Annotated in this window: 52 protein-coding genes and 1 riboswitch (2 of these 53 cut by a window edge); of the genes, 32 read left to right on the top strand and 20 right to left on the bottom strand. The window is 67.9% G+C overall.

The features are described 5' to 3' along the window. Both PSR88_RS25150 and PSR88_RS25145 read left to right on the top strand, forming a co-directional pair. Positions 1-963 carry the 3' portion of a pyridoxal phosphate-dependent aminotransferase gene (locus PSR88_RS25150; RefSeq protein WP_016883872.1) on the top strand. Its footprint begins 225 nt before the window's first position, so only the last 963 of its 1188 coding nucleotides appear in the window; its start codon lies off the left edge, out of view; the stop codon is at positions 961-963. Continuing rightward, positions 960-1997, top strand: coding sequence for an AraC family transcriptional regulator (locus tag PSR88_RS25145; protein ID WP_011597223.1), 1038 nt, complete (start codon positions 960-962; stop codon positions 1995-1997). Before PSR88_RS25150 ends, PSR88_RS25145 begins: the two co-directional genes overlap by 4 nt. Before the next feature lie 7 nt (positions 1998-2004). Here PSR88_RS25145 and PSR88_RS25140 read toward each other — a convergent pair whose 3' ends face one another. The 3 genes from PSR88_RS25140 to PSR88_RS25130 all read right to left on the bottom strand — a co-directional run bounded on the left by PSR88_RS25140 (position 2005) and on the right by PSR88_RS25130 (position 4265). Further along, a complete protein-coding gene (locus tag PSR88_RS25140) occupies positions 2005-2430 on the bottom strand; it encodes a VOC family protein (RefSeq protein ID WP_011597222.1) in 426 nt (141 codons plus the stop codon). A gap of 63 nt (positions 2431-2493) precedes the next feature. Beyond that, a complete protein-coding gene (locus PSR88_RS25135; protein ID WP_011597221.1) occupies positions 2494-3537 on the bottom strand; it encodes a zinc-binding dehydrogenase in 1044 nt (347 codons plus the stop codon). Between the two features lie 80 nt (positions 3538-3617). Further along, a complete protein-coding gene (locus tag PSR88_RS25130) occupies positions 3618-4265 on the bottom strand; it encodes a LysE family translocator (RefSeq protein WP_011597220.1) in 648 nt (215 codons plus the stop codon). Between the two features lie 145 nt (positions 4266-4410). Between PSR88_RS25130 and thpD the strand changes: the two genes are divergently transcribed. The 3 genes from thpD (at position 4411) to PSR88_RS25115 (ending at position 8456) form a co-directional block, all read left to right on the top strand. Further along, positions 4411-5322: an ectoine hydroxylase gene (thpD, locus tag PSR88_RS25125; protein ID WP_011597219.1), complete on the top strand. Its 912-nt coding sequence runs from the start codon at positions 4411-4413 to the stop codon at positions 5320-5322. Between the two features lie 169 nt (positions 5323-5491). Beyond that, the gene (locus tag PSR88_RS25120; protein WP_016883875.1) at positions 5492-7642 is read left to right on the top strand and encodes an MMPL family transporter; all 2151 of its coding nucleotides are present in this window, start codon (positions 5492-5494) and stop codon (positions 7640-7642) included. A 166-nt stretch (positions 7643-7808) separates the two neighbouring features. Next, complete coding sequence (locus PSR88_RS25115; protein ID WP_011597217.1) at positions 7809-8456, top strand: alpha-ketoglutarate-dependent dioxygenase AlkB; 648 nt, start codon at positions 7809-7811, stop codon at positions 8454-8456. Here the strand turns inward: PSR88_RS25115 and PSR88_RS25110 are convergent, their stop codons facing one another. Further along, complete coding sequence (locus PSR88_RS25110; RefSeq protein WP_016883876.1) at positions 8457-9545, bottom strand: 3-deoxy-7-phosphoheptulonate synthase; 1089 nt, start codon at positions 9543-9545, stop codon at positions 8457-8459. It abuts the gene before it with no gap. Positions 9546-9826: 281 nt separating this feature from the next. On the opposite strand from PSR88_RS25110, the gene PSR88_RS25105 reads away from it, so the two are divergent. Both PSR88_RS25105 and metE read left to right on the top strand, forming a co-directional pair. After that, positions 9827-10882: an ABC transporter ATP-binding protein gene (locus PSR88_RS25105; protein WP_016883877.1), complete on the top strand. Its 1056-nt coding sequence runs from the start codon at positions 9827-9829 to the stop codon at positions 10880-10882. A 153-nt stretch (positions 10883-11035) separates the two neighbouring features. Further along, entirely contained in the window at positions 11036-13297 is a 2262-nt protein-coding gene (gene metE, locus PSR88_RS25100; RefSeq protein WP_016883878.1) for a 5-methyltetrahydropteroyltriglutamate--homocysteine S-methyltransferase, read from the top strand. Positions 13298-13340: 43 nt separating this feature from the next. Here metE and PSR88_RS25095 read toward each other — a convergent pair whose 3' ends face one another. Then, entirely contained in the window at positions 13341-14348 is a 1008-nt protein-coding gene (locus PSR88_RS25095; RefSeq protein ID WP_016883879.1) for an AraC family transcriptional regulator, read from the bottom strand. A gap of 123 nt (positions 14349-14471) precedes the next feature. Here PSR88_RS25095 and PSR88_RS25090 point away from each other — a divergent pair, with 123 nt between their 5' ends. Genes PSR88_RS25090 through PSR88_RS25070 form a run of 5 tightly spaced genes read left to right on the top strand, consistent with a single transcriptional unit; the run spans position 14472 to position 20106 of the window. Then, a complete protein-coding gene (locus PSR88_RS25090; RefSeq protein ID WP_016883880.1) occupies positions 14472-15911 on the top strand; it encodes a GntP family permease in 1440 nt (479 codons plus the stop codon). Positions 15912-15936: 25 nt separating this feature from the next. Next, the gene (locus tag PSR88_RS25085; RefSeq protein WP_011597211.1) at positions 15937-17190 is read left to right on the top strand and encodes a CaiB/BaiF CoA transferase family protein; all 1254 of its coding nucleotides are present in this window, start codon (positions 15937-15939) and stop codon (positions 17188-17190) included. Beyond that, complete coding sequence (locus PSR88_RS25080) at positions 17187-18125, top strand: hydroxymethylglutaryl-CoA lyase (protein ID WP_016883881.1); 939 nt, start codon at positions 17187-17189, stop codon at positions 18123-18125. Before PSR88_RS25085 ends, PSR88_RS25080 begins: the two co-directional genes overlap by 4 nt. After that, a complete protein-coding gene (locus PSR88_RS25075) occupies positions 18122-19117 on the top strand; it encodes a 2-hydroxyacid dehydrogenase (protein ID WP_011597209.1) in 996 nt (331 codons plus the stop codon). Before PSR88_RS25080 ends, PSR88_RS25075 begins: the two co-directional genes overlap by 4 nt. After that, entirely contained in the window at positions 19114-20106 is a 993-nt protein-coding gene (locus tag PSR88_RS25070) for a glycerate kinase (RefSeq protein ID WP_009477973.1), read from the top strand. The genes PSR88_RS25075 and PSR88_RS25070 overlap by 4 nt, the downstream gene beginning before the upstream one ends. On the opposite strand, the gene PSR88_RS25065 is transcribed toward PSR88_RS25070, so the two are convergent. After that, positions 20072-20857 carry an IclR family transcriptional regulator gene (locus PSR88_RS25065; protein WP_009477972.1) on the bottom strand — a complete coding sequence of 262 codons (786 nt, stop codon included), beginning with the start codon at positions 20855-20857 and terminating at the stop codon, positions 20072-20074. The genes PSR88_RS25070 and PSR88_RS25065 overlap by 35 nt on opposite strands. Before the next feature lie 323 nt (positions 20858-21180). Here PSR88_RS25065 and PSR88_RS25060 point away from each other — a divergent pair, with 323 nt between their 5' ends. Beyond that, positions 21181-21648, top strand: a complete 468-nt coding sequence (locus tag PSR88_RS25060; protein ID WP_011597206.1) for a DIP1984 family protein — start codon at positions 21181-21183, stop codon at positions 21646-21648. Positions 21649-21911: 263 nt separating this feature from the next. Here PSR88_RS25060 and PSR88_RS25055 read toward each other — a convergent pair whose 3' ends face one another. Together PSR88_RS25055 and PSR88_RS25050 are read right to left on the bottom strand one after the other, a co-directional pair. Beyond that, positions 21912-24335, bottom strand: a complete 2424-nt coding sequence (locus PSR88_RS25055) for an ATP-dependent Clp protease ATP-binding subunit (protein WP_016883883.1) — start codon at positions 24333-24335, stop codon at positions 21912-21914. A gap of 37 nt (positions 24336-24372) precedes the next feature. After that, on the bottom strand, positions 24373-24771 hold the full coding sequence (locus tag PSR88_RS25050) for a hypothetical protein (protein WP_016883884.1): 399 nt from the start codon (positions 24769-24771) through the stop codon (positions 24373-24375). Between the two features lie 94 nt (positions 24772-24865). On the opposite strand from PSR88_RS25050, the gene PSR88_RS25045 reads away from it, so the two are divergent. Further along, positions 24866-26890, top strand: coding sequence for an APC family permease (locus PSR88_RS25045; protein WP_009477967.1), 2025 nt, complete (start codon positions 24866-24868; stop codon positions 26888-26890). Here the strand turns inward: PSR88_RS25045 and PSR88_RS25040 are convergent. Continuing rightward, entirely contained in the window at positions 26859-28475 is a 1617-nt protein-coding gene (locus PSR88_RS25040) for an FAD-dependent monooxygenase (RefSeq protein ID WP_016883885.1), read from the bottom strand. The two genes, PSR88_RS25045 and PSR88_RS25040, sit on opposite strands and share 32 nt — an antisense overlap. Before the next feature lie 91 nt (positions 28476-28566). After that, positions 28567-29331: an ABC transporter permease gene (locus PSR88_RS25035; RefSeq protein WP_011597202.1), complete on the bottom strand. Its 765-nt coding sequence runs from the start codon at positions 29329-29331 to the stop codon at positions 28567-28569. A 133-nt stretch (positions 29332-29464) separates the two neighbouring features. On the opposite strand from PSR88_RS25035, the gene PSR88_RS25030 reads away from it, so the two are divergent. Continuing rightward, complete coding sequence (locus PSR88_RS25030) at positions 29465-31786, top strand: ATP-binding cassette domain-containing protein (protein WP_016883886.1); 2322 nt, start codon at positions 29465-29467, stop codon at positions 31784-31786. An 18-nt stretch (positions 31787-31804) separates the two neighbouring features. Here PSR88_RS25030 and PSR88_RS25025 read toward each other — a convergent pair whose 3' ends face one another. After that, entirely contained in the window at positions 31805-32392 is a 588-nt protein-coding gene (locus PSR88_RS25025; RefSeq protein ID WP_016883887.1) for a carboxymuconolactone decarboxylase family protein, read from the bottom strand. A gap of 239 nt (positions 32393-32631) precedes the next feature. Between PSR88_RS25025 and PSR88_RS25020 the strand changes: the two genes are divergently transcribed. Both PSR88_RS25020 and PSR88_RS25015 read left to right on the top strand, forming a co-directional pair. Next, complete coding sequence (locus PSR88_RS25020; protein WP_016883888.1) at positions 32632-33567, top strand: alpha/beta hydrolase; 936 nt, start codon at positions 32632-32634, stop codon at positions 33565-33567. A gap of 6 nt (positions 33568-33573) precedes the next feature. Next, positions 33574-35073: an FAD-dependent oxidoreductase gene (locus PSR88_RS25015; protein WP_016883889.1), complete on the top strand. Its 1500-nt coding sequence runs from the start codon at positions 33574-33576 to the stop codon at positions 35071-35073. A gap of 59 nt (positions 35074-35132) precedes the next feature. Here the strand turns inward: PSR88_RS25015 and PSR88_RS25010 are convergent, their stop codons facing one another. Further along, positions 35133-36056, bottom strand: coding sequence for a LysR family transcriptional regulator (locus tag PSR88_RS25010; RefSeq protein ID WP_016883890.1), 924 nt, complete (start codon positions 36054-36056; stop codon positions 35133-35135). Between the two features lie 93 nt (positions 36057-36149). Between PSR88_RS25010 and PSR88_RS25005 the strand changes: the two genes are divergently transcribed. The 4 genes from PSR88_RS25005 (at position 36150) to PSR88_RS24990 (ending at position 40782) form a co-directional block, all read left to right on the top strand. Further along, the gene (locus PSR88_RS25005; protein WP_016883891.1) at positions 36150-37514 is read left to right on the top strand and encodes an amidohydrolase family protein; all 1365 of its coding nucleotides are present in this window, start codon (positions 36150-36152) and stop codon (positions 37512-37514) included. 144 nt (positions 37515-37658) lie between these two features. After that, positions 37659-38924 carry a CynX/NimT family MFS transporter gene (locus PSR88_RS25000; RefSeq protein ID WP_016883892.1) on the top strand — a complete coding sequence of 422 codons (1266 nt, stop codon included), beginning with the start codon at positions 37659-37661 and terminating at the stop codon, positions 38922-38924. A gap of 38 nt (positions 38925-38962) precedes the next feature. Beyond that, complete coding sequence (locus PSR88_RS24995; RefSeq protein WP_016883893.1) at positions 38963-39844, top strand: fumarylacetoacetate hydrolase family protein; 882 nt, start codon at positions 38963-38965, stop codon at positions 39842-39844. Positions 39845-39855: 11 nt separating this feature from the next. After that, on the top strand, positions 39856-40782 hold the full coding sequence (locus PSR88_RS24990) for a VOC family protein (protein WP_016883894.1): 927 nt from the start codon (positions 39856-39858) through the stop codon (positions 40780-40782). 26 nt (positions 40783-40808) lie between these two features. Here the strand turns inward: PSR88_RS24990 and PSR88_RS24985 are convergent, their stop codons facing one another. Continuing rightward, entirely contained in the window at positions 40809-41030 is a 222-nt protein-coding gene (locus tag PSR88_RS24985) for a hypothetical protein (RefSeq protein ID WP_016883895.1), read from the bottom strand. Positions 41031-41312: 282 nt separating this feature from the next. Here PSR88_RS24985 and PSR88_RS24980 point away from each other — a divergent pair, with 282 nt between their 5' ends. Beyond that, positions 41313-41717, top strand: a complete 405-nt coding sequence (locus PSR88_RS24980) for a C40 family peptidase (RefSeq protein WP_016883896.1) — start codon at positions 41313-41315, stop codon at positions 41715-41717. A gap of 68 nt (positions 41718-41785) precedes the next feature. On the opposite strand, the gene PSR88_RS24975 is transcribed toward PSR88_RS24980, so the two are convergent. After that, entirely contained in the window at positions 41786-42130 is a 345-nt protein-coding gene (locus PSR88_RS24975; RefSeq protein ID WP_009477961.1) for a histone-like nucleoid-structuring protein Lsr2, read from the bottom strand. Positions 42131-42270: 140 nt separating this feature from the next. Between PSR88_RS24975 and PSR88_RS24970 the strand changes: the two genes are divergently transcribed. After that, positions 42271-42450: a hypothetical protein gene (locus PSR88_RS24970; RefSeq protein WP_016883897.1), complete on the top strand. Its 180-nt coding sequence runs from the start codon at positions 42271-42273 to the stop codon at positions 42448-42450. A 1-nt stretch (position 42451) separates the two neighbouring features. On the opposite strand, the gene PSR88_RS24965 is transcribed toward PSR88_RS24970, so the two are convergent. From PSR88_RS24965 to PSR88_RS24955, 3 genes are all read right to left on the bottom strand, one after another. Next, a complete protein-coding gene (locus PSR88_RS24965) occupies positions 42452-43855 on the bottom strand; it encodes a CitMHS family transporter (RefSeq protein WP_016883898.1) in 1404 nt (467 codons plus the stop codon). Positions 43856-43975: 120 nt separating this feature from the next. Next, positions 43976-45271, bottom strand: coding sequence for an LLM class flavin-dependent oxidoreductase (locus PSR88_RS24960; protein WP_016883899.1), 1296 nt, complete (start codon positions 45269-45271; stop codon positions 43976-43978). Position 45272: 1 nt separating this feature from the next. Beyond that, positions 45273-46037 carry a 3-oxoacyl-ACP reductase gene (locus PSR88_RS24955; RefSeq protein ID WP_029539587.1) on the bottom strand — a complete coding sequence of 255 codons (765 nt, stop codon included), beginning with the start codon at positions 46035-46037 and terminating at the stop codon, positions 45273-45275. Between the two features lie 48 nt (positions 46038-46085). Then, positions 46086-46190: riboswitch (TPP riboswitch) on the bottom strand. Between the two features lie 73 nt (positions 46191-46263). On the opposite strand from PSR88_RS24955, the gene PSR88_RS24950 reads away from it, so the two are divergent. Beyond that, positions 46264-46722, top strand: coding sequence for a MarR family winged helix-turn-helix transcriptional regulator (locus tag PSR88_RS24950; protein ID WP_029539588.1), 459 nt, complete (start codon positions 46264-46266; stop codon positions 46720-46722). Next, complete coding sequence (locus PSR88_RS24945) at positions 46719-47141, top strand: organic hydroperoxide resistance protein (protein ID WP_011597188.1); 423 nt, start codon at positions 46719-46721, stop codon at positions 47139-47141. Before PSR88_RS24950 ends, PSR88_RS24945 begins: the two co-directional genes overlap by 4 nt. Before the next feature lie 21 nt (positions 47142-47162). Here PSR88_RS24945 and PSR88_RS24940 read toward each other — a convergent pair whose 3' ends face one another. After that, on the bottom strand, positions 47163-48041 hold the full coding sequence (locus PSR88_RS24940; RefSeq protein WP_011597187.1) for an oxidoreductase: 879 nt from the start codon (positions 48039-48041) through the stop codon (positions 47163-47165). Positions 48042-48081: 40 nt separating this feature from the next. After that, complete coding sequence (locus tag PSR88_RS24935) at positions 48082-50124, bottom strand: CocE/NonD family hydrolase (protein ID WP_016883901.1); 2043 nt, start codon at positions 50122-50124, stop codon at positions 48082-48084. 139 nt (positions 50125-50263) lie between these two features. Here PSR88_RS24935 and PSR88_RS24930 point away from each other — a divergent pair, with 139 nt between their 5' ends. Genes PSR88_RS24930 through PSR88_RS24920 form a run of 3 tightly spaced genes read left to right on the top strand, consistent with a single transcriptional unit; the run spans position 50264 to position 53675 of the window. Further along, positions 50264-51163 carry a pseudouridine synthase gene (locus PSR88_RS24930; RefSeq protein ID WP_016883902.1) on the top strand — a complete coding sequence of 300 codons (900 nt, stop codon included), beginning with the start codon at positions 50264-50266 and terminating at the stop codon, positions 51161-51163. Between the two features lie 45 nt (positions 51164-51208). Further along, positions 51209-52744 (top strand): CYTH and CHAD domain-containing protein, encoded by a 1536-nt coding sequence (locus PSR88_RS24925; RefSeq protein WP_016883903.1) that lies wholly within the window; start codon positions 51209-51211, stop codon positions 52742-52744. 46 nt (positions 52745-52790) lie between these two features. Next, positions 52791-53675 carry a universal stress protein gene (locus tag PSR88_RS24920; RefSeq protein WP_016883904.1) on the top strand — a complete coding sequence of 295 codons (885 nt, stop codon included), beginning with the start codon at positions 52791-52793 and terminating at the stop codon, positions 53673-53675. A 13-nt stretch (positions 53676-53688) separates the two neighbouring features. Here the strand turns inward: PSR88_RS24920 and PSR88_RS24915 are convergent, their stop codons facing one another. After that, the gene (locus tag PSR88_RS24915) at positions 53689-54426 is read right to left on the bottom strand and encodes a VIT family protein (protein WP_009477949.1); all 738 of its coding nucleotides are present in this window, start codon (positions 54424-54426) and stop codon (positions 53689-53691) included. Between the two features lie 138 nt (positions 54427-54564). Between PSR88_RS24915 and PSR88_RS24910 the strand changes: the two genes are divergently transcribed. From PSR88_RS24910 to PSR88_RS24895, 4 genes are all read left to right on the top strand, one after another. Beyond that, entirely contained in the window at positions 54565-55347 is a 783-nt protein-coding gene (locus PSR88_RS24910; RefSeq protein ID WP_016883905.1) for an SDR family NAD(P)-dependent oxidoreductase, read from the top strand. Positions 55348-55373: 26 nt separating this feature from the next. Continuing rightward, entirely contained in the window at positions 55374-56435 is a 1062-nt protein-coding gene (locus PSR88_RS24905) for a YbhN family protein (protein ID WP_011597182.1), read from the top strand. Positions 56436-56497: 62 nt separating this feature from the next. Beyond that, a complete protein-coding gene (locus PSR88_RS24900; RefSeq protein WP_016883906.1) occupies positions 56498-57322 on the top strand; it encodes an SDR family oxidoreductase in 825 nt (274 codons plus the stop codon). A gap of 119 nt (positions 57323-57441) precedes the next feature. After that, a protein-coding gene (locus PSR88_RS24895) for an ABC transporter substrate-binding protein (RefSeq protein WP_029539590.1) crosses the window boundary here: on the top strand, positions 57442-57671 show its 5' end (the start). The gene runs 988 nt beyond the window's last position; only the first 230 of its 1218 coding nucleotides appear in the window; it begins with the start codon at positions 57442-57444; the stop codon falls past the right edge of the window.

Raw genomic sequence — 57671 nt, 5'->3', positions numbered from 1 at the left:
GCGGTCGCGGCCGACAGGCTCGCCAGGTACGGGCTCGACCACGACCCAGACTCGGAGGTGCTGGTCACCGTCGGCGCAACCGAGGCCATCAGCGCCGCCATTCTGGGGCTCGTCGAACCGGGTGAGGAAGTGGTGCTGATCGAGCCGTACTACGACTCCTACGCGGCGTCTGTCGCGCTGGCGGGGGCGGTGCGACGCAGCGTGCCGCTCGCCCGCTCCGGCACGAAGTTCGTCGTCGACCTCGACGCTCTGCGGGCGGCGATCACCCCGAAGACCCGGATGCTGGTGATCAACACCCCGCACAATCCGACCGGCACCGTGTTCACCCCGGAGGAGATCGCCGCCGTCGCGGAGTTGGCCTGCGAGCACGACCTGCTGGTTCTCAGCGACGAGGTGTACGAGCACCTGGTCTTCGACGGCCGGACGCACACCGCCCTGGCCACTCTGCCGGGAATGTACGAACGGACCGTCTCGGTGTCGAGCGCCGCCAAGACGTTCAATGTCACCGGCTGGAAGATCGGCTGGGCGTGCGGTCCGGCGGAACTGATCGACGCCGTCCGGACCGCGAAGCAGTACATGTCCTTCGTCGGCGGCGGACCGTTCCAGCCCGCGGTGGCGCATGCGCTGAGCCACGAGCAGCAGTGGGTGAAGGAATTGCGGGACAGTCTCCAGGCCAAGAGGGACGTGCTGTACGACGCGCTCGTCGCGTCCGGTCTGGAGGTCCATTCGGGTGGCGGCACGTACTACCTGTGCGCCGACATCACCGCGATCGGTGAACGCGACGGCATCGACTTCTGCCGCAGGCTTCCGGAGCGCATCGGCGTGGCCGCGGTGCCGGTCAGTGTGTTCACCGACCATCCGTTGCCGTGGAACCCGCTGGTGCGGTTCGCGTTCTGCAAGCAGGATCACGTGCTCGAGGAGGCTGCGCGGCGGCTCCGGACCCTCGGGGAGCCCGGATCGTGACTGCCCGCACCATCCCCGCCGACTTCGTGCGGCGGTCGCTCGAACTGTCGGCGCGCAGTGGGGTCGACCTCTCCCCCGCGCTGTCGGCGGCGGGAATCACGGCGGCGTCGCTCGAGGATCCGCTGGCCCGGTTGACGCCGACCCAGGTCACGGCGTTCACCCAGGCGGTTTGGCAGATCACGGGCGACGAATTGTTCGGCCTCGGGCCGGCCCCGGTCCCCCGCGGCACGTTTCGGCTCGTCTGCCTCGCCCTGATCCACACCGCGGACCTGTCCGCGGCCCTCGAGCGGATGGCCGACATCCTGCGCGCCCTGCCGTCACTTCCGGCCCTGCACATCGGTCCCGGTGTCAACGGTGGAACCCGGATGACCATCGACATCCGCCCGGCCGCGGCCGAACGGTCCACCGAGGACGTGCAGTCGTCGCTCGAGGCGACGCGGGTGACCACCGATTTCCTACTGATCCTGCTTCACCGTTTCGCGGCGTGGCTCGTGGGCAAGAGGGTCCGGTTGCTGGCGGTGGAACTGCCGTATCCGGCGCCGCTGCCGCAGCTCGCCGAGAACTACGATCACATCTTCGGCGTCCCGGTGACATTCGATTCCGACATTCCCGCAATCGAATTCGACAACGCGGTCATGCGGGCGCCCATCATCCAGACCGAGGACACGCTCGCGGACTATCTCCGGGAGTCACCGACGTTGCTGATGTCGGAGCGTGACTACGACAGCACGGCGTCGGCGCAGGTGCGCCGGGTCCTCGAACTCGGTATGAAAGGCCGGACGTCGACGGCCGAGGACATCGCGGAGATGCTGTCGATCAGCGTCCCACACCTGCGCCGCCTGCTCCGGCAGGAGGGGACGTCGCTGAACCAGCTGCGGGAGGAAGTGCTCCGGGACGCCGCCGTCGCCGGGCTCCGGCGCGGCGAGACCGTGGAGGACCTGTCGGCGCGGCTCGGCTTCTCCGAGCCCAGCGCGTTCCGTCGCGCCTTCAAACGCTGGACCGGCAGCACCCCGAGTTCCTACCGCGGAGCGTGACAGCGCGTCAGCTGACGCAGAACTCGTTGCCCTCGGGGTCTGCCATGGTGACCCACTCGCTCGGTCCCTGGCGGCCGCGGTGGAGCACGGTGGCGCCGGACTGCTCCAGCTTCTCGGCCACCTCGTACCGGGCGTCCCCGACCCGGATGTCCAGGTGGAGCCGGTTCTTCACCGTCTTCCGTTCGGGAACCAGCTGGAACAGCACACGCGGGCGCTCCGGGTGCTCCGGATCGCGGATCGCCTGACCCTCCCGCCAGACCAGGACACCCTCGAACTCCATGGTGTCGGACTCCTGCGCGTGGCCGGCCTCGACGAGCCCGCGGATAAACTCCTCGTTGCTCGGCTCCACCTCCCAGCCGAGCGTCTGCGCCCACCATTTGGCCAGGGTATGCGGGTTCTCCGAGTCCACTGTGACTTGAAATTCATATCCCATGGCCCGACGGTACAGCGGTGCACCGACAGGTCCCGACGAGCCGAATCCCGGGATCTGCCGGTATCAGGGTTTGACGAGGATCCGGATGGGATCGCCCTCGTGGTTCGCGAGTTTCTCGATGCCCTTCGCGACGTCCTCGAGCGGGACGATCTCGCTGATCGACCGCGACAGGTCGAGGCGGCCACGGGACACCAGTTCGGCGAGGGTTTCGATGTCCACGTTCTTGTAGCCCAGGTGGCCGAGTACCTGCTTCTGCGACAGCCCGAACTGCGCGGTGGTGCCCACCGACGCCTCCTGCGCGCTCAGCCCGACCGCGACGAGTCGGCCACCGACCGTCAGGCAGTCGAGTGCCTGCTCGAACGTCACCTTCAGCCCGGCCGCGTCGAACGCGACGTCCAGCATCCGGCCGCCCGTAGCCTCGGCGACCTTCTCCTTCAGGTTCTCGTCCCGGGAGTCGAACGCGTAATCGGCCCCGAGTTCCAGGGCGCGTTCCCGCACAGCGGGATTGATGTCGAACGCGATCACCGGGACGGCGCCGACGAGGCGTGCCAGCTGCACGATGTGGGTGCCGACTCCGCCCACACCCCACACCCCCACGGTCTCCCCGACCACCACCTTGCCGGTGCGCACGACCGCGCCGAACGGCGTCGACACCGCGTCGGCGAGGATGGCCGCCTGCTCGAACGGAACGTTGTCCGGAATACGGGTCAGTCCCCCGGCCTGCGCCACCGTGTACTCGGCCCACGCGCCGTCGTAGGCGAACGCCATGAGCTGGATGTTCAGGCAGTTCGTGAGGTCCCCGCGGCGGCAGTTGCGGCACCCGAAGCAGGGCCTGCCCGCGGACGGCACGACGCGGTCTCCTTCGGACCAGCCGGTTACTCCGGCACCGAGCTTCGCAATGGTGCCCGACGCCTCGTGCCCCTGGGTCACCTCGGGCAGCAGCGTGGGGAACGTGCCGTCGATCAGACTCAGGTCGGAATGGCAGATGCCGCAGAACTCCACTTTGACGAGCACTTCACCGGGCCCGGGTTCCGGAATCGGAACATCCTCCACAGCAATGGTTTTCGTGTCAGCATGGAATCGCTGCGCCCGCATGGTCCCGGCCATCTCTCACCCCTTCGTCGTCGTCGCTCCCGACGGTACCCGCGAAACATGCTCAGGTGTGCATGATTCAGGCCACTGCCGATTCAGACCGTCGCGGGCCGCGTCCGGTCGAGGGCGAGGTGAACGGCGAGGCCGCCGAGGACGCTTCCCATCACGAACTTCTGCGCGCGCAGCCACGTCGGGCGTCCGGACAGGAACGCCGCGACAGCTCCTGCGACGCAGACGATCAGCGCGTTCACGGTGAGCGCCACCACGATCTGGACACTGCCCAGCAGCAGGCTCTGCAACCACACGGGCCCGGCGCCGGGGTGGACGAACTGCGGGATCAGCGCCAGATACATCACCGCGATCTTCGGATTGAGCAGGTTGGTCGTGAGTCCCATCAGGAACAGCCGGGCGGACGAATCCCGGGGCAGCGCCCGGGACGGAGCGAACGGCGTGTGCCCGCCGGGCCGCAACGCCTTCCAGGCCAGCCAGCCCAGATAGCACGCGCCCGCCAGCTTCAGCGCGGTGTACGCCTGCGGGACGGCGGAGAACACCGCCGAAATGCCCAGTGTCGCAGCAGCCAGATAGCACAGGAATCCGAGAGCGACTCCGGCCAGCGAGAGCAGTCCCGCCGCCCTGCCCTGAGTGATGCTGCGCGAGACCAGATACACCATGTTGGGTCCAGGTGTGAGAACCATACCGAGGGCGATCGCCGCCACTCCGAGTACCGCCGCCGAATCGATCATGTCCGTGACGATCCCACCGCGGCGACGCGCCGTCGCGGTCCAGTCCGGCCTCGGTGGACCTGCGTCCGGGTTGCATTCGTCGACCACCAGTGGGAACGTCGGAAGAGTAGAGCGTTGTCCAATCCGAAAGGGTGAAACACGAGTTATGCGTACGGCCGTAGCCGACACCTACCCCACGAGGGACCGCAACGAGTGCACGATGACCGTCCGTCAGGATCCGGTCACCTGGTCGGACGGGAAACGGGGTGATACCCGGTCCGGTCCGCTCACCGCGAATCAGATTGCCGACTACGACGCACGCGGGTATCACTCCGCCGACGCGATCATCCCGCCACGCGACGTGTTCAACCTGGTCGACGAGATGACCCGCCTCGCCGAGACCGACTCCCTCCGCGGCGACGGCCGGGTCGTGCGGGAGAACGGCGACGGCGCCGTCCGTTCCGTGTTCGACGTCCACCGGCTCAGCGACGTCGTCGACGAGATCATCCGACGCCCAGAGGTGGTGGGCATCGCCCGGCAGATCCTCGGTTCGGACGTCTACGTCCACCAGTCGCGCCTCAATTTCAAGCCCGGTTTCACCGGTGGACCGTTCTACTGGCACTCCGACTTCGAGACCTGGCACGCCGAGGACGGCATGCCCACTCCCCGCGCCGCGAGTATCTCGATCGCGCTCACCGAGAACTACGGGCACAACGGCGGCCTGATGATCATGCCCGGATCGCACCGCGCCTTCGTCTCCTGCGCCGGCGAAACCCCCGAGGACTACTACAAGGAATCACTGGTCAGTTACGTTCCCCCCACCGGGTCGCCCGATCAGCCGACGCTCACCCGGATGGCGAACGAGTACGGCATCGACACGATGACCGGACCGGCAGGCTCCGCCACCGTGTTCGATTCCAACTGCATGCACGGGTCGAACGGCAACATCACGCCGTTCGCGCGGTCCAACCTCTTCATCGTGTTCAACAGTGTCGAGAACACCCTGACGGATCCGTTCTCGGCGCCCGCCCCGCGCCCCGACTACCTCGGCAGCCGGGATTTCACCCCCTTGCGGTAACGAGCACCATGACGTACCGCGGCCCCGCTCCCTGATGTCGGAGCGGGGCCGCGGTCTGTCGATGCCGTGAAACCCGTAGCCTTCGCGCCGCCCTGCATGCGACGATGGCTTGGCACGGTTCGACCGCCCGGCCGGGCGCCGGCCGAACCTTCATCTCCCGGAACGGGGAATGATGTTTGCCTACATCGCGCGCACCGTCGTCGCACACCCGTGGCAGGTCATCGCGGCCTGGGTAGTCGCCGCAATAGCCGTCATCCTGTTCGCGCCGAGTCTCGACGACTACACCACCGGTAACCAGCAGACGTTCCTGCCCAGCACTTTCGAGTCGTCCGAGGCGCAGGCCGTCGGCAACGAATACTTCCCCAGCCTGTCCGGTGCCACCGGCAGCCTGGTGGTGGTCCGCGCCGATGCCGCCCCGCTGTCACCCGCCGACCAGCAGACGGCACTGAATCTCGCGGCCTCGCTGCAGAATTCGGCGATCCCGGGAGTGGTGAGCGTGCAGGGGTCCCCCGCGTCGCTGTCCGCCGACGGGAAGGCCGCCGCACTGCAGGTGGTGTTCGACGGACAACCCGGCGACGACCGGGTCAACGACGCCGTGCCGGTCATCCGGGGCGACGCCGAGCAGCAGCTGAACGGCACCGGACTGGTGAGCGGGCTGACCGGGAACGCGGCCATTCAGGTCGACACCACCGCCGCATACGACCACGCCGACAAGGTCATCACGATCGCCACGGTGATCGTGATCCTCGCCCTGCTCGGCCTGATCTTCCGCAGCCCCGTCATCGCCGTCCTGCCGGTTCTCGTGATCGGCGTGGTGCTGTCGGTGGTCACCGGACTGACCGCCGTACTCGCCGATCTGTTCGACTTCCAGGTCAGCACGTCGCTGCAATCCATCCTCGTGGTCGTGCTCTTCGGTGTCGGCACCGACTACATCGTCTTCCTGTTGTTCCGCTATCGCGAACGTCTCCGGCAGCAGGCCGCGGCTGGGTCCACCACCGACACGCATCGAGAAGCCCTCGTGTTCTCCACCGACGTCGTCGGGCGCGTCGTCGCGTCGTCGGCACTCACGGTCATCGTCGCGTTCGCCGCCCTGCTGCTGGCGAAACTCGGCTCGCTCACCACGCTCGCGCCGGGACTCATCGTCGCCGTGGCCGTCATGCTGGTGACGGCGCTGACGCTCATCCCCGCGGTGTTCACCGTGCTGGGCCGCCACCTGTTCTGGCCGCTCGGACCGGGGCACGACAGCCCCCACACACCGTTCGCCTCGATCGGCGCCGCGATCGGGCGCCGTCCCGCCGTGTTCGCCGTCGCGATCGGCGTCGTGTTGATCGCGCTCGGCGCCTTCGCGTCCGGCTACAAGTCGACGTACAACACGCTGGGCGAACTGCCCTCCGACACGCCGTCACAGCAGGCGTTCGACACCCTCGACCGATCCTTCCCCGCGGGCGCGCTGAGCCCGACGCAGGTGTACGTCCTCGCTCCCGGGCCGCTCGATCCCGCGTCGCTGACCCCGCTCGTCACCGCTCTGACACAGGTGCCGGGAGTGTCCTCGGTCGCCCCGCCGCGGCCCAGTCAGGACGGTCGCGCCGCGCTCGTCAACGTCGTGCTCGCCGACGATCCCTATTCGAACGCGTCCCTCGACCTCGTCGAGGGCCCGATCCGCGACGCCGCCCACGGCGCGGTCCCCGGTTCGGAAGTCGTTGTGGGCGGACAGACGTCCACGTTCGTCGACGTCCGCGCACAACTCGCGGCCGATACGCGCCTCGTGTTCCCCGTCGCCGCAGTCGCGATCGCGCTGATTCTCGCCCTGCTGCTGCTCGCCGTCCTGGCCCCGCTCAACCTGCTGGTGTGCGTGGCACTCACATTCGTCGCCACACTCGGCGCCGTGGTGCTCCTGTTCCTGCACGGCCTCGGCTACGACGGGATCGACTTCTCGATTCCGATCGTGCTCTACCTGTTCGTCGTCGCGATCGGAACCGACTACAACATCCTGCTGGCCTCGCGACTGCGCGAGGAATTCCGCAACGGGTACACCCCGCGCGAGGCGGCGCGGATCGCCGTCTCCAACGACGCTCCCACCGTGGCCGCCGCCGGTCTGATTCTGGCGCTGACGTTCGCTTCGCTGACCCTCACCGGACTGGCCAACCTCGCCGAACTCGGCTTCGGCGTCGCGATCGGTGTCGCCATCGCCGCCTTCGCAATGGCCCCGATGCTGGTACCGAGCCTGTCTGCACTCGAACGTCGCGCCTTCTGGTGGCCGAGCAGGCAGAAGGCGACCGTCGACACCGGCGACGACCGCGAGCCGGCGGTGCCGCGGTAACCGCCGCCGTTCCCCGGGTTTCCGGACAGACGCACCACTTCTCCGCAGCCGCACTCCTTCCAGGGCCCGAAAAAGAGTGCGCGAACCAAGAAGGGGTGCGTCCGATCGGCGATCGCTGCCTCACAATGATGTGAACATACGTTCGAATATCGGGTAGCATGGCGGCATGACTTCCGCGGATGCGCGGTATGCGCTCCAGGCTTCACTGTTCGACGACGCGTCGTTCGGTGTCGAACTGGGTGAGCTCGGGTCGGCGGTGCAGCGTCGCACGCTGACCGCGGGAGCGTGGGTCGACGTGCGACCGGGGTGGCTGACCGGTTCCGACGAGTTGTTCACGACGCTCGCCGAGACGGTGCCGTGGAAGGCGGAGCGGCGCCAGATGTACGACCGGGTGGTCGATGTTCCACGCCTCGTGCGGTTCTACCCGGAGGGTGAGCCGCTCCCCGACCCGCTGCTGGAGACGGCACGGGACACCCTGAGCAGGCATTACCTGCCCGAACTGGGCGAGAAGTTCGCCACTTCCGGGCTGTGCTTCTACCGCGACGGTTCCGACAGCGTCGCCTGGCACGGTGACGACACCGGCCGGAGCCGCACCGAAGACACCCTGGTCGCGATCCTCTCGCTCGGCGCCGCGCGTCCGCTGCTGCTGCGTCCGCGCGGCGGCGGGCACTCGATCCGGTACTCGCTCGGCCACGGCGACCTGCTGGTGATGGGTGGTTCCTGCCAGCGCACCTGGGAGCATTGTGTACCGAAGAGCACCCGCCCGCTCGGACCGCGGATCAGCGTGCAGTTCCGCACGAGAGGCGTGCGGTGATCACTTCCGGCGCGCGGCGACTGCCTGGGCGAGACGGTCCAGCTGCGCTGCCGTCGTGTTCCAGTCGATGCACGCGTCGGTGATGGACTGGCCGTACGTGAGGTCCTCGGCCTTTCCGAGGGTGAGGTCCTGACGACCGGCTTCGATGAAGCTTTCCACCATCACACCGACGATCCCCTTCTCGCCGTCCTCGAGCCGGGCCGCGATGTCGTTCAGCACGTCGACCTGCTTCTCGTGGTTCTTGCTGCTGTTGCCGTGGCTGGCGTCGATGACGACTCGCTCCGGCAGACCGCCCTTGCGCAGCCGGGCGAGCGTGTCCGCCACCGTCTCCGCGTCGTAGTTCGGTCCGTCGCTGCCGCCGCGGAGGATGACGTGGCAGTCGGGGTTGCCGACCGTGCGGATCAGCGCGGCCTGCCCGTCGAGGTCGGTGCCGGGGAACACGTGGCTCGCCGCGGCGGCGCGGGTGCCGTCGACCGCCACCTGCACGTCACCTTCCGTCGAGTTCTTGATTCCGACCGGCATCGACAGCGCGCTGCACAGCTGCCGGTGCACCTGGCTGGCGGCGGTGCGGGCACCGATCGCGCCGTACGTGACGAGGTCCGCGATGTACTGCGGCATGATCGGGTCGAGGAACTCACAGCCGACCGGCAGGCCGAGCGAGGACACGTCGAGCAGCAGCTTGCGGCCCATGCGGATCCCGGTGTCGATGTCGAACGTGCCGTCCAGGTGCGGGTCGTTGAGCAGACCCTTCCAGCCGAGCGTGGTGCGCGGCTTCTCGAAGTAGACCCGCATCACGATGTGCAGGTCGTCGCGCAATTCCTCGGCCTTCGCGGCGAGCCGGCGGGCGTAGTCCATGGCGGCGTCCGGGTCGTGCACCGAGCACGGGCCCACCACGACGAGCAGTCGATCGTCCTCGCCGTTCAGCACGTTCACCGTGTCGGCGCGGCCGGAGCGGACGGTCGCGGACGCGACGTCGTCGGGGGCGTATTCGCGGCGCACGACCGACGGGGCCACCAGCGGGCTGATGCTGGCGGTGCGCTGGTCGTCCAGCCGATCACTGCTGGTAGTGGTGTCGAGAGTGACAGTCATGGGTTCGGGTTCCTGTTCTCAGGCCGGCCCTCGAAGACTGTGGAGATTCCCGCGAGCCGGTCTGTAATCCGGCTCTGGGGTGGAAGAAGTCAGCGCGTGGTTACGCTGACCGGCCCACCCGGGGCCGGCCTGCTAAACCAGAAATATGCGCGCTGCATGGCGCCCACAGTAACGGCTGCCCCCGATCGGCGCCACACCCACCCCGGGCCCCTGACATTCGTCACGGTGAGGTCGTGACGGACGTGTGGGGTCGGCGGCCGTCCGGCTCGCACGCTGAATGCATGACATCGACAGAGCTCCGCACCTCCACGAAGGCCTCCGCGTCGCCGGCTCCGGCAGTCAGCCTGCGAGGCGTCCACAAGTACTTCGGTGACGTTCACGCCGTCCGGGGCCTGTACCTCGAGATCCGGCCCGGCGAGATCGTCGGTTTCCTCGGCCCCAACGGCGCCGGCAAGACCACCACCGTCGACATGGTCCTCGGACTGTCCCGCCCCACGGCCGGCGAGGTGTCCGTGTTCGGCACCGATCCGCGCACCGCGATCGCACAGGGCCTGGTCTCGGCGGCCATGCAGACGGGCGGGCTGCTGAAGGAGCTGACGGTCGAGGAGACCGTCCGGCTCACCGCGAGCCTGTTCGCCGACACGCGGCCGGTCGACGAGGTCCTCACCCGGGCCGGTATCGCCGATCTCGCAAACCGGTTGGTGGGCAAATGTTCCGGAGGTCAGCAACAGCGACTGCGGTTCGCGATGGCACTGCTGTCCGATCCCGAGCTGTTGATCCTCGACGAGCCGACCACGGGCATGGACGTCGAGGGCAGGCGGGACTTCTGGTCGGCGATCCGCGCCGACGCGGACAGCGGCCGGACTGTCGTCTTCGCGACGCACTACCTCGAGGAGGCCGACGCCTACGCCGATCGGATCGTGCTGGTGCGCAAGGGAAAAGTGGTCGCCGACGGCACCGCCGCCGAGGTGAAGGCGCTGTCCGCGGGACGCACGGTGCGCGCCCACCTCCCGGGCGCCGACAGGGAACAATTGTTCGCAATTCCCGGCGCCGACAGCATCGAGGTTCGCGGTGACAGCGTCCTCGTCCACTCGACGGACACCGACGCCGTCGCCCGCCACCTCCTCACGCAGACACCTGCCTGCGACCTCGAAATCGTCTCCCGAGGGCTCGAAGACGCGTTCATCGCGCTCACCTCCGACGCCTCGTCGGTGGGGAATCGCCGCTCACCGACCGGGAGACCGACGTGCTGCGCGCGGCACGGGACGGTGCGCCGGTCGCCTCCGTCGCGGCCGCACTGTTCCTGTCCTCGGCGTGTAGGCGCTTCGCGCCCGTGAGTGCTTGACGAGTCCAGGGACCCCTTAACCGCGCACGGGCCGAAGGCCTATGCTGGCCGGTGCAGACCTTCTCGCGCTGCAACACGTCTCTGGGCTCGAGAGGTGTACCCGTTTGCCGGCGGTAGCCGTACCGCGTACGCAACTGGAGATACCGTGACATTTTCTTTCACTGCGACCGTGCTGGGCTCACCTCGCATCGGTCCGAATCGCGAACTGAAGAAGGCCGTCGAGTCGTACTGGGCAGGCCGCCTCGACGCCGAAGGGCTCGACGCTCTCGCCCGGGATCTGCGACGCCGGACCTGGACGAGCCTGCGTGACGCCGGCCTCGACTCCGTGCCCGTCAACACGTTCTCGTACTACGACCATGTGCTGGACACCGCGGCGATGCTCGGCGCCCTGCCCGACCGTGTCGCCGGTATCGAGAGCGACCTCGACCGCTACTTCGCCGCCGCCCGCGGTAACGACACGGTCGCCCCGCTCGAGATGACCAAGTGGTTCGACACCAACTACCACTACCTGGTGCCGGAGATCTCCCCGACGACGACGTTCGCCCTCGACCCGTCGAAGGTGCTCCGCGAACTCGAAGAGGCACGTGCCCTGGACATTCCGGCCCGCCCGGTGGTGGTGGGTCCGGTCACGTTCCTGCTGCTGTCGAAGGCTGTCGGCTCGGACGCACCCCGCCTCGACCGCCTCGACGAACTGGTCCCGCTGTATGCGGACCTGCTCGGTCGGCTCGCCGGCGCGGGCGCCGACTGGGTGCAGATCGACGAACCCGCGCTGGTCGCCGACCGCACACCGGAGGAGATCGCGGCGGACAAGCGGGCCTACGACCGGTTGTCCGGGCCGGAGTTGCGACCGGCGATCCTCGTCGCGTCGTACTTCGGCAGCCTGGGTGACGCACTTCCCGCGATCGCGTCGACCGGTGTCGAGGGGATCGCGATCGATCTGGTTGCCGGATCCGACACTCTCGCCACGGTTCCCGATCTGACCCGCAAGCACGTCGTCGCCGGTGTCGTCGACGGACGCAACATCTGGCGCACCGACTTGGACGCGGCCCTGGCGTCGCTCGGCACCCTGCTGGGCAGTACCGGTTCGCTTGCCGTGTCGACGTCGTGCTCGCTGCTGCACGTCCCGTACACGCTCGACGCGGAAACCGGCATCGACAAGGCGCTGCGGTCGTGGCTGGCGTTCGGCACCGAAAAGGTCCGCGAGGTCGTCACACTCGGCACCGCACTGACCAGCGGTCGCGAGTCCGTGGACGACGAGTTCGCGCTCGCCCGCGCGGCGGCGTCCACCCGCAGCACCGACCGGCGTCTGCACGACGCCACGGTCCGTGCTCGGCTGGACGTGCTCACCGCGTCCGATCCGGGGCGCAGTCCCGCGGCGGAACGTCGGGAAGCCCAGTCGGCGCTGTCGCTTCCGGTGCTGCCGACCACGACGATCGGCTCCTACCCGCAGACGACGCAGATCCGCGTCGCGCGCGCCGCGCGGCGCAAGGGTGAGATCGACGAGGCCGAGTACCTGAAGCGGATGCGCGCCGAGGTCGCCGATGTGGTTGCGCTGCAGGAGAAGCTGGACCTCGACGTGCTGGTGCACGGCGAACCGGAACGCAACGACGTGGTGCAGTACTTCGCCGAACAGTTGGACGGGTTCTTCGCGACGGACAACGGCTGGGTGCAGTCGTACGGCAGCCGCTGCGTCCGTCCGCCGATCCTGTACGGCGATGTGCGACGCAGCAACCCGATGACCGTCGAATGGATCACGTACGCGCAGTCGCTGACGCAGCGTCCGGTGAAGGGCATGCTCACCGGTCCGGTGACGATCCTGGCGTGGTCGTTCGTGCGCGATGACCAGCCGCTGGCCGACTCCGCCAACCAGGTGGCGCTGGCCATCCGGGACGAAACGGTGGATCTGCAGGGGGCGGGCATCCGGATCGTCCAGGTGGACGAGCCCGCGCTGCGCGAATTGCTGCCCCTGCGGGCCGCGGATCAGCCGGGGTACCTCGACTGGTCGGTCGGGGCGTTCCGTCTCGCGACGTCCGGGGTCTCGGACTCGACGCAGATCCACACCCACCTCTGCTATTCGGAGTTCGGTGAGGTCATCGAGGCCATCGCGAGGCTCGACGCCGACGTCACCTCCATCGAGGCTGCGCGTTCGCACATGGAGGTCCTCGACGACCTCAGTGCCGTCGGCTTCGACCTCGGAGTCGGCCCGGGCGTGTACGACATCCACTCGCCGCGGGTGCCCGGTGTCGAGGAGATCGCGGCGTCGCTGCGGGAGGCGCTGAAGGCGGTGCCGGTGGAACGGCTGTGGGTCAACCCCGACTGCGGGCTGAAGACCCGCGGTCCCGCCGAGGTCGAGGCGTCGCTGCGCAACCTCGTCGACGCGGCGAAGCTGGTCCGCGCGGAGCTGTAGGCGGCTCCGCCGCCCGTGAGTGGTTGAGGAGTCTCTGGACTCGTCAACCACTCACGGGGCCGAAGGCCCTGGTCTGCGACGGATTCTCGCCGAACCGGCGACGGTAGGCCGCCGCGAAGAGGCCGAGGTTGACGTATCCCCACGCGCCGGCGATCGAGGCGACGGTCTCCCCCGGTGATGCGGTGAGCAGTTCCTCGCGGATGCCCTGGAGCCGCTGCTCACGCACGTATTCGGCGGGCGTGGTGTCGAGGTATTTCCGGAACGCCCCGGACAGGGTCCGGACGCTGACCCCCACCGCGTCGGCGATGTCGGAGGCGGTCGGCAGTTCGCGGGCGTACTCCCGGATGTACTGGACGGCGTGCCGCACATAGCCGGGCGCCGCCGGGCCGGTGGACCTGTCCGGGTCCACTCCGGCGCGAGCCGCCCATTCGGTGAGCAGGTGACCGACCAGCAACTCCTGCAGGTTGAGACCGATGCGCCCCTCGGTGGCGTGTCCGGGTAGCTCTCCCGTCGTCCGCATGGCGTACCCGAGCAGGGCCTGCCAGCCGGATCCACCGCCCCCGATGACGCATTTGCGTTGCCAGAGAAGACCTCCGGGGTCGAATCCCCACCACCGCACGGCCGTGTCCGCGAGCAGCGTGTGGGGAACGGTGAGATTGAGCTGGACGTGGTCGGGCGAGAACTCGACGAGGTAGTCGACGTGACTGCAGTCGGCGACGAACGTGTCGCCCGCCGGTGTGTCCGCGGTGGCGTCGTGGTCGAGGTGGTGCCGGGCGTTGCCCCGAATGGTCGTGAGAACGAGCGCGTTTCCGGCGTCGGACGAGAAGTCGCCGACCGAGACGGGGATTCCGTAGGAGAACCGGGTGACGGTGATGTCGCCGATCTTCGTGGAGTACATGCTCGACCGGGGCGACAGCCCGACACCGAGCGGACGCACGACATAGGGCATGTACACGCGGTCGGACCAGAGCTGGATCTCGCTCCAGTCCTCCGACGTTCTGCGCTCGGCGGCCGGTGGCCGTCCCACAGCAAACGGATCCAGCGCGACCATGCGTCGAGTATCCCACCCGCAGGGCCTTCGGAGGCCCATTGCTTATATCGTGAGTGTGTGCTCATAATATGGGTGTACCTGTGACACCAGTCACTACCCCGCCTCCTCGATAAGGACGCGCACATGTCAGACGTAGCAATCCTGATCAACACCACGGTCGCCGTAGCGGCGGTCGTTCTGATGATCGTGCGTTTCAAGTTCAACCCAGTGGTGTCACTGGTCGTCGGATCCGCCTACCTCGGACTCACGACGGGACTCGGCACGGCCGAAACGGTGGACGTCATCAGCACCGGCTTCGGCGACATCATGGCCGAAGTGGGACTTCTGATCGCCTTCGGCGTCCTGATGGGCGCCATGCTGAAAGAAATGGGCGCGATCCAGCGCCTGGTCGGGACACTTCTGCGCGTGTTCGGGCCGAAACGAATGCCCTATGCGCTATCGCTGACGATCGCGACGTTGCTGCAGTCCATCTTCCTCGACGTCCTGCTCGTCATCTCCGCCCCGCTCGCCCGCAACCTCGCCCCGAAGGTCGGCCGGGTCGGGACCGCACGCATGGCCACCGCCCTCGCCATCGGCCTGGAGTGCGGCATCGTGCTCATGGTTCCCGGTGTCGGCGCCCTCGCCCTCGCCGGACTTCTCGGTGTGCCGCTCGGCAAGATGCTGATCTTCGGACTCATTCTGGTGATCCCGACCGTGGCGATCTCGGTCGCGATCATGTCGTTCCTGTTCACCCGCGGTTGGTGGAACCCGGAGAAGGACGAAGAGCACTTCCATCAGACGGTCGTCGACGACGAAGAAGACCAGTGGACCGACGGCGGCAGCGGCGGGACCACCCCGCGGCCCGACGCCGGCGGCGGCGTCGCCCAGGCGCAACGCGCCGCGACCGTCACCGAGGTCACGGCCGGGCGCGCGGCGCACGACCGCCCCCTCATCCTGCTCCTCGCTCCGCTGCTCGTTTCCCTCCTGCTCATCGCGACCGGCGCGATCCTGGACATCGCCGAGATCACCAATCCGGTCGTCGCGTTCGTGTCCGAGCCGCTCATCGCGTTGCTGATCGGACTGATCGGCACCAGCTTCGTCGGACGCCTCACCGTCGGCCAGCACCGCATCCAGAAGGCGATCGCCAGCGGTTTCAGCGAGAGCGGCCAGATCCTCATCCTCACCGGCGTCGGCGGGTCCCTCGCCGCGACGATCGCAGCCGTCGGCCTCGGCGACATCCTCGGCAAGTACTTCACCGCCAATCACGCCGCTCCGCTGCTCATGGTCTGGGTGATCGCCGCCGTCCTGCACGTCGCCGTCGGCTCGGTGACCATCTCCGCCATCACCGCCGCGGGCGTCCTCGCACCCATCGCACCGACCCTCGGCCTCGACCCCGTCCTCATCGCCCTCGCGGCCGGCGCCGGCTCCCTGTTCGCGGTGCACGTCACGAGCAACACGTTCTGGCTGCTGCAGTCCTTGATGGGTCAGACCACACGAGGCACGCTGAAGACATGTTCGGTGGGAGTATCGGTGGCATCGGTCGTCGCAATACTGCTCGTCCTGCCCATGAGCCTCGTTCTCTGAGCGTCACTATCAGTTAAGGATCACCATGTTCTCCGACAACACCATTCGGCCCCTCGACGGGGTTCGGGTACTCGAGCTGGGCAATTACATCGCCGCCCCGACCGCGGGCCGGATGCTCGCCGACTTCGGGGCCGAGGTCATCAAAGTGGAGCGCCCGAAGACCGGCGACGAACTGCGCAACTGGCGGCTCTACTCCGGCGACACCTCGATGCTGTACCGCACGATCAACCGCAACAAGAAGTCGATCGTGCTGGACCTGCGCACCGAGGAAGGCAGGCAGCTCGTCCTGGACCTCGCCGCCAAGTGCGACATCCTGCTGGAGAACTTCCGGCCCGGCACCCTGGAGAAGTGGGGCATCGGACCGGACGCGTTGAACGCGGCCAATCCGGACCTGGTGATCACCCGCATCTCCGCGTTCGGGCAGACCGGACCGATGTCGCAGCGGCCGGGGTTCGCCGCGGTCGCGGAGGCCGCGGGCGGATTCCGCGAACTCGTCGGCGACCCGGACCGGCCACCGGTGCGGGTGGGGGTGTCGATCGGCGACTCGATCGCCGGCCTCTACGCGGCGTTCGGTGCGGTGATGGCCCTGTTCCAGCGGGAGGCCGCGAAGGTCGCCGGAACGCCGGGCCCGTCCCTGCCGCATCGGATCATCGACGTCGCGCTCAACGAATCGATCCTGTCGATGATGGAGTCGCTGATCCCCGACTACCTCGCGTACGGCATCAAACGCGAACGCGTCGGCGGCCGGATGGAGGGCATCGCCCCGTCGAACGCGTACATCTGCAGCGACGGTGACAGCATCATCATCGCCGGCAACGGTGACGCCATCTTCCAGCGCTACATGGACACCATCGGCCGCCCCGACCTCGGTGCCGACCCGGACCTGTCCACCAACGCCGGGCGGTGGGCGCGCCGCGACGAACTCGACACGGCGATCGGCCGGTGGACGATTCAGTACTCGCGCGACGAGGCGCTGAAGATCCTGGACGCGGCCGGGGTGCCGTCGGGTCCGATCAACACCGCCGCCGACATCTGCAGCGACGAGCAGTACGCGGCCCGCAACATGATTCAGCAGTTCAGCGTCGACACCGGTGAGGCCGAGCCGAAGCAGGTCGGGTTCCCCGGCATCGTCCCGGTCATCGGTGGGAAGTCGCTGCCCATCCGCAACGTCGGACCGGACCTCGGCGAGCACACCCGGGAGGTCCTGGAAACGGTGCTCGGCAAGACCCCGGAACAGATCGACTCCATCGTCAACGACACGGTAGGTGGCCTCTCATGACGCAGTCCTTCGAATCACGCACCCTGCTCCGCGACGTCACCTTGCGTGACGGGTTGCAGTTGACGGGCAAGATGCTGCCCACCGCCCGGAAGCTCGAGATCGCCCGGCGGCTCCTCGAACTCGGCGTGCCCGCGCTGGAGATCGGGTCGATGGCCCGCCCCGACCTGGTCCCGCCGATGGCGAACACCGTCGAGGTGATCTCGGAACTGACCCCGGATGAACTGGACCACTGCTGGGTGTGGGTGGCGACGCCCCGGCACGTGGAGAAGGCCGCCGCGGCCGGCGCACGACATTTCCAGTACTGCTTCTCCGCCTCCGATTCCCACAATCAGGCGAACATCGGACGCTCCACCGAGGACAGCCTCGCCGCGATGCCCTCCGCGATCGAACTCGCGCAGCAGGTCGACGGCAGCATCCAGCTGTGCATCGCGACGTCGTTCACCTGCCCGTTCGAGGGCCGGGTACCGGAGCAGCGGGTCATCGACATCGCCAACGACCCGCGCGCCCACGGCGCCGTCGATGTCGTCGTCTGCGACACCCTCGGCCAGGCCGTCCCCGCCGAGGTGTACTCGCTCGTCTCCCGGGTCCGGCTCGAAACCCCGCAGCGCGGAATCGTCTTCCACGGTCACGACACCTGGGGTCTCGGGGTCGCGAACAGCCTCGCCGCGGTCGCGGCCGGCGCGATGACCGTCGACGGCGCCCTCGGCGGACTCGGCGGCTGCCCGTTCGCACCCGGTGCCAGCGGCAACACCGCCAGCGAGGACCTGTTGTTCGCCACGCGCCCGGACTGGCTGAACCCCACCACGTTCGGATCCCTCGTGGAACTGTCCGAGAAGACTCTCGCCGAACTCGGCGAAGCCAATCGGTCCAAGGCCGCGCAGGGCGCACGCTCCAATGCCACCGCGTTCGAGTGGGTCATCGGCGGCGGCCGATGAGCGGCGGCCGGTTCTACGTCACCACCCCGATCCCCGAACCCGCTCTCACGCTGCTGCGCGCCGCGGGCAGCGTCGACGTTCCCGACGAGCTTCCGGACGCCGCCCGGCTGCGGGAGGTCTGCGTGTCCGGCGACTACGACGTGGTGGTGTCCCAGCTTCGCGACACGTTCGACGCCGATCTCCTGGCCGCCGCGAAGATCCGCGGTATTTCCAACTACGCGGTCGGGTTCAACAACGTCGACATCGGGGCGGCGACCGCGAACTCGATACTGGTCGGCAACACACCCGGTGTGCTCACCGACGCCACCGCCGACGTCGCGATGCTGCTGATCATGGCCACCGCCCGCCGCGCCGTGGAGGCCGACACGTTCGTCCGCGCCGGACGGTTCACCGGATGGGAACCGAACCTGCTCCTCGGCCAGGATGTTTCGGGGCGCACGCTCGGTCTCGCCGGATTCGGCCGGATCGCGCGGGCGACCGCGAAACGGGCACTGGCCTTCGGGATGCAGGTGCTGTTCTGCCCACGGCCGCCCGGCGACCGGCCGGTCTCGGACGAGGAACTCGGCGAATTCGCCGGACTCGTCACCCACACCGATTGGGACACCCTCGTCACCACCAGCGACTTCCTGTCGCTGCACGTGCCCCTCAACGCACAGACCCGCCACCTGGTCGACGCCGGCGTACTGGCCGCGATGAAGCCCTCCGCGATCCTGATCAACACCGCCCGCGGTCCCGTCGTCGACGAAGCCGCCCTCGTCGCCGCCCTGAAATCCGGGGAGATCGCCGGGGCCGGGCTGGACGTCTACGAGGACGAACCCGCGCTCGCCCCGGGGCTCGCGGAACTGTCGAACACGGTCCTGCTCCCCCACCTCGGCAGCGCCACGGTGTCGGTGCGCGCCGAGATGGCGAGGCTGTGCGCCGAGAACGCTGTGGCCCTGGCGCAGCACCGGATTCCCCCGCATCCGGTGAACCCGGAAGCCTGGAACTCATGACCGTCCTGATCGCCCCCGACAGCTTCAAGGGCACCTACACCGCCGGAGAGGTCGCCGACGCGGTCGCGACGGGGGTCGAGTCGTCCGGCGGTACCGCGATCCGGCTGCCGGTCGCCGACGGGGGTGAGGGCACCCTCGACGTTCTCACCGTCCCCCTCGGACTGCGCCCGATCACCACCCGGTCCCGCAATCCCTGGGGCAGTCCGTGCCGGCCGACGTACGGACTGTCCGACGACGGGACCGCGGTCATCGAGATCGCCGCCGCCTCCGGGATCACCACGCCGCACGACGGCCCCCGCGACCCGGTCACCGCCACCACCTACGGCACCGGGATGCTCGTCGCGGACGCCGCCCGGCGCGGTGCCCGGCGCATCGTCGTCGCGGCCGGCGGGTCCGCCACCACGGACGGCGGCACCGGGGCCATCGCCGCCATCGAGGCGGGCGGCGGACTCCGGGGCGCCTCCGTCACCGTGCTGACCGACGTCACCACCCGGTACGTGGACGCGGCCAGGGTGTTCGGACCGCAGAAGGGAGCCGACGCGGGCGCCGTGCAACTCCTCACCCGGCAACTCGAAGCGAAGGCGCGGGCCCTGCCCCGCGACCCGTCGAGTGTCGACGCGACCGGCGCCGCCGGCGGGTTCTCCGGTGGGATGTGGGCACGGTACGGCGCCGAACTCCGCTCGGGCGCCGATTACATCCTCGACGTGATCGGCTTCGACACCGTGGCCGCGGACGCGTCGGCGATCGTCGTCGGCGAGGGCAGGCTGGACGGACAGACGAAGGCGGGCAAGATCATCTCCGCGATCCTCGCCCGCGCGGGCGCCACGCCGGTGTACGCCGTCGTCGGCTCCGTCGGCGACGATCTCGGCGACTACCGGTCCCGGTTCGCCGGCGTACTCGTCGCCACGGACGCCGTGGCCATGCACGACGCCGGCCGCACGATCGCGGCGCAACTCATGACGGGTAGCGGCCACCCAGCGTCCGGGTGACCTGCTCGGCGCTGCCGACGAGCAGATCCACCCACTTCTCGCACTGTTCGCGTGGCATGCGCAGTGTCGGCCCGCTGATCGCCAGTGCACCGATCACGTCGGCGGACGAATCGAACACGGGCGCAGCCAATCCCGAGGCGCTGTCCTCCCGCTCCCCCGCGGTGATGGCGTACCCGTCGGCCCGTGCCTGGTGGATCAGTTCGCGCAGCACCGCGGTGTCGGTGACGGTGCCCTCCGTCATCGGCTCGATGGGGCCGGCGAGGACCTGTTCGGTGAGGTCCGGGTTCCAGGCGAGCAGAACCCGGCCCGCCGATCCCGCGGGCAGGGGGACGATCTTCCCGACGTACATGTTGCGGCGCAGCGCGTGCTCGGTTTCCGCGATGGCCACGCACACGCGGTAGCCCTGCTCGACCCGGAAGAAGCTGGCGGTCTCGCCGGTGGCGTCGCGGATCTCCTTCAGCACCGGCGTGACGACAGCCAGCACGTCGAGTCCCTTGGTGGCCGTCGCAGCCCAGAACGCCATCTTCACGCCGATCCGGATCTGGTCGCCGGTCCGGTCGAGGAATTCCTGCGCCACCAGGTTGCTGACCAGCCGTTGGACCGTCGACGTCGGCAGACCCGTCGCCTGGTGGATCTCGCCCAGCGTCATCGACGGACGCGTCAGGCTGAAGGCATCGAGGATCTCCGTGATCTTGCTCAGCACCAGCAACGGTTGGTGCTTGGAGGTCAATTCGCCGTCTTCCGCTCGCATACCCTCGACGATAGTCGCCCCCACCAGCACGTGAGTGCCAACGAACCGCCGAACACACTTCGGCACTCACCTGGGGCGAATCGATTGTCGCCACACGGGCGGGGATGTGGTACCTATTGAAGATGCTCGAATTCGACTCGACGAAAGGCGCATGAGCGCCCACCGAGATATCTCTCCGACACGATGGTTCGGGGAATTCACCCGCGCGTTCGACGCGCTTCGATCGCGACCTTCACGGTGCCGCGACCCGTCCGCTCCCCGCCGGACACTTCTCCATTCACCATTGACGCTGCCCTACAACGACTTCGAGAAAGGAGGTAACCGTGAAGTTGGCTGAGGCACTGGCCGAACGCGGCGATCTGACCCGTCGGGTGGAGCATCTGAAGTCGCGCATTCTCACAAATGCACGACATCAGGAGGGCGAGTCGCCGGCGGAGGATGCCGCGGCGCTGCTCGTCGAACTCGACGAGGTCCTGGACCGCCTGGAGGTCCTGGTCCGAAGGATCAATCGGACGAATACCGCTGCACCACTGGGCGACGCGAGCATCACGGACGCGCTGGCCCGCCGGGACATGCTGCGAATCCGGCACCGGGTGGTGTCCGCCGCCGCGGATGCCGCCTCCGGTCGTGAGCAGGACCGATACGGCAGGCAACTCCGCTCCGAACTCGTCTTCGTCGCGGCGTTGCCCGTCCGGGAGCTGCGGCGGACTGCAGACGATCTCGCCCGGCAGATCCGGGAGATCGATCTGCAAGTGCAGAAGGAGAATTGGGAAGTCGAGTTGCTCGACTGACCGATGCTGGGTGGTAGGTAACCGTTTCGGAGGCGAGCACGCACCGCGAGTCGACGGTAATTCGGCTCTTCTCCGGCGTGGAGGGCAACGCTCCGGGCACACACCCGGATCACAGTGCAGCCCTGCACACCGCACAGGTGACGGTGCACGACGCACACCTCATCACCGGGTGCTGATCCGAGACGGCGAGGGCGGGCAAGGGGCTACCCACACACGTGAGTGGCAGAGCGTGCCGAAGCACGCTCTGCCACTCACGTCGGGGATCAGCCGACTACGAGATCCAACTCGTCGTCGGACACTCCGACCGCGATGCTGCCACCCTCGACGAGGACGTCGTCGAGCAACAGATCGGCGATCCGATCGTCGACGGCCCGCTGGATCGACCGGCGCAACGGACGCGCCCCGAACTCGGGCTGGTGTCCGTGCTCGGCAATCCAATCGACCGCGGCCTCGCTGAACGAGATCTCGATGCCCTTGGACTGCAGCCGCTTCCGGCTGTCGTCCAGCAGCAGGTCGGTGATCCGGTGCAGCTGCTCGTTGTCGAGCTTGCGGAAGATCACGATCTCGTCGATCCGGTTCAGGAACTCCGGACGCATCGACTCACGCAGCCGGCCCATCACCCGATCCCGCAGCGGCTTCTCCGAGGCCTCCGCGTCACCGGTGCTGAAGCCCAGCGCACCCGACTTGCTGGAGATGATGTCGGACCCCAGGTTGCTGGTCATGATCAGAACGGTGTTCTTGAAATCCACCGTCCGGCCCTGACCGTCCGTGAGCCGACCGTCGTCGAGCACCTGCAGCAGCGTGTTGAACACGTCGGGGTGCGCCTTCTCGATCTCGTCGAGCAGGATCACCGAGTACGGGTTCCGGCGGACCTGCTCGGTGAGCTGCCCCGCCTCCCCGTATCCGACGTAGCCGGGAGGAGCACCGACGAGCCGGCTGACCGTGTGACGTTCACCGAACTCGCTCATGTCGAGTCGCAGCATCTTGTTCTCGTCACCGAACAGCGTGGCGGCCAGCGCCTTCGCCAGCTCGGTCTTACCGACACCGGTCGGTCCGAGGAACAGGAAGCTACCCACGGGGCGATCCGGATCGTTCATGCCGGTACGGCTGCGGCGCACCGCCCGGGCTATGGCCCGCACGGCGTCGTCCTGGCCGATGACACGACGATGCAGTTCGTCCTCGAGCCGGCGGAGCCGTTCCTTCTCCTCCTCGGTCATCTGGCTGGCCGGGATTCCGGTGGCCCGCGACACGACCTCGGCGATCTGCTCGGCGGTCACCTCGGGAGCGGTGTCGGACGCGCCGACCGCCTTCCCGTCGATCCGGGCCTGAACCTCCATGGCCTCGTCACGCAGTCGCGACGCCTTCTCGTACTGCTCGTCGGCGACAGCCTGCTCCTTGGCCTGCTCGAGTTCCGCGAGCTTCGCCCGCAGAGCATCCACGTCGACGCTCGGCATCCGCAGCCGCAACCGGGCCCCGGCCTGATCGATCAGGTCGATCGCCTTGTCCGGCAGGAAGCGGTCACCGATGTACCGGGCCGACAACTCGACGGCCGCCGAAATCGCCTCGTCCGTGTAGCGGACGCCGTGGTGCTCCTCGTACCGGTCACGCAGACCGGACAGGATCGCCACCGCATCCTCCACACTCGGCTCCGCAACCGTCACCGGCTGGAACCGGCGTTCGAGCGCCGGATCCTTCTCGATGTGCTTGCGGTACTCGTCGAGCGTCGTCGCACCGACGATGTGCAGCTCACCACGGGCGAGCTTCGGCTTGAGGATGTTGCCCGCATCCATCGCACCCTCGGCGCCGCCACCGGCACCGGCGATGGAGTGGACCTCGTCGATGAAGACGATCAGCTCGTCCGAGTGGGCCGAGATCTCGTCGATCACCTTGTTGAGACGTTCCTCGAAGTCGCCGCGGTACCGGGTGCCCGACACCATGCTCGACAGGTCGAGCTGGACGATGCGCTTACCCGTCAGCCGGTCGGGGACGTCGCCATCGACGATGCGCTGGGCCAGGCCCTCGACGACCGCCGTCTTGCCGACGCCGGCCTCACCGACCAGCACGGGGTTGTTCTTGGTGCGGCGCGACAGGATCTCGATGGTCTGCTCGATCTCGTCGGCGCGCCCGATCACCGGGTCGACTCCGCCGCCGCGTGCGCGTTCGGTGAGGTCGAAGCCGTACTTGTCGAGCGTGGGGGTCTCGGAGTTCGACGACTCCTCCACCGATCCACCCTGCACCGCGGTCTGCAGCCGCTCCGGGGTGATTCCCTCGGACGCGAGCAGTCGGCCGGCGGCGTGGTCCTGATCCGCGGCGAGCGCCAGGAAGAGGTGCTCGGGATCGATGTAGGTGGACCCGAGGGCGCGCGCGAGTTGGTGCGCCTCGAGCAGCGCCGTCTTCAGCGCGCCGCTCAGTGCGGGCGTTGCAAAGCCTGAGGTGTCACGCCCCTGGGGCAGACGCAGTTCGACTGCGTCGGCGACGGCCGACGCGTTCGCGCCTGCGCGGCGCATCAGAGACGCGACGGGTTCGTGTTCTGTCATGACGCGCAGAACGTGGAGCGCATCGAGTTCCGCATCACCACGACCTGCGGCGAAGCGGGCAGCAGCAGCCATGAGCTCCTGGGTGGAGCGACTCATGAGCCGACTGATGTCGATGCGACCTGGGCCCTCCGGCCCGAAGAATGCTGGCATTCCTCAGCCTCCTAAAAGTTGAGCGTTAATCACTCAACTAACGTGCCAACCCTGCGATCAATTCCCGGCGGGGGTGGATGTGAGCTCGATCACGTAGGTCCGTGGCAGGTACCGACCCAGTCCAACGACGACAGGAACCCGGATCTTCCCGCTCACGGCAGGGTGCGTCCGAGAAAGTCGAGCACTCGGGTGGCCACCACAGTCCCACCGAACCCAGGTGCCTGCGCAGCGCGGGAAAGATCCCGAGCAGAATGCTGCGGTCGCCGCGGACCACCAGCGGTCGCAGGCCTGGCAGGTCCGCCCTGGCGACCGCCAGATCGTCCGCCAGCGCGTGAGCGGCCCGCACCGTCTCGGACAGTGCAACCACGCCCGTCGGTTCGTCCCGGTCGGTGCGGTCGATCACGGTCGCGGCGTCGCCGAGATCTCGGCCGACCATCGCGGACAGGCGCTCCGCACCCGTGCGCCTTTTCGGTAGCGGGAACAACCGGAAAGGCGCACGGGCGCGAAGCGCCTGGTTCTACCCTGAACAGGTGGTGGCTCTCGTTCGAGCGGTCCGGCGGCTGGCTCTGGGACGGCCCCTGCGCAGTGACGACCTCGGGGAGCAGTTGCTGACCAAGCGTCTGGCGCTGCCGATCTTCGCGTCCGACCCTCTGTCGTCCGTGGCGTACGCGACGCAGGAGATCCTGCTGATCCTGTCCCTGGGCGGACTCGCCTATTTCTACCTGACGCCGTATCTGGCGGCCGGGGTCGTGGTGCTTCTCGCCGTGGTCGCCCTGTCGTACCGCCAGGTGGTGTACGCCTACCCCAGCGGGGGCGGCTCGTACGAGGTGGCAACGAAGAACCTCGGGCCGTCCGCGGGTCTGACGGTGGCGTCGGCACTGCTCATCGATTACGTCATGACGGTGGCGGTGTCGGTGTCGGCGGGTGTCGACAATCTCATCTCCGCCGTGCCCGCGCTGAACACGCACCGGGTGGCGCTGGCCGTGGCGTTCGTCGTGCTGCTGACGGTGATGAACCTGCGCGGGATCCGCGAATCGGGAACCACGTTCGCCTTCCCGACGTACGGGTTCATCGCCGGGGTGATGATCCTGATCGTGACGGGGTTCGTCCGTGTCGCGGCCGGTTCGACACCCGTCGCCGAAAGTGCCGGGTACACCATCGAACCGGAACTGTCCGGGCTGACCGGTCTGGCCCTCGTGTTCTTCGCGCTGCGCGCGTTCTCGTCCGGATGTACCGCGCTGACCGGTGTGGAGGCGATCTCCAACGGGGTGCCCGCGTTCCGTAAACCCAAGAGCGCCAACGCCGCGAAGACACTCATGGCGATGGCGGCCACAGCGATCGTGATGTTCGCGGGAATCACCGCGCTGGCCATCGTCGCCAAGGTGCACGTCGCGGTGAACCCGTGCGATCTGATCGGGTTCGCCGGAAACTGCGAGACCGATCCGCAGCGCACCGTCATCGCCCAGATCGCGGCGGCCGTGTTCGGTGGCACCACCAACATCGGCTTCTTCTACGTCCAGGCCGCGACCGTGCTGATCCTCGTGCTCGCCGCGAACACCGCCTACAACGGTTTCCCACTGCTCGCCTCGGTGCTCGGCCGCGACCGCTACCTCCCGGTCCAGCTGAACACCCGCGGCGACCGGCTGGCGTTCAGCAACGGCATCGTGCTCCTCGCCGTGACGGCGGGCGGATTGATCGTCCTGTTCGACGCGTCCGTCACCCACCTCATCCAGCTGTACATCCTCGGCGTGTTCACGTCCTTCACCCTCAGCCAGGCGGGCATGGTCCGGCACTGGAATGGTGTGCTGGCAACCGAATCCGACGCCCGTGAACGTCGTCGCATCCACGGCAGGCGGGCCCTCAACGGCACCGGCGCCGTCCTCACCGGCACCGTCCTGATCATCGTCACGATCACGAAGTTCACCCAGGGCGCCTACCTTGTGGTCATCGCCATGCCGATCCTGTTCTTCCTGATGCGCGGGGTGCGGCGGCACTACGACCGGATTGCAGCTGCCCTCGTCGTCGACGAGGACAGCTTCACCCTCCCCTCCCAGGTGCACACGATCGTGCTGGTGTCCGTGCTCAACAAACCCACCGCCCGGGCCCTCGCCTACGCCCGCGCCACCCATCCGACGACCCTGGAAGCCGTCACCGTACTGGGCGACAACACCGGAAAACTGCAGCGGGAGTGGGAGAAGTACGAAATTCCGGTGCCGTTGAAAGTCCTCGAATCGCCCTACCGTGAAGTCACCCGGCCCATCGTCGGGTACGTGAAATCCGTCCGGAAGCGGATCCCGGACGGCGTCGTCACCATCTTCATCCCCGAGTACGTGGTCGGTCGATGGTGGGAACACCTGCTGCACAACCAGAATGCGCTGCGCCTCAAGGGCAGGTTGCTGTTCACGTCCGGCGTGATGGTCACAAGCGTGCCGTGGCTGCTCGATTCGGCCACCCGGGTCGGGGCGCCGCTCGGCAAGCCCGCGCCGGGTGACATCCGGCGCGGCCTGCCCACCACTCCCGAGCTCAGCGGAAAGTCGACTTCAGGTACTCCGTGAGACCGTCGACCGCGACCGGACTCTGCCGGAACCCCAGATAGCCGTCCGGGCGGACGACGAACGCGGCGGAACCCTCCGCGCCGTACGCGTGCGCGAACTCGCCGTCACGGTCCCGGACGAGGGGAAGCACCGTTTCCCCGACCTCGGCGGAAGGCGACGCGACGAGGTACGTGTCGACGAGTCCCTGGGTCGCCGCGCCCACCGACGTCGCCGCGGCCTCGAGCAGTTCCAGCCCGCGCGCGTCGACCGATTCGTCGGCGTACAGCAGCAACGTGTGGTTGCGTCCCGCGAGGAGAGTGAACAGCCGGAGGGGGGATGCGACCGCGGCGCGGGTCAGCCCGCGGGCGTCTGGCGCCCGACTGCCGGGCGCGAGCGCCGCATTCGACTCCGGTTGGGCGACGATCGGACTGTCCGCGTAGCTGATGAGGAGTTGGGCCTCGCGTCGGATCACATAGTCGGGATCCGACGACCCCGCCCCGATCCCCTCCCGGGCGCTGCGCACGGTGCGTCCCACCACCTCCTCCCCGATGGGTCGCCGTTCGGCGTCGTAACTGTCCAGCAGGTCGGGGGCCGCGGCGCCGGACACGGCCAGCGCGACCTTCCACGCCAGGTTGTGCGCGTCCTGGATGCCGGTGTTCATGCCCTGCGCGCCGGTCGGCGGATGAATGTGGGCGGCGTCGCCCGCGACGAACACCCGCCCGCGCCCGTACGAGTCGACGATGCGGTGGCTGATCCGGAAGATGGACGACCAGCGGAGGTTCGACGCCCGCGTCGGCTCGGGCGACAGGCGGTCGAGCACGGCCTGGATGTGGCTCAGCTCCGGTTTCGGTCCCGCCTCGAAACCGTGCGCGATCTTGTCGGCCGCCGGGGTGCCGGTGCCGGCCAGGTCGCTGGGCACCAGCATCGACATCCGGTAGCGGCGGCGCCCGGGCAGCGGAATGCACACGAGCAGGTCGTCGGTCTCGCCGTCCGTCTGGTGCATCGACCGGATCCCGTAGCCGCGGGGCATCGTCCAGTCGACTTCGACGTCGCCGAGCATGTACTGCTCGAGGAACGCACCGCCCTCGAAGGTGAGGCCGAGGCCCTTGCGGACCACGCTGTGGGCGCCGTCGCAGCCGAAAAGGTACTGGGTTCGGACGGTTTCGTCGCCGTCCGCGCCGGTGACCGTGGCGACGACGCCGTCGTCGTCCTGTTCGAACGTCGTCAGTCTCGTTCCTCGTTCGATCGTGGTGCCGAACGTGGCCAGGTATTCGGTGAGGATGCGTTCGGTCTCGTACTGGGGCAGCCCGATGAATTCGAACGGGACGTCGGCCGGCAGCGACAACTCCAGACGGGCGACCTCGTCGCCGTTGACGTACACGATCTGCCCGCGCATCTGGATCGCCGCGTCCAGGATGTGCCGCAGCACGCCCATGCTCTCGAAGACCTCGAGGCTGCGGGGTTGGATCCCCACCGCCTTCGCGTACTGCGGTGGCTCGAGCAGGGGATCGATGATGCGGCAGGCGACACCTCGCCTGCGCAGTTCGATCGCCGCCGTCAGACCGACCGGACCAGCTCCGACCACCAATACCTCGGGATGCACCACAAGACACCGCCTCGTCAGCAGGGACCGACCACCGATCAGTATGCGGGACCGACGATGCACGTGACCGGCGTTCGGGCCAGACTCGGATCCGTCACGTTCGCGGGGTGTGGAGTCTCGGCCGGTGAACGGCTTCCCGGGCCACCAGTTCGATCGTGACGGCCACCGCACACGTCTGCGCGAGCAGCAGCCCGACGAGGACGAGGATCTGCACCGCCCCGGCCTGAACGGCAGAACCGCTTGCCAGCAGCACCCCGACGAACGCCCCCGGCAGGGTGACCAGCCCGACGGTCCGGGTCTGGTCGAGTCCCGGGAGCAACGCGTCCGAGGCGGCATACCGGACCACTTCCATGCGGGCATCACGGACGTCGAGTCCGAGACTGAGCCCCGCCTCCACCTCACCCCACCGTTGATCGACCGCATCGAGCGCGCGTCGCGCGGCGAGGGAGGTGGCCGTCATCGCACCACCGAGCACGATTCCCCCGATGGGAACGAGAGCGACACCTTCGAGCGGCACCACCCGGCTGACCAGCATCAACGGCAACACGATGCCGACACCCGCGGCGAGGGACAGCGCCAGCCACCCGGCGGACCGCCCGGCTTTCGCGCGGCGAGCGGACGTTCCCACCGCCGCCGCGAACATCACGACGAGCACGAGGATCGACGACCACAGATGCGCGAGCGCCGCGGCCAGGATCAGGGACACCGCGGCGAGCTGGGCAGCACCTCGAATCGCCGCACCGGGCACGACGAGTGGGCTACCGAGGTGGGTGAAGCGGTAGACCACCGCCGCGCACACGACCATCACGGTGCACAGCACAGCCAGTCCGACACCGGGATTCGCCAGGGACGTACTCACCCGGCTCAGTGTTCCTCACTTCCTGGCCACGGCGATACCGAGTGAGCGTTATGCCGACGTATACCGGGGTGTGCGTGCGACCATGGAAGGAGTCGACGCTCTACGCCCGAGAACCTGACCGGAGGCCGTGGCGATGGACGACCGGGCGAACACAGCGCACCCGCGGGTCGTGGTCGAGACCGAACACGGCCGGGCGAGCTACCGCGCGGGCAAGGCCGTCCGCATCGGCCGGGATCCGCAATTGGAGATCACGATCATCGATCCCGTGGTGTCACGTGAGCATGCACGGCTGACGTGGGACGAGGGATGGCAGCTCGTCGATTCCGACAGCAAGAACGGGATCTTCGTCGACGGCGAGCGTCGAGAAAAGGTTCCCGTCACGAACCACGTCGTCGTCCGCCTGGGCGACGCGGTCGAGGGACCGATCGTGCGGATCTCGGTCGAGGATCCCGACGCGACGCGACAGGACGTGGGCGGCCGATGGGACGAGTCGACGATCGACGTGGGGGCATCGAGCGCCCCACCCCCGACACCGCACGAGGCGGTCCCGACGGGATCACTCACGGTGGGACGGTCACCCGACAACGACATCGTCGTCCGGGACGTGCTGGCCTCACGCCATCACGCGATCGTCCACAACGTGCCGTCCGGCCTCGAGATCGACGACCTGGGGAGCGTCAACGGCACGTTCGTCGGCGGCGCCCGGGTGTCGCGCGCGCAGCTGACCGAAGGTGACGTCGTCACGATCGGCAACACCGATCTCAGTGTGAAGGACGGCCGGCTCGTTCCACGGCAGGCGGTGGCTCCGACCGCAGGTGGGCTGCGGGTGGACGGCGTCGGGCTCACCATCGAAGGCGGGCGGCGGCTGCTCGAGGACGTCACGTTCACGGCCCAGCCGGGGAGTCTCACCGCGGTGATCGGCCCCTCCGGCGCGGGAAAGACCACGGTGGCCACCATCATCTCCGGTTCGGAACGCCCCACGGAAGGTGTGGTCGAGTTCGAGGGACGCAGCGTGCACGCCGAATACCAGGTGCTCCGCTCCCGCATCGGGATGGTCCCCCAGGACGACGTCGTGCACCGGCAGCTGACCATCCGGCAGGCGCTCGGCTACGCCGCCGAGCTGAGGCTGCCGCCGGACACCACCCGGGCCGACCGCGAGGAGGTGATCGAGACGGTGCTCGACGAACTGCAGCTGTCCGAACACGCCGACACGAGGGTCGACCGGCTGTCCGGCGGACAACGCAAACGCGCGTCCGTCGCAATGGAGTTGCTCACCGGCCCGTCCCTGCTGATCCTCGACGAACCGACCTCGGGTCTCGACCCCGCGCTCGACCGGCAGATCATGGCGACGTTGCGCCGCCTCGCCGATTCGGGCCGCGTCATCGTCATCGTCACGCATTCGCTGTCGTATCTCGAGATGTGCGATCAGGTCCTGCTCCTCGCACCGGGCGGCAAGACCGCCTACGTGGGCCCGCCGGACCGGGTCGGGGCCGCGCTGGGCAGCACCGATTGGGCCGACATCTTCGCCCGCGTCGCGGCCGACCCCGACGGGGTGTTCGCCGAGTACCGCGCCACCCGCCCCGCCGTAGAGGTGCCACCACCGAGTCCGCCCGGACCTCTCGGCAGTCCCGCGCACACGTCGCGACGCAAGCAGTTGAGCACCGTCGTCCGCCGCCAGGCGCGGCTCATCCGCGCCGACCGTGGGTACCTGATCTTCCTGTCCCTTCTCCCGTTCGTGCTCGGCGGCCTGGCCGTGCTCGTGCCCGGCGACACGGGATTCGGTCCGTCGGGCCTCGACGAATCCGGCGAACTCACCCAGATCCTGGTCGTGCTGATCCTCGGCGCCGCCTTCATGGGTTGCTCACTGACAATCCGCGATCTGGTCGGAGAGCGCATGATCTATCACCGCGAACGTGCCGCCGGTCTGCTCCCGTCCGCCTACCTGACGGCGAAGATCGTCGTATTCTGCGCCGCTGCCATCGTGCAGTCGGCGATCATGGTGATGATCGTCTTCGTGGGCAAGGGTTTTCCGGGCCGGGGCAGCGTGATCCCCTCCGGCTCCGTCGAATTGATCGTGGACATCGCCGTCACCACCTGCTCCTGCGTCCTGGTCGGACTGGCGTTGTCGTCGGTCGCCCGCTCGAACGAGCAGGTGATGCCGATGCTGGTGGTCACGATCATGGTGCAGTTGGTGATGTGCGGAGGACTGATCACGATCACCGGACGCGCGGTGCTCGAACAGGTGTCGTGGCTCTTCCCGTCGCGCTGGGGGTTCGCGGCCGCCGCATCGACGGTGGACCTGCGCACGAACGCCACGGGCACCGAGCCCGATACGCTCTGGCAGCACGCCGCATCGTGGTGGCTGCTCAGCATCGCCATGCTGGTGCTCATCAGTTGTGTCCTCGCGGTCGTCACCTACAGCCGACTCCGGCTGCGCCGTTCCCGCCGACGCTGAAACAGATGCTGCGGTGTTCTACTCGTCGCCGAGACCCGCCGGTGCCCCGACGTCGAAGACGTTCATCATCTGAGACAGGGTCCGGTAATAACCCACGACTACCACGAGTTCGAGCAGCGCCGAGGAACCGAGGCGGGCTTCGAATCGGCGGAATTCCTCGTCTCCGAGGGTGTTGGTGCCCTCGAGCAGATGACGGCACACGTCGTACGCGGCCTGTTCGGTGGCGTCTTCGGAACCGAAGTCGCCACCCCGAAGTGCCGTCATCTCTTCGTCGCTCAGTCCGACGGCGTGTCCGACCCGTTCGTGGGCGTAACGTTCGAATTCGCTTTCCGTTGCGGCCGCGACCGCCAGTATCGCGATTTCTCTGATCCGGGCGGTCATCGCCGTCCGATAGCGCACCGCACTTCCGAGTTCCTGCAACGCAAAACCGAGCCCGGGCACATGCAGCATCAACCCGAACGGCCCGTTGAGCCTGCCGTGGTCATCCTGAAGCGCGAACAGCTGAGGCCCCTGAGCACGCGGCCCCGTCACGATGCTGTCGTACAACGCCTTCTGCTCGACGTCCAGCTCGGCGGGCTCCAGGGACGCGATCCGTGAATCTGCCATGTAAGTACCATCTTTCAACGATTTCGGCGCGGGGAGGCGTGGTGACGAGTCAGAGTATGCCGCGCCCGGCGCTGTTGCCCTCCGCCGGCATCGAATCGCACCCCGAACTGTAGCTATTCGTCCGCTGGATTCCCTCCATATCGAACTGCCGATTCCCGAATATTCCCTGATCCGCCACCCTTGAGCCACGGGCCACCTCGCCGAGTGGACCCGCGACCAGGCGAAGAGGTGACGTCAGCGTGAGAACCCCGGTCGGGCAGCCCGCCCGATACGAGACCCAATCCTGTCCCGACATCGAGTTCGGGCGTCCCGGCGGGCACGTCCTCCGACTCGATCTGACTCTGCCGATCGACGTTGCGAAACCCGCCGTCGTCCTCTACCTGCACGGCGGTGGTTGGATGATCGGCTCTCGCAAGAGTCATGCCGCGCGGGCGGAGCGGCTCGCGCGGCACGGATTTGCCGTCGCGAGCATCGACTACCGCCCCTCCACCGCCGCTCCCCTCCCCGCCCAGATCATCGACGTCGCGACCGCGCTCGAGTGGCTGAAAGGTCCCGGGCAAGGCTTCGGTGTCGACGCGACTCGTGTCGCGCTCTGGGGAGCATCGGCAGGTGCCCATCTCGCGCTTCTGGCCACCGCCACTTCGGCGATTCCGCGGGCAGCGCACGACCTGCCCGGTCCACCCGTGCAGGCCGCTGTCGGCTACTTCGGATGTTACGACCTCACCTCGCGGGGCGACCTCGACCGTCCGGATGACGGGTCGCCGGTACCGCGTGAAATCCGCGAGCAGGACTGGCCGCCAGGGGTCCCCGCACCGCCGTCGTCTCGCTACCTGAGGGCCCGATTGCTGGGAGTCGACGAGTTGACGGTGAGCGATCGCGATCTCGCCGCCATCAGCCCATTTGCGAAGGCGCACGACATCCACGTGCCGGTCTTCCTGCTCCACGGAACACGCGACTCGGTCACGTCGGTGCAGCAGAGCCGGCGGATGGCGCAGGAACTTCGACGCCGAGGGGAGGCGGTGCGCCTGCGCCTTCTCGAGGGCGCCAACCACGAGGACCCCGCGTTCGACACGGACGCCACGATCGCCGAAGTCGCCGGGTTCCTACACGAACACCTGGACCGGTCCTGCCCCACACCCCCCGCTTCCCACGATGCCGTACAACAAGGAGATTGATTCGAAATGACCGCTCGAGTAATAGTCGTCGGCGGCGGACCGTCGGGTCTGACGGTCGCGACCGAACTGGCCCGGGCCGGAGTCGACGTCGTCGTCCTCGAACGTCGAACGCAGCCGGTGCAGTCGCGAGCCGGGACTGTTCTGCCGAGAGTTCTCGAGCTACTCGATTCTCGGGGCCTTGCGCAGAAGTTCATCGACAGGGCCGCGAAGATTCGCTCCAATCCGCTGATTCCCGTGCATATCTGGGCCGGGATGCAACCCGTGGAATGGCGCCACCTCGAATCGAGGTTCGGATTTCGGCTGGTTCTTCCCCAGAACCACACCGAGGAACTGTTGCTCGAGGAAGCGCTCCGTCTCGGAGTCGTCGTCAGGCACGGCGTGACCGTCGAATCCGTCGTTCAGCAGTCCACCGCCGTGACCGCGACCGCGGTGGCCGAGGACGGACCCGTGAGCCTGTCAGCCGACTACCTGGTCGGCGCCGACGGTGGGCGAAGTATCGTGCGGTCGCAACTCGGTCTCGGTTTCGAGGGGCACGGGCCGACCTTCACCGGAATCGTGGCAGACCTGAGGATGGATCGGCCCTGGCCCGAAGCGCGGCGGATGATCGACAACGACAAGGGGTGGGTCACCTCGTTTCCGTTCGGCGAGAACGAATCCGTCACCCGGTTCAACATCGTGCACGCCGAGCGCAGGCACGCCCCTGCGGCGGAGCCGGTCACGGCCGACGAGGTTCGCCGATGCCTCACCGATGTCCTCGAGAAGGACCTGCCGTTCGACGATCTGGTGTGGGCGTCCCGCTTCACCGATTCGCTCAGAATCGCAACGAAATTCCAGCAGGGTCGAGTGTTCCTCGTCGGCGAATCGGCTCGCATCCACTACCCCGCCAGCGGCGTCGGGATGAACTTCTGCATCCAGGACGCGTTCAATCTCGGGTGGAAGCTCGCCGCGGTGATCAACGAACACGCGGGACCGGCACTCCTGGAAACCTACGAGTCCGAACGCCGCCCAGTGGCCGAGGCGCTGCTGAGAAGCGTCGCGGCGCAGTGTTCGGTCCAGTTCGACTTCACGCCGGAGGGGGTGGCATTCAAGCGGATGTTCGAACGCGACCTGTTGCCCATTCCGGAAGTCAATCGCCGAATCGGGCTCGAACTCAACGGGCTGTCCTTCCCGTACCCTGCTGAGTCACACCACCATCCGATGGTCGGATTGCGCTGCCCCGACCTGGATCTCGTCACCGCGACCGGTCCGATGAGGATGGGTGAAATGCTGCGCGATTCTTCACTCGTCCTCATCGACGCCACCGGGGCGGGCACCTACGCAGACCTCGCTCTGCAGGGCGCGCCGGTGCGCGCATACACCGGCCACATCGTTCTCGCACCCACTGGCCTGGGCGACGTCGCGAGCCTCCTGGTCAGGCCTGACGGGTACATCGCGTGGGCCAGCGCCGGCGCCCCCGCGCGTGAAGATGCTCAGCTGGCGATCAAGCGGTGCCTCGCCGTCGAATGAAATGCCGGGAGGGTCGTCTCGGTGTACCCGAGACGACCCTACCCACACGGGTTCTGCACTCACTCCAGAGACTTGACGAGTTGCGCTCGGAGCCAGCGGTGTTCGGGATCCGCGTTGTACATCGGGTGCCACCACAGGGCATGGTTCAGTGGGGCGAGATTCAAGGGGAAGTCGACCGACCGAATTCCCATTCCGCCGCTCATCCGGGCCGCCAATCGCTCCGGCAGAAGCGCGATCCGATCGGTGTGGGCGACGAAATACGGCAGCGCCAGGTAATTTTCGCCGACAACCTGCACATACGGTTCGACCCCCTGAGCCCGGACCTGATGCAACGGTGTCGTCGCGGCGTGGGGATGCGTCTGAAACACAGCCCACGGGTATTCGGTGAGCTGGTCCAGCCGTATGGTGTCCCCGACGTGCTCGTTGTCCTCGGCCACCACGCAGACCCACCGGTCGGAGAAGAGGTCGACCGAGGGCAGGTCGCTGACGAAGCCACGGGGTACGACGAGGGCATCAGCGGTACGGAGGCTGTCCGATGCACGGTCGACGATCTCCGGTCGCAACTGGACGAAGTTGATGCGCAGGTGCGGAGCCTGCGCCAGCAGATCGCGGGTGATGGTGTCTCCGACGGCGGCGAGCATGTAGTCGGACATGATCAGGGTGAACTCTCGGCTGGACCGTTCGATCTCGATACCCGGCTCGGCGTCGAGCACCCGATCGACCGCCGAGATCGCCACCGTCGTGCGCTCGACCAGGCTGCGGGCGAGCGGCGTGAGCTGATACGAGTTGCCGACCCGGGCCAGTAGCGGATCCCCGAAGTACCTCCGAAGCCGCGCGAGCGCCGCACTCATTGCCGGCTGACTCAGACCGACTTCGATCGCCGCGCGGCTCACGCTTCGCTCGCGCAGAAGCGCGTCCAGAGACACGATGAGGTTGAGGTCCAGCTTGGCGCGATGACCGGAGATCCGCTGTATCGAGCTCATGGATACAAACTATAGGCAACCCGTCGTTCCCAAATAACCGCGGGAAAATGAGACTGAGCGCAGTCACTCTGCCTCTCTCCGAACAGGACACTCATGGACCCGAGTCATGCCCAACCGCGCCGCACTCTCCTCCGGGGAGCAACGGTCGTCAGCGTCGATCCGGCCATCGGAAACCTCGATCGAGCCGACATTTTGATCAGCGACGATCTGATCGCAGGAATCGACACGCGGATCGACGTCGAGCCGGAGGTCGAGGTCGTCGACACCGACGGAATGATCGCGCTGCCCGGATTTGTCGACACTCACCGCCACACCTGGCAGAGCGTCATGCGGCATGGATACGCCGAACTCGATCCCCTCCAGTACTTCGACGAAATACTCAGGGGAATCGGGGCGGCGTACGAGCCCGAGGACGTCCGGATCGGAAACCTCCTCGGCGCGGTGTCGGCGTCGAGTGCCGGGACGACCACCCTCTTCGATTGGTCCCACATCCAGAATTCACCCGAGCATTCCGACGCTGCGGTCAGCGGTCTGCGCGAGGCGGGTATCCGTGCCGTCTTCGGCCACGGATGGCCACTGCAGGGCGACGGGCGCTGGACCGAGAACAGCACGCTCACCCACCCGGCCGACATCGAACGGCTGCAGAAGCAGCACTTCACCGACCCGGGCGGACTCGTGACGTTGGCCATGGCGGCCAGGGGCCCCGAGATGACGGCGTCCGGCGTGTGGCAGGCCGACCTCGCCCTCGCGCGCGACCTGGGCATCCGCACGTCGGTGCATGCCGGTGCGTACCCGCACAACGAACCGGTCCACGCCGTGGCCCAGTACGACAAGGCGGGCCTTCTCGCCGACGACCTGACGTTCGTGCACTGTTGCCGCTCCTCCGACGCCGAACTCGCGATGATCGCCGAGGCCGGTGCCACCGTGTCGATCGGCGTGCACTGCGAGCTCAACTCGCAAGGCATCGGCGACGTCCCGCTCGACCGGATGCTCGCCGCCGGCGTACGACCGAGCCTCAGCGGGGATACCGAAACCAAATGCAGCGGAGACATGTTCACGCAGATGCGGATGCTCTTCGGCTATCACCGTTCGTGGATGGGCGGCGGCCACAGCTCGGTCGCGGCCGATCGCGCACAGCTCCTCCTGAGCGATGTGCTCGCATTCGCCACCATCGAGGGGGCGAGAGCTCTCGGACAGGGCGACCGCATCGGCTCGCTCACTCCCGGCAAGCAGGCCGACATCGTCCTGGTGCGTGCAACGGACCTGAACCTCGTGCCCGTCCTCGATCCGGTGGCCTCGGTGGTTCTCGCCGCTCACGAGGGCAATGTCGATTCGGTGCTCATCGGCGGCCGATTCGTCAAGCGCGGCGGAGTCGTGCTCGGGTGTGACCCGTCCGCTCTCGTGAGCGCGGCGGCGGCATCGCAACGACGGATCCTGGGAAGACGCGCCGGCAGCTAGCACTCGTGTGCACGTGCCCCCTGGCCGAACTGGGTGTATTCGTCGCACGAATTCCCTCCATCACGACTTACCGCTTCCCGGATAACCCGAGAACAGGAACAGTGATGGTCATCACCACCGCAACAAAGGAGCAAGGCATTGACCATGTCACGCGGGGACGAATTCCGGCGCGGGTGGCCGACTCTGTCAGCGGCCGCCGTGGGTGTCGGCACTGGGGTATCCGGGCTCGCCATCTACTCGGCGGGTCTGTTCACCAGCGATCTCGGTAGGGAGATCGGCCTCAGCGCTGCGATGTACGGGCTGTCCATCACCTTGCTGACCTTCGGGATGGCACTCGCCGCCCCCGTCGTCGGCTACGCCGTCGACAAGTTCGGAGTCAAGGCCCCGACGATTGCCGGAGCACTGTGCCTGGCAACCGGATTCGCCGCACTGGGAACGGTCGTGCACTCCGTGCCGGCCTACATGACAGCGATGGCGTTGATCGGATTCTTCGGTGCAAGTTCCGGACCGATTGCCTTCACCCGGGCGGTGAGCAGCTGGTTCGACCGCGCCAGGGGCCTCGCGCTCGGCATCACGATGATGGGAATGGGACTTTCCGGCGCCATCATTCCGGTCGCCATCGGCCGCGTCATCGAACTCGAAGGATGGCGGCTCGGCTACCTCACGTTGGCCTGCATCGCGCTCGCCGGAACCCTCCCCACCCTCTTCCTCCTGAAGATCGCACCGCGACGCGGAAGCATGCAGGGAACGCCCGGACTGGCGGCCGACGACGGTGACGACTTCGCCACCATCCGCCGGAACCCGCTCTACTGGCGGTTGGTCCTCACATTCGGCCTGATGTCGGTCGCCTTCACCGGCCTCGTCCCCTACCTGGTCCCGATGCTTCGGCAGTACGGGATGAGCGTCGGCGGTGCGGCATCGATCGCATCGATCATGGGACTCGCAGTCATCCTGAGCCGACTGATGATCGGACTGCTCATCGACGTCCTCCGGCCGACCGCGGTCGCGGCCTCGCTCTGCGTGCTGTGCGCCACCGGTGTCGTGCTGTTCGCGGTCGGCGGAGTCGGATTCGCCCCCGTCCTGGCCTTTACGCTGGGGTGCATGCTCGGCGCCGAGCTGGATATGGTGGGCTTCTTCACGTCCCGCTATTTCGGGCTCGCCGCGTTCGGAAAAGCTTATGCAGGCCCCTACATGGCGTTCGTCCTCGGCGGCGGCATCGCGCCCCTGTGGGTCGGTGCCGTGGTGGACCGAACAGGAAGCTACACCGCAGTCCTCTACCTCGTCGCCGCGCTGACGGTGCTGTGCGCCGTCGCCTTCGTGGCCCTGCCGTCCCCGCGGGGACCGAGGCAGGTAACCACCGGCCCTTCCGATACGAGGCCCACGCCCGCCTCCGTCAACGCAGACCACTGACCACACACCACAGACAACGCTCCAGGAGAACCACTTTCATGCGTATCGCCAACATCGACGGCCGTGCCGCTCTCGTCTTCGGAGACGAGGGTTCCGAACGAGCCGTCGACCTCGCCCACGCCTCCCGCGGCCGGTTCGGCCCCGAACTGCCCGCCGTCTACCAGGCTTGGGACGACATCACCGGATGGGTGGCGGAACAGGACATCCAGCAGCTGACGGGGAACAGCGTCCCCATCGACCGGTCCCGTCTCCGCGCACCGTCGCCGGCTCCCCGGCAGGTGTTCGCGTTCGGGCTGAACTACCACGCCCACGCCACCGAATCCGGCTTCGAATCCCCCACGCACCTGCCGCCCGTGTTCACCAAGTACGCGTCCAGCTTCACCGGCCCCGACAGCGACGTCGTAATTCCTGCCGGCGGCAACGTCGACTGGGAGATCGAACTCGTCGCCGTCATCGGCCGCGCGACCAGCAACATCGACGGGGCCGACGCCTGGTCCCACATCGCCGGTCTCACCGCCGGCCAGGACATCTCCGAACGGATCACCCAGACCCGTGGTCCGGCACCGCAATTCGGTCTCGGCAAGTCCTTCGCCGGGTTCTCCCCGCAAGGTCCGTGGCTGGTGACCCCGGACGAGTTCGCCGACCCCGACGACCTCGAACTCGGCTGCACCGTCGACGGCGAGGAAGTGCAGAAGGGTCGCACCCGCGACCTGATCTTCCCGGTCTCGAAGCTGATCGCCGCCCTCTCCCGCACCGTCACCCTCTACCCCGGGGATGTGATCTTCACCGGCACCCCGGCCGGCGTCGGCGTCGGCCGCGATCCGCAAAGGTTCCTGCGGCCCGGCGAGGAGCTCGACAGCTGGATCGACGGCATCGGCACACTTCATCAGCGTTTCGTCGCCGACCCCGGCGCGAAGTAGAGGACGCGATCATGGCACTGCACGGACTGGGCAAGGTCACCCTCGGCGTCCCCAACGTCGACGCGACCATCGCCTACTACGTCGAATTCGGACTCGAACACCGCGGGGGCGGGGTGTTCGCCACCCGCAACGGCGGCGAACAACTCGAGATCGTCAACGCACCCACGCGTCGACTGGTCGAGTTGACGGTCGCCGCCGACGACCCCGACGACATCGCCGCCGTCACCGCGCGGCTGACCGGACTCGGTGTGGCGACCCGTCAGAACGGCACGTCCGTCAGTGCCGTGGAACCGGCCACCGGCACCCGGGTGCGGGTGCAGGTCCGGTCCCGGATCGTCATCGAACCCGCGGTGTCGCCGACGCCGTACAACGGTCCGGGCCGGATCGACCGCTGGGGGCGGGCCCCGTTCCTCACCCGCACCGAGCCGGTGCGCCCCCGCAAACTCGGACACGCAGTGATCGGGTCCACCGACCTCGAAACCACAAAGAAATTCTTCACCGACGGTCTCGGCTTCAAGGTCAGCGACTACATGGGCGACAAGGCGGCATTCCTGCGCTGCTCCGTCGAGCACCACAACGTGCTCGTCATGGCCGCACCGGTGAACTTCATGCACCACACCAGCTGGCAGGTCGACGACATCGACGAGGTCGGCCGCGGCGCCCACGCGATGCTCGAGAACAACCCCGAACGCCACATCTGGGGTCTCGGCCGGCACCACGCCGGCGCGAACTTCTTCTGGTACCTCAAGGACCCGGCGGGGAACTTCTCCGAGTACTACTCCGACATGGACACCGTCCCCGAGGACGAACTCTGGAGCCCGGAAGTGCTGCACGGCCTGCAAGGTCTGTACGCGTGGGGACCACCCCCGCCGTCGTCGTTCCTCGAGCCGGACGATCTCGCCGCCCTGATGACCGGAGCTCACTCCGCCACCGGGTGACGAGCCGGTCGAGGACTTCGTGCCGGCTAGATCAGTTCGACGACGGTTCCCAGGTCGTGCACGTGCTCGCTGTCCGACGGTTCGGTGGCCGGCGTGATGTCGCCACGTGCCGCGTGTGCCATCGATCGCGCCTCGCCCGCAGCGAAGGCGACCGGTACCGCCACGGCGACGGACAGGAGGGCAGCTCCTGCGTCGAACGCCAAGCGTGCGACACCGAAAGCACAGTTCGCCGATTCTCTGACCGTCATCGCCCGCTCCTTCATCCCAGTCCACGGGACGTAGCGGACCACTCCCTTTGACCTGACAATTACCCGTCCGACGTTACGAGGGGCCTGCACTACTCGCGAGTACCAAACCGACCAGATCGAATGATTTACCCGGAGGCCGTCGAGTCCGGGCGACGGAGGCAGAGAAGACAGGCACGTACCCGGGTAGTTCAGCCGATGCGCCCGGACCGCAACGGGACCACTCTGTAAACAGGCGTCCTCCGCGACGCGACACCACAGCGAGTGCACTGGAGCAACGACGGCATGAACCCACACACCGGGAACCACGGATATCACCTGGTTCACACGTTCCGCCCGCCCAGGGTTCGGCCGGGACACCAGGCCCTCCACGCCGCCGCGTCCAGGATCGGAATCCCGTGCACCCTCGGGGCCGGCGACCACCGCGCCTTCGACAGCTCCGGCCTCGTTCAGTGGGCCTTCAAGCAGGCCGGCATGTCGGTTCCGCGCACCACCTACGAGCAACTCCGACACGGGACCGCCGTGGACGCGAGAAACCTGCAGCCCGGTGACGTCGTTCTCTTCTACGGGGGCGGCCACGCGGGGATCTACGCGGGAAACGACACGGTCGTCCACGCACCCGCTCCGGGACGCCCGGTCACGCGAGTAGCCATGAGCTCCATGTCATTTCACGCAGCACGCCGATACTGACAACCGACCACGGCCCCCGGCCGACCTGAACAGCGGCCAGAGGCGTGACCACCCGCGACGCCATGGGCTCAGTGAGCGGCGTTGTACGCTTCCTCGATCTCGGCAGGAATACGTCCACGCGTGGACAACTCATACCCCTGCGACGTCGCCCATTCTCGAATTTCCTTCGCCTGGCTACGCCCCTGCGACGGTGATGCCACTGCAGGAGTCGACCGACGCTTCCTTCCACCGACCCGAGTTGCATGTTCGATGTAGTAGTCGAGAGTCTTGTGGAATTCCCTGGCGTTCTTGACCTTCAGATCGATCTCGTAGTCGACGCCGTCGACAGAGAACGGAATGGTCTCCCCCTTACCGTTCTTGATCGGAGTTCCGTCGATGTCGTCGATGCGTTCGACAACAACTTTCCGCGCCACAGTTCCACTCCTTCATCGTCGATAACCCGGGGAACACTACGTCGAAGTATTGTTCACCTGCCAATCCCCGACGGAGTTTTCGAACTACAGAACGGGGTCCGCCTGATTGGAGCACCCCGTTGTCGGGGTATTCGTCGGACATGACACCGAAGGATTCATCCGGACCGAAGACCACGACCACCGACAGCGGCGCCCCGGGCGCGGACAAGGACGTGATGTCCGATCCGGCCGAGGATGACAAGAGTTCGGGCGCCGACTGGAGCGGCGAAGGTGGCGCGACCCCCGAGGGGCCCGCCACCGACACCGACACAGAGGACTAGGTCACCAGGGAATCTGTCCGAGGACCACACCGATCACCAGCATCGACAGCGACACCAGCGCTGCGCGCCACAGCACCTTCTTGTGATGGTCCGCCAGCGGGACACCCGCCAGGGTCACGAGTAGGAGGATGGCCGGGACGAGGGGGCTCTGCATGTGGAACGTCTGGCCGGTGATGGATGCGCGGGCCATCTCGACCGGCTCGATGCCGTACGTGGCCGCCGTCTCGGCGAGCACGGGCATGATGCCGAAGTAGAAGGCGTCGTTGCTCATGAAGAACGTGAACGGCAGGCTCAGGATGCCCGTGATGACGGCCAGGTGCGGTCCGAGCGAGGCCGGGATGATTTCGAGCAGCCACTGCGCCATGGCCTCGACCATTCCGGTGCCCTGGAACACGCCGGTGAGGACAGCGGCGGCGAACACCATCGCGACCACGGAGACGATGCTCGACGAGTGGCGGGTGATCGCTTCCTGCTGTTCCTTGACCCGCGGGAAGTTCACCGTCAGCGCGATCGATGCGGCCACCATGAACAGGACCGGAATCGGCAGCACGTCCATCACGAGCACGACGAGGAGCGCCACGGTCACGAGCGCGTTGAACCACAGCAGCTTCGGGCGCAGCGTGGGCCGCTGGGGGTCGAGACCGTCGACGAAGCCCTGGCCGTTGTCCGATCCGGCATCGCCGGATCGGCCACCGGTTCGGGGCGCGTCGCCGTTACCCCCGGAGCCGGTCGCGGACCGCCGGAGGCCGGAGCCCGCGGAGACGAGGAGGCGCTCGTCGGTGAGTTCGAGCGTGCCGATGCGGCGGCGTTCGCTGTAGCCCAACTGCACGGCGAACAGCAGCACGACGAGCAGTCCGACCACCAGCGACGGGATCATCGGGACGAACACGTCCGACGGCGAGATACCCAGTGCGGCGGCGGCCCGGACCGTCGGTCCGCCCCAGGGGACGATGTTCATCGCGCCGTTCGCCAGGCCGGCGACCACCGTGAGGACCACGGGGCTGACCTTCAGCTTCATGTACAGCGGCAACAGCGCGGACGTCACGATGATGAACGTCGTGGATCCGTCACCGTCCAGCGACACCACCATCGCGAGCACCGCGGTGCCGACGACGAGCCGCATGGGGTCGTTGCGGACGAGCCGGAGGATGAGTTTCACCAGCGGGTCGAACAGGCCGACGTCGATCATGATTCCGAAGAAGATGATCGCGAAGAACAGCAACGCGGCCGTCGGTGCCAGCGCCTTGATCCCGTCGGTGATCATGTCGCCGATTCCGAGGCCCGCCCCGGCCGCGATGCCGAATGCGACCGGGACGGCGATCAACCCGACCACGGGAGTGGCCCGTTTGGACATGATCAGGAACATGAACACGGCCACCATCAGAAAGCCGAGTGCTACCAGCATTGCCACTCCTCGTCCGAACTCGCGTCGTGGTGTGATCGCGATAACAGCCAGTGTCGGGGGGAGGGACGCTCACAGTCACTGTTGCGTACTTAGAGAAGGTTGTGTTCTTTGTGGTGGCAACTACGGGCGCCCCCGGAGATGGTCGCGCAGAGTCTCTGTCTCATACTCCGCGCGGAACAGCCCCCGCTTCTGCAGGACGGGGATCACCTCGTCGACGAAGTCGGCGAGGCCGTTCGGGTAGAGCGGCGGCATCACGTTGAAGCCGTCGGCCCCGCCGTCGCGGAACCACGTTTCGATCTCGTCGGCGATCGATTCCGGGGTTCCGATCATGGTGCAGTGCCCGCCGCCGGCCGCCAACGTGCCCAGCAGCGACCGCACGGTGGGACGGTCCTTCTCGATGATCCGCAGGATCGTGTCGTACCGGCCCTGCGGCCCGGTGAACTCCGACAGCTGCGGCAGCGCGGGAACGGGTGCATCCAATTCCCAGGCACTGCAGTCCTGCTGGACGAACATCGACAACTGCGCCAGCGACTGTTCGACGGGCAGGAGCGCGTCGAGTTCCGCCTTCTTCCGTCGGGCCTCCTCGGTGGTGGAGCCGACGTAGGTCACGAGACCGGGCATCACGGTCACCGCGTCGGCGTCGCGGCCTGCCGCGCGGATGCGCCGCTTCACGTCGTCGTAGTAGCTCTGCGCGGCCGTGAGGTCGTAGGCGACGGCGTAGATTCCCTCGGCGCACCGGGCGGCCAGGTCGCGGCCCTGATCGGACGCGCCCGCCTGGAACAGCACGGGACGACCCTGCGGCGAGCGCGGCACGTTCAGCGGACCGTCCACGAGAAAGTGCTTGCCCCGATGCTCGACCGCCTTCACCTCGGCCGGGTCCGCGAAGATGCCGTCCCGGTCGAGTACGAGCGCGTCGGGCCCCCACGAATCCCACAGAGCGAGTGCCACGTCGACGAATTCCGCGGCACGCGAATAGCGTTCGTCGTGCGGCGGCATCTCGTCGAGCCCGTGGTTGCGCGCTTCGGCGTCGAACATCGACGTCACCACGTTCCAGCCGACGCGGCCGCCGCTGATGTGGTCGAGCGACGCCAGCATCCGGGCGGCGTGGAACGGTGTGTAGAACGTAGTGGACACCGTCGTCACCAGTCCGACCCGCTCCGTCGCCCGCGCCATCGCGGACAGCGCGGTGAGCGGTTCGAGGAACCACATGCCTCCGGATGCGGGGTCGCGCACCGAATGCCCGTCCGCGAAGAACACCGCGTCGAGGCAGCCCCGCTCCGCGATCTGCGCCAACTCCTCGTAGTAGGCGATGTCGCAGAGTCGCTCCACCGGGGACGAGGGGTGCCGCCACGCGGCACCGTGGTGCCCGCAGCTGTAGAGGAATGCGTTGAAGTGCAGTTGCCGGGCGTCGGTCATGTCAGTCCTTGACCAGTCCGCCGTCGACGACGAGGTTCTGGCCGGTCACCGACCGCGACCACGGGGACGCGAAGAACAGCACCGCGTCGGCGAATTCGTCCGGGGTGGTGACGCGCTGCAGCGGGGTGCTCGCCGCGATGAGGTCGAACACCTCGTCGGGAGTGGCGGCGCTCGCGTCGGTGGTGCGGAGCAGCCCGCCCGAGACCATGTTGACGGTGATGCCGTCGGGACCGAGGTCGGCGGCGAGGGTGCGGGTCAGCGACAGCGCCGCGGCCTTGGCGGCCGTGTAGTCGTGGTACGGGACGACAGGGTTCTGGAACAGGTTGGTGCCGATGTTCACGATCCGGCCGAACCCGAGCGAACGCATTCCCGGCAGCGCGGCCTGCGTCGTGTGCAATGTCGCCTTCACGCTGCCACGCAGCTGCGAGTCGAAGGACTCCCATGTGATGACGTCCGCCTTGTCGCGTGCGTCGCCGTTGAAGGAGAAGTCGGCGAGCGCGTTGTTGATCACCGTGGTCACCGGGGAACCGAAGTGCTCCTCCGCCGCGGAGAACAGCGCCACCACCTGTTCGGCGTCGGTGACATCGGCCCGGAGCGCGACCGCACGGTCCGCGCCCAGGGACGCCGCGAGTTCCTCGGCCGCATCCCGGCTGTTCCGGTAGTTCACGATCACCCGCGCGTTCTGCGCCGCGAACGACCGCACGATGGCGGCGCCGAGGCCCCGCCCACCGCCGGTCACCAGGACGATCTGCTTGTCGAGCTGCATGCTGTCACCTTCCGTTCGGTCGGCGACGAGACATCGGATGAGCGCATACGGCCGTCTCCGCGACATCCCTTCGCCGGCATTACCCAGTTCAGGTTCGACGGGTGTGTTCTCAGCCGCCGGGCTCGTCGCCGGGCAGCACCCCGTGTCACTGGCCAACAGTGTAAGCCCCCTCACCGGTTGACCTTTTTCTGTTGTGCACAACCTAGTTGTGTGCAACTATTCAGTGGTGACCGACAACCTCGCCCTCGACCGCCAGGTGTGCTTCGCGCTGTACTCGGCTTCCCGCGCCATGACGGCGAGATACCGGTCGATGCTCGACTCGCTGGGAGTGACCTACCCGCAGTACCTCGTGCTGCTGGTGCTCTGGGAACAGGACGGCCGCGGAGTACGTGAGATCTGCGACGCCCTCGAACTCGACACCGGCACGCTGTCGCCACTGCTCAAGCGGCTCGACACCCTGGGCCTGGTCGAACGCCGGCGCTCCTCGGCCGACGAGCGCCGGGTCGGGATCCACCTCACCGAAAAGGGCGCGGCCCTCCGCGCCGCCGCGGAGGGCATCCCCGCGGAACTCGCTCAGTCGACAGGAATGGAGGTCGACGAACTCGTCGCCCTGCGGGACACCCTGTCGCAGCTCACCGAATCGCTCCACCGCTTCAACACCCCTACAGGAGAGAAGAAACCATGAAGATCGTCTACACCGCCGAGGCTCTCGCCACCGGAGAAGGCCGCAACGGCCACGCCCGCACGTCCGACGGCCGGCTCGACCTGAACCTCGCGATCCCCACCGAGATGGGCGGGTCCGGCGACGGCACCAACCCTGAGCAGTTGTTCGCCGCCGGATACGCGGCCTGCTTCCACTCCGCACTCCAGCTGGTCGCCCGTCAGGCGAAGGCGAACGTCGCCGACTCCGCCGTCGGCGCCCGCGTCGGCATCGGCGCCACGGACGGCGGCGGCTTCGGTCTCGCCGTCACCCTCGAGGTCTCCCTCCCCCACCTGCCCCGCGCCGAGGCGCTCGAACTGACCGAGAAGGCACACCAGGTGTGCCCCTACTCCAACGCCACCCGCGGCAACATCGACGTCACCCTCGAGGTCACCGAAGACTGAGAGACCCTCACGGGCGTCGGGTCACCGGAACGTGAACTCGACGCCCGTCAGGTCCTCCGACAGAGACCACAACGCCCCCGCGGTGTGCTCGTCCCGCGACTTCTTGTTGGAGCCCACCACCTTCGGGTGGCCACGCTGCTCGAACAGGCCGTCCGGCCCGATGTAGCTGCCGCCGATCACGTCGGGTGCGGTGGCCGCGTACAGCATCGGCAGCGCCCCCATCTCCGCCGACTGCGCGAAGATCCGGTTGCCGACGGCCATCAGCTTGTCCTGCACCGACTCGGTGTGGGCCTGCAGATTGGTCGACGCGTAACCGGGGTGCGCGGCCACCGCTTTGACGGGTGACCCCGCCGCGGACAGCCTGCGCTGCAACTCGTACGTGAACAGCAGATTCGCGAGCTTCGACTGCCCGTACGCGCTCCAGCGGTTGTACTTGCGGCGTTCCCAGTTGAGGTCGTCGAGGTGAATTGTTCCCGCCTGATGTGCGGCACTCGACATGGTGGCGACCCGGTCGGTGATCTTGTCGAGCAGCAGGCCGGTCAACGCGAAGTGCCCGAGATGGTTTGTGCCGATCTGCATTTCGAATCCGTCGGCGGTCGTGCGCTGCGGCACCGCCATCACGCCGGCGTTGTTCACGAGCACGTCGACGGACTCGACGCCGGCGGCGAACTCGCGCACCGAGGCGAGGTCGGACAGATCGAGGCGGCGCACCTCGGCGTTGTCACCGATCGACCGGGCGACGACCTCCCCCTTGTGGGTGTTACGACAGGCCAGCACGACGTGCGCGCCAGCCTTGCCCAGAGCCCGCGCGGCCACCTCCCCCAGACCACTGTTGGCGCCCGTGACGACGAACGTGCGGCCGCTCTGATCGACGATGTCCGAAGCTGTCCACTTGGTCATGGCGTCAACCCTACGGATCTCGGGACATGGCGTGAACCTTTCACCACGCCTGCGCTCCGACCAGCGGCAGATTGAGGAAACTCGGGCGATCCGGGGACAACGCGACGTGCTGCGGCTTCAGTTGGCTGTCGGCCAGCATCGGTCCGAGCGGCAGGTACCGGGGGACGCTGCCCGCGTACACGTCGACGCGCAGCCGATGCCCCGGTTCGAGGACCGCGTCGGTGGGCACGAAGTTGATATCGACCGGTGTCACTTCACCCGGGACCAGCGGCTGACGGGCGTCCACCGTCAGATAGTGGTGCGGTTCGGTGTAGTCGCCGTTCGCCGACTTGGTGCTCTTCGAATCGTCCACGGCCCGCATGGAAGCGGTGAGAGCGCCGTTGGTGAGCGGAGTCGACGTGCCGTCCGGTGCGACGTCGTTGAGCGTCACCGCCCAGAATCCGTCCGGGGCGTCGAGCACGGTTTCGAGGTGCAGATTGACCGGACCCGACAGCTCGGTCGGCTGCGTGACCGGGGCACTGGTGAACGTCAGTCCCTCGGCCTCGGCGAACCGGGAGTCCTTGCTGCACACCGATCCGAAGACGACGGCCGCGCCTGCGGTGCCCTGCGCGCCGTCGCGGGAACAGAGCCCGCGAAGTCCGGGTGCGACGGTGAGCTGTGCCGCGTCGCCGGGTTTCGCCGACACCAGGCTGCCGTCGTGGGCGGCGTGCCCGGCCGTGCCGCTGGAGACACCCGACAGGTACATCCGCTGGTAGTCGACACCCGCCCGCGGGAACTGATCGGTGGTGGTCCAGCCGTTGCCCTGCTGATACAGCGTGACCGGACCGTACTCGTCGATGCCGTTGTCGATGCCCTTCAGCCACTTGTCGAACCAGGCGCGTTCGAGGACGTCGAGTCGCGGCGGGGCACCCTGCTCACCGAAGCCGCCCCCGAACGAGATGTGGTAGGCGTCGCTCATGATCAGCTGCTTCTCCCCGGCGGGCAGCGGGATGTCGTTGTAGACCCGCGGCTCGCTGTTCGCGAAGATGTCGTGCCACGCGCCGTAGAGCATCGTCGGCACCTCGATGTTCGCGGCCTGCGCCTTCCGCTCCTCGTAGAACTGGCCGTCCTGCGCCACCCGCAGCGTGCCAGGGTCGAGACCGTTGATGTCCGGCGCGGTCATGGCCTCGATCAGCGCGGGGAAGAGCGTCAGCGGATCCCGCAACCGATCCTGCAGCCACCGCTGGTCGAAACGCCCCTGCGCGATGGCCTGGATGTCGGGAACGAACTTGAGACCGTTGACCAGCGACAGCCACAGCGGCATGAATCCCACACCGAGACCACCGCCCGTTCCGACGATGTCGCGGAGCAGATCGTTGCCCGGTTCGGTCGGGAAGATGGCCTTCAATGCCGGCGGCTGATGCCCCGCGGCCTGCAGCGAGTTGATTCCCGAATAGGACACCCCCGCCATGCCGACCCTGCCGTCGGACCATCCCTGCTTGCTCATCCAGTCGATGATCTCGACGGAGTCCTGCTGCTCGAGCGGACCGAGCGCCTGCCATTCCCCCTGGGAGAAGCCGGTGCCCCGGGCATCGACCACCACCTGGGTGTACCCGTTCCGGATGAGGTCGCGGTTGATGCCGAAGACGCGCATGCCGCCACCGGTGAGCACCTTCGCCGCTTCCCCGACACCGTCGAACGGGGTCCCGGCGAGATCGAACGAGTTCACCAGGTCGACGACCGTGTCCTCGAGTCCCGGCACCGCGAACACGGAATCGACGACGTTGCCGACCAGCTTCGTGTACGGCGTGACGCCCAGAACCGACGGCATCCTGGTGTCGATCGGCGTGCCGGAGGCGTCCGCGGGGCGATAGACGTTGGCCTTCAGCACCGTTCCGTCGCTCATGGTGATGGGGACGTCCCAGTCGATCGCGATCACCGGGTACTCGGGCGGCGCGTCGACCGCCGCGGTCCACGCGGCCCCGGCCGCCCCACCCGTCGGATCCGCCGACGCCGTCACCGTGGGCACCACCGCGAGCCCCACCCCCACCGCCAGAGCGACTGCCACCGCGCCCGGTCGAAACGCCCATCGACGCACGATCACTTCGAACCCCCGTGAAATCCCGATGACGCGCCTCAGCGGCCAGTCAGGGTGGCCCGCGTCACAAACTTACCGGATAGTAACCTCGAGTCCCCCGGCGGTCAACGACGGATTTCCGCAGCCTGTCGACTACCGTGACGAGGTGCCCGACGCCCCGCTTCCCGTCCGCGACGGCCTCAACCCGACGCGGCTGAGGATGCCGGACGTCGGCGCGTGGCCCACCGTGCTCGAGTACCTGGTCGCACGTTTTCCGCACGACGAAACCCGCCTCCGCGAGAAGGTCGCCGCAGCGGAAGTCGTCGACGAGCGTGGGCAGCCGATCACCGAGGCCACCCCGTTCGCACCCCGCAGATTCGTGTACCTGTACCGGGATCCGCCGGTCGAGAAGCGGGTCCCGTTCGACATCGAGATCCTGCACCGCGACGAGGATCTCCTCGTCGTGGACAAGCCCCACTTCCTGGCCAGCACCCCGCGCGGCGCGTACGTCGCGGAGTCGGCGCTGGTCCGGTTGCGCCGAGACCTCGACCTTCCGGAACTGACACCCGCGCACCGGCTCGACCGGTTGACCGCCGGGGTGCTGATCTTCACGGTGCGGCGGGAGGTCCGGCGCGACTACCAGTCGCTGTTCGATCAGCGCCGGGTGGTCAAGGAGTACGAGGCGGTCGCCCGTTACGACCCCGATCTCCGGCTCCCCGCCACCGTCCGCAGTCGAATCGTCAAGGAGCGGGGCGTCTTGAAGGCGTACGAGATGGACGGTCCCGCGAACAGCGAAAGCCGCATCGAACTTCTCGAGATCCACGGCGACGCGGCCCGGTACCGGCTGCTGCCGCACACCGGCAAGACGCACCAGTTGCGGTTGCACATGAGTTCGCTCGGCATCCCGATCCACGGCGACAACTTCTATCCCGACTTCTACGACGTTGCCGCCGACGACTATTCGACGCCGCTGCGGCTGCTGGCCCGGTCCGTCGAGTTCGTCGACCCCTACTCCGGAGTCACGCGACGCTTCGCGAGCGTCCGGAGCCTCGACTGGCCGAGCTGACCTCGGCTTCTTTCCCCCGGCCCGCTCAGCCGGAAGGATGGTGACATGAGTACCGCGACATCCGTCTCCGAAGTGGAACGCAAGTACGAGGCCGGTTCGGAGCAGCAGATACCCAGCCTCTCGGGACTACCCGGTGTGGACGGCGAACCTCTGCTCGACTCGATCCAGCTGTCCGCCCTGTACTACGACACGGGCGAACTCCTGCTGCTCCGCGCCGGAATCACCCTCCGCCGCCGGGAAGGCGGCGACGACGCCGGCTGGCACCTGAAGATCCCGGCAGGCGCGGACGAACGGACCGAGCTGCAGTTGGCGCCCGACGCCGAGCACCCCGAGACGGAGGTGCCCCGGGAATTCGCGGAGCTGCTCACGGCCGTCACCCGCGGCGCGGCCCTGAACCCGGTCGCGCTCATCAGCACCGACCGGGAGCGGCGGCGGCTCGTGGACGCGGCGGGAACGACGCTCGCCGAGGTCGTCTCGGACGTCGTGATCGCCGCCGTCCCCGAGACGGGGACCGGATCCGACGAGCGGGTGTGGCGTGAGGTCGAGGTCGAACTCGCAGCCGGTGACCGAAACCTGTTCGACGCCATCGACTCCCGGCTGACCGATGCCGGAATCACCCGTTCGGATGCGCCGTCGAAGTTGCGGCGGGCGCTCGGCGACGCGGTGACCGGCACCCCGCGCCCCGCGGGTAGGAAGAAGCGGTCCACTCCCCGGACGATGCTGCTGGAGTATCTGGCGGCGCAGAAGGATTCTCTCGTGACGGCCGACCTCGGCGTGCGCCGCGACCTCGACGAGTCCGTCCACGACCTCCGGGTCTCGGCCAGGCGCATCCGGAGTGTCCTCCAGGTGTACGGGACCAGCCTGCGCGACCAGGAAACCGTCGACGAGTTGATCGTCGAACTCCGCTGGGTCGGTCAGGCCCTCAGCTCGGCGCGGGACACCGAGGTGCAGTGGAGCCGGCTCGTGGATCGGCTCGGCGACGCCGAGGAAATACCCGACCGCGAGGTCGTGCGGGCACGCCTCGACGAATACTTCTCGGCACTCGCCGCGACAGCCCGGCCCGCAGCACTGGCCGCCCTGAACTCCCGGCGCTACCTCGACCTGCTCGCCGGGCTCGACACGTTCCTCGTCGCCGTCGAGGCGTCCGGGAGCGGCGGCCCGTCGAAGAAGGCCGTCACGAAATCGGTGCGCGCATTGTCGAAGTCCGTGCACCAGCGCGTGGGAAAGGCGGCGGCCGCGACCGCCCGGGCCGAGCGCGACGAGCTGACACACCGAGCGCGCAAGCGCGCCAAACGAATGCGCTATGCGGTCGAGGCGACGCGGTCACTGGCTCCGAAGGCGTCCGACCGCGCTCAGACGAAGTTCAAGGGCTTTCAGGACGTCCTCGGCGAATACCAGGACGCGGTCGTCGCACGGGACCACATCCTGGCGATGGTCGCGGAGGATCAGCACTCCGCCGAGTCGAGCCTGGGTCTCGGAATGCTGCTGCAGCGCGAACTGGAGCGCGGCGATGCATTGGCAGCAGAAGTGAAACCGGAGTGGAAGAGCGCGAAGAAGGTGGCCCGAAAAGTCTGGAAGTAGGGCACAGTCGGGGAGTACCCAACAGCGTGAGCGAAGGGAGCCAGACGTGAGCACACCCGCCAGTCATTCCGTCGTCGTCGGCCTGGACGGATCCGACGCCTCCACCGCCGCCGCCCTGTGGGGCGCCGCAGTCGCGTCGAAGTGGGGTGCCACGCTGTCGCTCGTGCACGCGCTGCCACAGGACGGTCCGCTGTACAGCCCCGCTGCGATCATGCTGGAATCGCAGTTCCTCAGTCAGCTGCGTGAGGACGGTGAGGCCATCATCGAGACGGCGAAGAGGCTGCTGGGACCGAAGTTCCCCGGTCTCGAGATCGAGACGACCATCAGTCCCGGTCCGGCGGGGACCGCACTGCTCGAGGCCGCCGACTGGGCCCGGTTGATCGTGCTCGGATCCACGGGGACGGGGGCGATCCGTTCGGTGCTGCTCGGCTCGACGGCACTGCACGTCGCCAACCGCGCACCCTGCCCCGTGACCGTTCTCCGGGGCGAAGTCACCACCCCCGACCAGCGTCCGGTGGTGGTCGGGGTCGACGGAAGCGACCTCAGCCGTGACGCGGTGGCCCATGCATTCGAGTTCGCGTCGTTCTTCGAGGCGCCGCTGAGCGCCGTCCACACGTGGCAGGGCTCCCCCACACTCGGCGCGGGCGGCACCGGCATGCTCGTCGACTGGGATGCCGTCAAGCAGGAAGAGGAGGCGCTGCTCTCCGAGGCCCTCGCGGGCGAATCGGAACGATACCCGGACGTGTCCGTGACCAGGGTGGCCGAACAGGGCGCCGCAGCCGACGTCCTCCTGCGGCATGCAGACGACGCTCAGCTGATCGTCGTCGGCAGCCACGGCCGGGGACCGTGGCTCGGCGCGCTGATGGGCTCGACGAGCCAGAATCTGCTCCACCACGCGAAATGTCCGGTCATGATCTGCCGGAGCGAGTGACGGTCGCCCGACGCTAGGCGATGCCCGTCCCCACCAGCTGACCGATTCCGTACGTCACGAGCATCGCGAGTGCTCCGCCCAGCACGACGCGGAGCACTGCCCGGGTGCGCTGTGCGCCGCCGAGAGCCGCGCTCACGGTGCCCGTGAGGGCGAGCGCGACCAGCACCGCGACGAACGCCACCGGAATGCGCAGGTGCACGGGCGGTAGGAGAATCGCCAGCAACGGGATCAGGGCGCCGAGCGTGAAGGACAGCGCCGAGGACCCGGCGGCCTGCCAGGGGTTGGTCAGATCGTCCGGGTCGATGCCCAGTTCGACGTCCACGTGGGCGGCGAACGCATCGTGATCGGTGAGTTCGCGCGCGACCGTCCGGGCGGTGTCGTCACTCAGCCCCTTGGCCTCGTACATCGCGACGAGTTCCTCGAATTCGGCGTCGGGGGTCTCGGTGAGTTCGCGCCGTTCTTTCGACAGCAGCGCGCGTTCGGTGTCGCGCTGGGTGCTCACCGAGACGTATTCGCCCAGCGCCATCGACACCGCGCCGGCCGCGAGACCCGCGAATCCGGCGGTGAATATTGCCGCTCGCTCGGTGGTGGCCGCGGCCACGCCGACCACCAGCCCGGCGGTCGACACGATGCCGTCGTTGGCGCCGAGGACCCCGGCCCGCAACCAGTTGAGGCGGCTCGCCAGACTGGGTGCGTGCGGCTCGTCGGGATGCCCCGAGGGCTCGGCCCGCTCGGCGTTCTCTGCTGACATGCGTTCAGGCTAAGACGAAAAGGCCTGGTCGGATAGCCAGGCTAGGCTGCGCTCGGCCGGGTGCACCGTTCCCCGCACACCGAAACCAAGCAGTTGCTAGGTTAGGGACGCTCGTTCCTCACACGCTTGGAGTTCCTCATGGCGACACCCGCCACCAGCACCCCCCGACGTCGTTGCGCCGCACTCGTCACGGGCGGCACCGGCGGCATCGGCTCCGCCATCGCACGGCAACTCGCAGCCCACGGCCACGACGTGGCCATCACCTACCGATCCAATGCCGACGTCGCCGCGGACCTCGTCGGCGAGCTGGAAGGCCGCGGCGTCGGAGCGCAGGCGTTCTCCGCCGACCTCACCGACCAGCCCCGCGTCGCGAGTGTCGTCAAACAGATCGTCGAGCACTTCGGCGGCATCGGCATCCTCGTTCACGCCGCAGGACCGCACATTCCGATGATCCACCTGTCCGAGGTCGCTCCCCGGGACTACGCCGAGCACCTCGAACAGGAGGCCGTCGCCTTCTTCACCGTCGTCAAGGCCGCCCTGCCCGCGCTGCGGGAGGCGTCCGGATCCGTCGTCGCGGTCACGACCGCGGCCACCAGCCGATTCCCGGTGCGCGACGGACTGTCGCCGGGCACGAAGGGCGCGATCGAACAGCTGGTCAAGGGATTCGCCGCCGAGGAGGGCCGCTACGGCGTCCGCTTCAACTCGGTCGGCCCGGGAATGCTCACCGACGGCATGGCCGAGCGGCTGATCAGCTCCGAAGAACTCGATCAGCGCGCACTCGACGCCGCCATGAGCCGGATACCGTTACGCCGGTTCGGCACCGCCGTCGACGTTGCCGAGGCGGTCTGTTTCCTCGCGAGCGACCGGGCCGGGTTCGTCACCGGACAGAAGGTCGACGTCGACGGCGGATACACGGTGTGATCACCGGCCATGTGTAATGGACGCGTATGACTGACGCCGACGACACTCGCCCGACGCCCCGAAGGCGTCGTGTCGAATGGGTGATCGGCGGCCTGCTCGTCGTCGTGCTCACGGTGGAGATCGTCCTCATCTGGCCGGACCTGTCGGAGAGCGTCCAGAACCTCGGCGACCTGCATTGGGGATGGGTGGCCGCAGCCGTCGTGGCGTCGCTGGCGTCGATGTCGAGTTTCGCCCGCGTCCAGCGCTGCCTGCTGGGGGTCGCGGGTGTGCACATCAAACAGCGGCAGTCCCTCGCGGTGACGTTCGCCTCCAATTCGATGAGCGTGACACTGCCCGGCGGCCCGGTTCTGGCGACGACGTTCACGTACCGGCAGACGCGCCTCTGGGGTGCATCACCGGTGGTCGCGACGTGGCAACTGGTGATGGCCGGCGTCCTCCAGGCGATCGGCCTGGCACTCGTCGGACTGGCGGGCGCACTGCTCGTCGGGGCGAAGACCAACCCGTTCTCGCTGATCTTCACGTTCGGCGGCCTGTGCGCGTTCCTGGTGGTGGCCCAGTACGCCGCATCGCGACCCGACGCCCTCGAGGGGGTCGGCATCACCGCGCTGCGCGGATTCAACAGGCTTCGAAAGAAGCCTCCGCTGACCGGTGTTCGCCAGTGGAAGCACATCGTGAACCAGATGAGCGCCGTCCGGATGGATCGCCGCGACACGGCCCGCGCGTTCGGGTGGTCGCTGTTCAACTGGATCGCCGACGCCTCGTGCCTCGCCTTCGCGTGCTACGCGGTCGGCGCGCATCCCGGGTTCGCCGGACTCGCCGTCGCGTACGCGGCGGGCAACGCCGCGGGCTCGGCCATTCCACTCCTGCCCGCCGGACTCGGCGTCATGGATGCCGTGCTCGTCCCCGCGTTGACTGCCAGCGGAATGACCGGCGCCGAAGCGGTATCCGCGATCGTCGTCTACCGGCTGGTCAGCTTCCTTCTCATGGCCGCCATCGGCTGGATCGTCTTCGCGGCACGCTTCCGGGGCGCGCAACAGCAGGGCGAGGAGGGCCCGGACCTCGAACCGCTGTGGCGGCGCGGCACGTGAATACGTCCCGCTGAGAGAGAAACCCGGGCCGAGGCGGCCGGCGACGGTCCTACGGTCGAGCCGTGACGGAACCGGAAACACGTGAGAAGCAGGTTGTCGTCGTCACCGGCGCGGCCTCGGGAATCGGGGCGGGGATCGCCCGGCACGCGCACGCCCGCGGTATGACGGTGGTGCTTGCCGACATCGACACGGCCGCACTGGACCGTCTGGCCGCGGACCTGGGCGGAGCCGCCCTCACGTGCGCAACGGACGTCGCGGACTCCGGGTCCGTTCACGCCCTGGCCGATCTCGCGTTCGACACGTTCGGCCGGGTGGACCTGCTCTTCAACAACGCCGGAATCATGCGCGCCGGGTTCCTGTGGCAACTCGGCGAATCCGACTGGGACGCCGCCCTCGGTGTCAACGTCACGGGTGTCGTCAACGGGATCCGGGCGTTCGTTCCGCGCATGATCGACCAGGGCGGCGGCCGGGTCGTCAACACGGCGTCGGTCGGTGGATTCGCGCCCGGTCCGATGATGTCGCCGTACAGCGCATCGAAATTCGCGGTCGTCGCGATCACCGAGTGCCTGCAGATGGAGTTGAGCATGGTGGGCGCCCCGGTGTCCGCGAGCGTGTTGGCGCCGGGGCCCGTCGTCACGTCCGTCTTCGACAACCCGTTCGGGTCGGTCTCCCATCCGGCCGTCGACCACATGGTCGCGCAGATGCGCGAATTGCTCGGCACCGACGGACTCGACCCAGACACGTTCGCCGAGTCGGTCTTCGCGGGCATCGACCGGGGCGACTTCTGGCTCGCACCGCAGGGTGAGCACCTCGACAGCATGGTGCGCCAGCACACCGCCACCATCCTCGAGCGGCGAGAACCGGTGATCCGGCAGTCGTTCCGCTGAGCGCGGTCCGTCGAGATCCTCCCGCCGAGTGGGACATTCGACGGACACCGACCGTTAGTTCTGCTACCTTTTGCCGAACCAAGCACTTGCTTGCTTTCCGTGACGTCAAAGGGGCGCCCATGCGAATTCGATCCACAGCTCTCACTGCGGCGCTCGCCGTGACCGCACTCGCGCTCACCGGCTGTTCCGGCGCGGGCGCAGACTCCGCCGGCGCCGCAGACGGCCCGTACCGGGTGCTCGTGACCGGCGGAATCAGCGGGCAGGGTGCGCTCGCCGCGAATGCTCAGACGTCCGTGCTCGCAGCGAAAGCCAGCGCCGGGGCGGTGAACCTGGCCGGCGGCGTCGGCGG

Source organism: Rhodococcus sp. DK176 (genome assembly GCF_038447315.2).
Lineage (GTDB): Bacteria > Actinomycetota > Actinomycetes > Mycobacteriales > Mycobacteriaceae > Rhodococcus_F > Rhodococcus_F jostii_A.
Note: the sequence above shows the minus strand (reverse complement) of the source record. Positions and strands in the feature narration are given on the sequence as shown.

Excerpts from the sequence above, each read along its gene's own strand:
- PSR88_RS25105 (WP_016883877.1), top strand. The coding sequence starts at position 9,827 with ATGACATCGACAGAGCTCCGCACCTCCACGAAGGCCTCCGCGTCGCCG.
- PSR88_RS24905 (WP_011597182.1), top strand. The coding sequence starts at position 55,374 with ATGACTGACGCCGACGACACTCGCCCGACGCCCCGAAGGCGTCGTGTC.
- PSR88_RS24945 (WP_011597188.1), top strand. The coding sequence starts at position 46,719 with ATGAAGATCGTCTACACCGCCGAGGCTCTCGCCACCGGAGAAGGCCGC.
- PSR88_RS24940 (WP_011597187.1), bottom strand. The coding sequence starts at position 48,041 with ATGACCAAGTGGACAGCTTCGGACATCGTCGATCAGAGCGGCCGCACG.
- PSR88_RS25130 (WP_011597220.1), bottom strand. The coding sequence starts at position 4,265 with ATGATCGATTCGGCGGCGGTACTCGGAGTGGCGGCGATCGCCCTCGGT.
- PSR88_RS25025 (WP_016883887.1), bottom strand. The coding sequence starts at position 32,392 with ATGGCAGATTCACGGATCGCGTCCCTGGAGCCCGCCGAGCTGGACGTC.
- PSR88_RS25000 (WP_016883892.1), top strand. The coding sequence starts at position 37,659 with ATGTCACGCGGGGACGAATTCCGGCGCGGGTGGCCGACTCTGTCAGCG.
- PSR88_RS24990 (WP_016883894.1), top strand. The coding sequence starts at position 39,856 with ATGGCACTGCACGGACTGGGCAAGGTCACCCTCGGCGTCCCCAACGTC.
- PSR88_RS24960 (WP_016883899.1), bottom strand. The coding sequence starts at position 45,271 with ATGACCGACGCCCGGCAACTGCACTTCAACGCATTCCTCTACAGCTGC.
- PSR88_RS25095 (WP_016883879.1), bottom strand. The coding sequence starts at position 14,348 with ATGGTCGCGCTGGATCCGTTTGCTGTGGGACGGCCACCGGCCGCCGAG.
- PSR88_RS24910 (WP_016883905.1), top strand. The coding sequence starts at position 54,565 with ATGGCGACACCCGCCACCAGCACCCCCCGACGTCGTTGCGCCGCACTC.
- PSR88_RS25090 (WP_016883880.1), top strand. The coding sequence starts at position 14,472 with ATGTCAGACGTAGCAATCCTGATCAACACCACGGTCGCCGTAGCGGCG.
- PSR88_RS24965 (WP_016883898.1), bottom strand. The coding sequence starts at position 43,855 with ATGCTGGTAGCACTCGGCTTTCTGATGGTGGCCGTGTTCATGTTCCTG.
- PSR88_RS24955 (WP_029539587.1), bottom strand. The coding sequence starts at position 46,037 with ATGCAGCTCGACAAGCAGATCGTCCTGGTGACCGGCGGTGGGCGGGGC.
- PSR88_RS24985 (WP_016883895.1), bottom strand. The coding sequence starts at position 41,030 with ATGACGGTCAGAGAATCGGCGAACTGTGCTTTCGGTGTCGCACGCTTG.
- thpD (WP_011597219.1), top strand. The coding sequence starts at position 4,411 with ATGCGTACGGCCGTAGCCGACACCTACCCCACGAGGGACCGCAACGAG.
- PSR88_RS25065 (WP_009477972.1), bottom strand. The coding sequence starts at position 20,857 with ATGCGAGCGGAAGACGGCGAATTGACCTCCAAGCACCAACCGTTGCTG.
- PSR88_RS25070 (WP_009477973.1), top strand. The coding sequence starts at position 19,114 with ATGACCGTCCTGATCGCCCCCGACAGCTTCAAGGGCACCTACACCGCC.
- PSR88_RS25085 (WP_011597211.1), top strand. The coding sequence starts at position 15,937 with ATGTTCTCCGACAACACCATTCGGCCCCTCGACGGGGTTCGGGTACTC.
- PSR88_RS25115 (WP_011597217.1), top strand. The coding sequence starts at position 7,809 with ATGACTTCCGCGGATGCGCGGTATGCGCTCCAGGCTTCACTGTTCGAC.
- PSR88_RS24980 (WP_016883896.1), top strand. The coding sequence starts at position 41,313 with ATGAACCCACACACCGGGAACCACGGATATCACCTGGTTCACACGTTC.
- PSR88_RS24915 (WP_009477949.1), bottom strand. The coding sequence starts at position 54,426 with ATGTCAGCAGAGAACGCCGAGCGGGCCGAGCCCTCGGGGCATCCCGAC.
- PSR88_RS25110 (WP_016883876.1), bottom strand. The coding sequence starts at position 9,545 with ATGACTGTCACTCTCGACACCACTACCAGCAGTGATCGGCTGGACGAC.
- PSR88_RS25135 (WP_011597221.1), bottom strand. The coding sequence starts at position 3,537 with ATGGCCGGGACCATGCGGGCGCAGCGATTCCATGCTGACACGAAAACC.
- PSR88_RS25080 (WP_016883881.1), top strand. The coding sequence starts at position 17,187 with ATGACGCAGTCCTTCGAATCACGCACCCTGCTCCGCGACGTCACCTTG.
- PSR88_RS25030 (WP_016883886.1), top strand. The coding sequence starts at position 29,465 with ATGGACGACCGGGCGAACACAGCGCACCCGCGGGTCGTGGTCGAGACC.
- PSR88_RS25120 (WP_016883875.1), top strand. The coding sequence starts at position 5,492 with ATGATGTTTGCCTACATCGCGCGCACCGTCGTCGCACACCCGTGGCAG.
- PSR88_RS24970 (WP_016883897.1), top strand. The coding sequence starts at position 42,271 with ATGACACCGAAGGATTCATCCGGACCGAAGACCACGACCACCGACAGC.
- PSR88_RS24925 (WP_016883903.1), top strand. The coding sequence starts at position 51,209 with ATGAGTACCGCGACATCCGTCTCCGAAGTGGAACGCAAGTACGAGGCC.
- PSR88_RS25005 (WP_016883891.1), top strand. The coding sequence starts at position 36,150 with ATGGACCCGAGTCATGCCCAACCGCGCCGCACTCTCCTCCGGGGAGCA.
- PSR88_RS25140 (WP_011597222.1), bottom strand. The coding sequence starts at position 2,430 with ATGGGATATGAATTTCAAGTCACAGTGGACTCGGAGAACCCGCATACC.
- PSR88_RS25075 (WP_011597209.1), top strand. The coding sequence starts at position 18,122 with ATGAGCGGCGGCCGGTTCTACGTCACCACCCCGATCCCCGAACCCGCT.
- PSR88_RS25015 (WP_016883889.1), top strand. The coding sequence starts at position 33,574 with ATGACCGCTCGAGTAATAGTCGTCGGCGGCGGACCGTCGGGTCTGACG.
- PSR88_RS25010 (WP_016883890.1), bottom strand. The coding sequence starts at position 36,056 with ATGAGCTCGATACAGCGGATCTCCGGTCATCGCGCCAAGCTGGACCTC.
- PSR88_RS24995 (WP_016883893.1), top strand. The coding sequence starts at position 38,963 with ATGCGTATCGCCAACATCGACGGCCGTGCCGCTCTCGTCTTCGGAGAC.
- PSR88_RS25050 (WP_016883884.1), bottom strand. The coding sequence starts at position 24,771 with ATGGTCGGCCGAGATCTCGGCGACGCCGCGACCGTGATCGACCGCACC.
- PSR88_RS25055 (WP_016883883.1), bottom strand. The coding sequence starts at position 24,335 with ATGCCAGCATTCTTCGGGCCGGAGGGCCCAGGTCGCATCGACATCAGT.